Origin of the sequence: Saccharopolyspora gloriosae (assembly GCF_014203325.1) — a bacterium.
Lineage (GTDB): Bacteria > Actinomycetota > Actinomycetes > Mycobacteriales > Pseudonocardiaceae > Saccharopolyspora_C > Saccharopolyspora_C gloriosae.
Genome location: NZ_JACHIV010000001.1, coordinates 2,067,040 through 2,123,172 on the forward strand (window position 1 = coordinate 2,067,040; position 56,133 = coordinate 2,123,172).

Consider the following 56,133-nt stretch of genomic DNA (forward strand, 5'->3'; position numbering starts at 1 on the left):
GCCGGAACACGCCCCAGCGCCCGAGCCCGTCGATGCGGCCCGCGTCCTCCAGTTCGCCGGGGAAGTCCAGGAAGAACTGCCGGAACAGCACCGTGTTCAGCGCGCTGAACAGTCCGGGCACGACGAGTCCGCGCAGGTCGGAGAGCCAGCCGAGGCTGGAGACGAGCACGAAGCTCGGCACGAACGTCACCGAGGTCGGCACCAGCAGCGTCGCCACGACCACGCCGAGCGCCTTGCCGGAATGCCGGTACGGGATCCGCGCGAGCCCGTATCCGGCGGCCGAGCACAGCAGCAGCTCGCCCGCGGTCTGCAGCACGGCCACGACCGCCGAGTTGAGCAGGCTGCGCGCGAACGGCACCTCGGTGCCTGCGAACAGCGCCGAGACGTTCTCCCAGTGCAGCTCGGCGGGCAGGAACGTCCACTGCGGTGAGGTGATCTCCTCGCGGGTTGCGAGCCCGTTGCGGATCAGCAGGTAGAACGGCAGCAGGAACAGCGCCGCCGCGACCACCAGCGCCGCCCACCGCAGCACCGCCCCGGCGCGGCTCACCGGTCGCGCCCCTTGCCGAATCCGAGCACCTTGCCCTGCACCAGCGTCACCACCGCGATCAGCACGGACAGGATCACCGCTCCCGCGCTGCCGCGACCGAGGTCTTGGCCGCCGGAGCCGAGCGCGGTGTAGTACAGGTACACCAGCGGCGGCCGGCCGTACGGCGGGTAGCCGCGGGCGTCGCCGAGGATGTTGTAGAACTCGTCGAACGCCTGGAACGCGTTGATCAGCAACAGCAGCAGGACGGCGACGCTGGTTCCGCGCAGCTGCGGCAGCGTGATGTACCGGAACACCTGCCAGCCCGGTTTCGCCCCGTCGAGCCACGCGGCTTCGTAGAGCCGGTCGGGGATGCGTTGCAGCGCCGCGATGAACAGCAGCATGTAGAAGCCCAGTTGCAGCCACAGCCGCGCGGTGATCAGCACGATCCAGTACAGCGGCGGGTCGGCGGTGCCCGTCCACGCGACCGGGTCGATCCCGAACGCGCCGAGCACGCTGTTGACCAGCCCGTAGTTCACCCCGGAGAACAGCGACGTCTTCCAGATCAGCGCGGCCACCACGTAGGAGCAGGCGAACGGCAGGAAGAACACCGACCGGAAGAACGCCTTCGCGAACTTCACCCGGTCCACGGCGAGCGCCAGGGCGAGCGCGGCCACGTAGGTCAGCGGCACGATGGCGACGGCGAACGCGCTGAACGTGACGAGGCTGGACAGGAACGCCTCGTTGGTGAGCATCGCGGTGTAGTTCCCGACGCCGACGAACACCTCGGGGGTGACGGTGTTGCGGGCGTCGAAGAAGCTCAGGTACAGGCTCCAGCCGATCGGCACGTACGAGAACACGATCAGCCCGAGCAGCAGTGGTCCGACGAACAGCCAGAAGTCACGGGCGTCGCGGCGGGGGCGCGTGCTCACCCGTGCAGGCGCTTCAGCTCGGCGTCCGAGGCGGCGACGACCTCGCGGGTCTGCGCCACCGGGTCGGCGCCTTGGCGGGCGATGCGGAACAGCGCGTCGGACAGCGCCGAGTTCGCCGCCGAGCTCCACAGCGGGCCGCCGACGAGGTGGGCGTGCTCGCGGGTGAACCGCACGGCGTCGGCGGCGGGTCCGGAGCGCAGGTTCGCGGCCTGGTCGGTGAGGCTGGTGCGGGCGGGGATGTGGAAGCCGAACCCGGTGGCGAACTCGGTCTGGTGGTCGGTGCGCTCGATCCAGAGCCAGCGCAGGAAGTCCTTGGCGGCACTCACGTTCGCGCTCTTCGCGTTGACCATCGCGCCGTAGGCGCCGATCGGCACCGACGGGGCGCCGTGGGCGTCGAGGCGGGGGAACGGCAGCACGCCGAAGTCGTCGCCCAGCGCGGCGGCGACCTTCGGGATGTTCCACAGCCCGGTCCACTGCATCGCGACGAGCCCGTCGATGAACGCGCTCGGATCGGACCAGTCCGCGGGTGCTCCCAGCAGCAGCCCGCCGCTGTCGTTGAGCTCGGCGAGCTTGCCGAAGGCAGTCGCCGCGCGCGGATCGTCGAAGCCGGTGCGGCGCTGGTCGGAGCTGAGGTAGTCCAGGCCCGCCGACCACAGCAGCGGTCCGCCGAGCACGCCGACGCCGCCGTCGTTGCCGACGAAGAGTCCCTTGCCGTTGGGGGAGTTCAGCCGCCTCGCGGCGTCGATCAGCTCGTCGACCGTCCGGGGCGGGCGCACGCCCGCCGCCGCGAGCCTGCTCTTGCGGTAGAACAGCACCTGGGTGTCGACGGCCTGCGGAATCCCGTAGAGCCGCCCTTCGACGGTCGCCGTCTCCAGCACTTGTGCGGGGAAGTCGGCGCGCACGTCGGCGATCAGGTCGTCCAGCGGCACGACCTGGCCCTGCCGCACCCAGTCGACCTTGACCTGCGCCTCGAACACGTCCGGCACCGCGCTGTTCTGCAACGCCGTGACGATCTTCGAATCGTAATCGCCCGGATTCCACTGCACCGAGACCTCGCCGCGCGGGTATTCGGCGGCGTAGCGCAGCACGGCGTCGTGCACGCCGTCCTCGCCGTAGGCGTGGTACCACTGCTGCAACGAGCCCGGCGCGGAGCCGCCCCGCCCGGTGTTCGAGCCGCACCCGGCGGCGCCCAGCCCCAGCGCTCCCACGCCGAAAGCGGTCAGCAGGGTCCGCCGGGACAGGCCCGGCCCACCGGGAACACCGGCACTGGAAGTCGATCTGCGCACGACGGCTGACGCTAGGACGCAAGATCGTGCTGGTCAACCGCTCCCACACCGTGGTCTGCGAAGCGCCGCACCCCGTCGTGGCAGCACACCCGCCCCGATGATCACCACCGCACCCGTTCGCCGGTTCGCCCGATGGAGTGGGCATCGTCGGCGGCACGGCCCGACCGGAGCTCGGAGGCAACGGCTCCGGGAGGACGAGCGGTGGGGAAGGTTCCGCTCGTCCTCGACCTCGCCCGTCCGAGTGCTTGCCGGGTTCGAGAAGGCCGCGCCTACCGTGCACCTCGAACACTTCTGAGGTCTTACCGTCTTGTACGAGAAAGCCGATGTGGAGGCTTATCGTGACGAGCTGGGCGAAGCTGAGTGCGACGGCGGTGGCGCCAGGTGGGTCACTGGCACTGCTTGCGTCAGGAGCGACCGAGACCAAGAGGGAGAGCCGTGCAGATGTCGCCGAGCTACTGGCGCGAACCGAGTCGTTCCAACCCGAACGACAACTGCGTAGAGGTGGGGCGTGCCGGGGCAGGTGCCGCCGTCCGGGACTCGAAGGATCGTGGTGCCGGGTTCATCACCGCTGGTGCCGCGCGGTGGGAGGACTTTCTAGCCGCCGTCAAGGCTGATCGCTTCGGCGGTTGAGAAACCGGGGCCGGTCGATGGACGTCGGGCCAGGACGAGTCTTCCCGGCTCATCGCCGAGATCCTCGACGAGTAGGAGGAAACGGGATGTGCGAGCAGGTGCGGGGATGGCGGAAGTCCAGCCGCAGCGTCAATACCGACAACTGCGTCGAGATCGGTCACCGCGACGCAGGGGCGGCTGTCCGGGACACGAAGGATCGTGGCGCCGGGCATCTCACCGTTGACGCCGCGCGGTGGGAGGACTTCTTAGCCGCCGTCAAGGCTGATCACTTCGGCGGCTGACGGTGCCGGAGCCGGAGTGAACGGACCGTTCGTCCAAGGGGATTGGGCGAACGGTCCGTTCACTTCAACCGCTCAGCGGGTCGTGGCCTTGTCCGCGCGGCTGCCGAGGGCTTCGCCTCGGCGGCACGCCAGGTACCAGCGCTGGCCGTTGTCGTACCAGCGCAGGCCTTTGCGGACGGCGGAGACCTGCGACGCCTGGTGCACCCGGTACTGCCACGGCGGCTGGTAGCCGTGCCGGGCGGCCATCGCGTAGGCCACGTCGGCGGCGTTGCGGTCAAGGTAGCGGTCCGCGCGTTCGAACCACGCCATGCTGGTGCGCCCGGCCGCTTGCAGCGGTCGCAGCGCGGCTCGGCCCTGCTGGTCGAAGTCGCGCAGCGCGGTGTCCAGGTGCTCGTGGTCGTGCAGCTTCTGCGCCAGGATCACCGCGTCCATGATCGCCAGCCGGGTGCCGGAGCCGATGGTGAAGTGCGTGGTGTGCGCGGCGTCGCCGAGCAGCATCACGTTGTCGTGCAACCAGGTCCGGTTGAGCACCTGGGTGAACCGCTGCCAGCGCGCGGGTTGCCCGCGGGACTGGCTGATCAGCGAATGCCCGTCCAGCGGGGCGGCGAAGATCTTCTCCAGCAGCCGCACCGTGTCCTCGTTGTCGCGGGAGTCGAAGCCCAGCGCCTTCCAGGTCTGCTCGGTGCACTCCACGATGCAGGTGCTGATGCCGGCGCTGGACGGGTAGGCGTGGAACCAGATCCAGCCCGCCGAGGTCTGCTCGAAGGCGAACGTGAACCGGTCGAACACCATGTCCGTGCCCAGCCAGATGTACGGATTGTTGCCGGTCTCCACGCGGGTGCCGAACTCCGCCTCGTGCAGCGAGCGAACCTTGCTGTTCGCCCCGTCCGAGCCGATGATCAGGTCGCTGTCGGCGAGCTCGGAGAGGTCGTCCACGCCGTGCTCGTAGCGGATGTTCACGCCCAGGTCTGTGGCGCGTTCGGCGAGCACGTCCAGCAGCGTGGACCGGTTCACGCTGAAGCCGTAGCCGCCGAGGAAACCGACATCGCTGCCGCCCAGCACGATCTGCTGCTCCTGCCACAGCGTGGAGGCCGAACGGATCTGCTGCGCGCTCTCGGCGTCGTTGGCGTAGAGGGGGTCCAGCAGGTTGTCCCAGTAGACGACGCCCCACCCGTAGGTGGCTCCGGGCGGATCACGTTCGATGACGGTGATGTCGTGTCCGGCGTCGCGCAGCTTCGCGGAGATCGCGAAGTACAGCCCGGCCGGTCCTGCGCCGACACACGTGATCTTCATGGGCACCTCCTGGACGGGGACGGCGCGGGCCGCCCGGTTGTTGTTCGACGACGGTGATCACGTGCGCTCCCGCGCTTCACCGTTGCGCTGCGCCGGGGCGCCGTCGACGAGCTCCGTCGACGGGTGGTGCAGGTGGTACAGGTGCGCGTAGCCGTTGTTGCCCTCCAACAGCTCCGAATGCGTGCCGATGCCGGTGACCCGGCCGTGGTCCAGGTAGAGGATCTTGTCGGCGTCGGTCACCGTCAGCAGGTTGTGCGAGATGACGATGGTCGTGCGCCCCGCCATCAACCGGTTGAGCGGGCCGAGGATCCGCTGCCCGGCCTCGGCGTCCAGGCTCGCGGTCGGCTCGTCGAGCAGCAGGATCGGCGCGTCGCGGATCATCGCGCGGGCGATGGCGATGCGCTGGCGCTGCCCGCCGGAGAGCAACCGGCCGCGCTGCCCGACGCGGGTCGAGTAGCCCTCGGGCAGCGCGTCGATGAAGTCGTGGGCGTCGGCGGCGACGGCGGCATCGACGAGTTCGGCGCGGTCCGCATCGGGCTTGCCCGCGAGGATGTTCTCCTCGATGGTGCCGTCGAGCAGCAGCGTCTCCTGCAGCACGATGGCGATCTTGGAGCGGAGCTCCTTCGGGTCCAGCTCGCGCAGGTCCGCGCCGTCGAGCGTGATGCTGCCCCGGTCCGGGTCGTAGAACCGCAGCAGCAGCTTCGTCAACGTCGACTTCCCCGCGCCGCTGGCGCCGACGATGGCGACGCGTTCCCCGGGGGCCGCGGTGAGGTTCACGTCGGTGAGGACCTCGTCGACGGTGTCGGGGTAGTGGAAACCGACCTGGTCGAGCCGGATCGCGCCGTCCACCCGCGTGAGCGGCTTCGGCTCGCGCGGAGCCGGGACGTGCGGGCGCTGGTTGAACAGCTCCAGGATGCGTTCCGCGCTGGCCGCCGCGCCGAACACCACGTTCGAGAGCTGCCCGAGGTTGCTCACCGGCTGGTAGAGCTGCGAGAGGTACACGAGGAACGCCAGCAGCCCGCCGAGCGTGATCCGGCCCGCCGACAACTCCCAGATGCCGACGCCGACGATGGCCATGATGGCCATGACCTCCAGCAGGTCCACCAGCGGCTCGAACAGGCCGCCGATGCGGGCCGCGGACAGCTCCGCCGACAGGCTCGACCGGCTCTGCCGGGAGAACCGGCCCACCTCCGCGGACTCGCGCCCGTAGGCCTGGATCAGCGGTGCGTTGCCGAGGCTCTCCTCCGCCACCGTGCTGATGGAACCGGTGCGCCCGGCGACCTCGCGGGACGCGGATTTGATGCGCTGCGCGAAGAACCGCGCGACGAACAGGAACAGCGGCACCACCAGCAGCGCCACGACGGCCAGCCGCCAGTCGAGGTAGAACAGCACGCCGGCGAACAGCACGATCTTGATCAGCGAGGCCACGGTCTGGGTGATGCCCGACAGCACCAGGGCCTCGATCGAGGCCACGTCGGTGGTGAGCCTGCTCAGCGTGTCGCCGAGCCTGCGCCGGTCGAAGAAGTCCACCGACAACGTGTGCAGGTGGGTGAACACCCGGATTCGCAATCGGTTCAGGAAGTGCTCACCGATCCACACCGTCACGTAGCTCTCGCCGAAACCGACGGCCCCGTTGACGATCGTGATGACGGCGTAAGCAAGGGCCACCCACGGGAACAGCGAGAAGTCCCGCGGCGTGAGGACCTGGTCGATGAGGACCTTGAACATCCAGATCGCCGCCGCGTCCAGCAGCGGCGACACCAGCACCAGCGCGAGGCTCAGCGCCATGTACCAGCGGAACGGCCGCGCATCGGGCCAGAACCGCCGGAAGATCTCCCGGACCCCGATCGATGGCGCGGTCTCCACCAACCCCGCCTCCTCGGCGGCCGGTGGATCGAACAACCACCGTATCGGTCCCCGCACGTCGTACCCCCTGTTGCTGACGGGAGTGACGCCCGCACCCCGGAAGGTGCGGGCGTCATCCGGAAATGAGCCGTGCCGCTACTTCTTGTGGCCCCAGTGGTGGTGGCCCCAGCCCCAGCCGTGACCCCAGCCCCAGCCGTGGCCCCAGCCCCAGCCGTGGCCCCAGCCCCAGCCCCAGCCGTGCTTGCGACGACGGTTGTTCACGTACACGAACACGCTCTTGATGCTGCTCATCGCCATGCACCTTTCCGCATTGCCGATTTCCCCAGAGAAGAGCGTTCTCCTGTGATGTTCCCCCGGCAGGTGCCGGGAAAACTCGATTCCGGGTCGCGACCCCGGATGCATCACGTCCGCCGAACGAGTTGGTTCACTCGCCCCATGTCGGCGAAACCGGCGCGTTCCGCACCGGCCCGTGGGTGCCCGGTGTCCTTTCCGGACTGCCGCGCTTCTCCAGTTCTCTTCCAGAAGGTAGGTGCCCCCCATTCGGCGAACGACCCGACCTGCCAACGAGTAGACCCCAAGCAGCGGAGCGTGCCCAGAGGACTATCGGCCCTGATTTGCCGCTGATCTCCGGAAATCCGCGTCGCCGTGCCGAACGCGGCCGAACGCGGACCATGGTGGCGGAGAGGGGGCGGGCATGGATCTGCGAGCGTGGGCAGGGCGGGCGGTCGACGAGATCTCGGGGTGGCAGCGCGGTTTCGGCGAGGTCGAACCGCATCCGGACGCGGTGGTCTCCGACGCCGATTTCGCGGTGGCCTTCGAGGAGCTGCTCGGCCGGTTGCGCGACACCTACCCGTTCCACCACCCCCGCTACCTGGGGCAGCTGATCAAGCCGCCGCACCCGGCGGCGGTGGCGGGCTACCTGGCGACGATGCTGCTGAACCCGAACAACCACGCGCTCGACGGCGGACCGTCCACGACCGCGCTGGAGCGGGAGGCGGTGGCGCGGCTGGCGGCGATGCTGGGGATGCCGGACGCGCTCGGCCACCTCACCACCAGCGGGACCGTCGCGAACCTCGAAGGTCTTTTCGTGGCACGGGAAACGCGTCCCGGTTCGGCGATCGCGCACAGCGCGCACGCGCATTACTCGCACGCCCGCAACTGCCACCTGCTCGGCGTGCGGTCGGTGCCGGTCCCGGTGGACCGGCTGGGGCGGATGGACCTGGCGGAGCTGGAGGTGCTGCTGGGGCGGGAGGACATCGGCACGGTGGTGCTCACGGCCGGAACGACCTCGCTGGGTGCGGTGGACCAGATCGACGAGGTGCTGGAACTGCGGCGGCGCCACGGGTTCCGGATCCACGTCGACGCGGCCTGCGGCGGATTCTTCGCCCTGATCGCCGACGACGCGCCGGACGGGGTCGCGTCCGCGCCGTTCCGGGCGCTAGCCGAGTGCGACTCGGTGGTCGTCGACCCGCACAAGCACGGCCTGCAGCCCTACGGGTGCGGGGCGGTGCTGTTCGCGGACCGGTCGGTGGCGCGGTTCTACCGGCACGATTCACCGGCCACGTATTACACGTCGGCGGAGCCGCACCTGGGGGAGATCTCGCTGGAGTGCTCCCGTTCCGGAGCTCCGGCGGCGGCGCTGTGGCTGACGTTCCGGCTGCTACCGCCGACTCCGGACGGGCTCGGGCGGGTGCTGCGGGCAGGTCGGCGGGCCGCCCTGCGCTGGACCGAGCTGCTGGCCGAGTCGCCGGTGCTGTCGGCCTACCAGCGCCCGGAGCTGGACATCGTCGCGGTCCTGCCCGAAGCCCCCGACATGTCCACCGTGGATCAGCGGACGACGTGGATGCTGCACGAGGGGATGCGGGGCGGCGGCGCCTACCTGGCCGCGCTCGAAGTCTCCGCGGCGGAGCTGCGGGCGCGCGGGCACCCGGTCCGGGAGGACGCGCCGGGCGCCCGGATCTTGCGCAGCGTGCTGCTGAAACCGGAGCACGAGCACTGGATCGGGCGCTGCCACGACGAGATCGAAGACCTGGCGCGGCGAGCCGCCGGATGACCTGCGCGGCGCCGGTTTGCGCCGGACGGCGGTGGGGCACCCGGGTGGGGCGCTCGCCTGGGGTCCGGACGGGCGCGGGGTCGTGCCAATCCGAATTCCTTGGGGGTCACCGAATGTCAGTTCGCGCGTCCGTCCGCGCCCGGAAAGTCCGGCCGGCGTTCCTGCACACCATGTGGACCGAGTCCCGCACCATCGCCGACGCGCGCCACCGCTTCGTCCGCGGCGGACCTCCGGCGAACCCCGGCGGACAGGCGGTCCCGACCCAACGGTGACCTCGCAACCGCCTCCGGCGAACGGCCCCGACCGCCTTTCCGGCACGGGGCCGTTCTGCCGCGATTTCGCGAGAAATCCAACCACTCGAACGAGGTGAACCCCGCCCTCGCACGCTCCTGATCAGTGCAGAAGGTTGTCGGAGCGGGGTGTCCGACACGCGGGGACGCTTCAATTTCTCGCGAAATTGCGGGGCATGAACAAGGTTCGCATCAGGTGGTGTGGGGACGGCACCGAGATCTCGGGGACTGGTCGATCGACTCGGGGGTTCGGGCCGTTGCCAGGGGGCTCCTGGTAGGTGGAGGTCACCCGGTGAGGTTTGGGGTCTCGCCGCGCCACTCCGCTACCGCGCGGGTGAGGGAATCGGCCCAGCGGTGCAGGATCGCGTCACCGGCCGTCGCGTCGGCCGTCGTCGGGTCGCCCAGGACGCCGTTGGGGCTGACCGGGCGCACGCCCCCGGAGCGGAGGCGGTCCATCAGCTCGGGCAGCGGCGCGGTGTTCCCGGCCGCGGCGACGTCCGCGGCGACCTCGCCCGGGTGCAGGTGCAGCATCGCGGAGGTCTCGGTGCGCCCGGCGTGGCTGTCGTCAGCCGGGGCGTCCGGTGACCACACGAGCACCCGCCTGCCCTCGGAGCGCAGCAGCGCGGCGGCCCGGTGCGCGGTGGGCAGGTTGCCGCCGTGGCCGTTGACCAGGACCACGCCCGCGAAGTGGTCGGCGGAGCGCACCAGCTCCACCAGCAGCAGCCGCAGCGCCTCGTGGCCGATCGACAGGGTGCCCGGGAACTCCGCGTGCTCCCCGCTGGCGCCGTAGGGCACGGCGGGTGCCACGACGACGTCCGCGACTCGACGGGCGAGGCGGGCGCACAGCTCCTCGGCGATGGCGGTGTCGGTGCGCAGCGGCAGGTGCGGGCCGTGCTGTTCGGTGGCGCCCAGCGGGATCGCCAGCGTCGGGGCGTGCGCGGCGAGTTCCGGCCAGCGCATCGCCCCCAGGTGCTCGCTCATCGCGCTGATCCTCCGGTGAGTCGCGGCAGCAGGGCCGCCGGGGTGCGGTGCCGTGCGCAGCCCGCCCAGACCCCGGCCCCGTAGGCGAGGTCGTCGAGCACTCGCAGTGCGAGCCAGGACGGCGTCGGTCGGGGACCGCGCAGCGCGTCCAGCAGGCACGGCAGCAGGGCCGCGAGCAGGACGAGCCGGGCCCGCCTGTTCACCAGGGCGGGCAGCGCCAGCAGCGGCCACCAGTCGCGGCGCACCGCCTCGGCCAGCAACCGGCCCGCGCCGAGGTGCGCGAGCGCGGCCAGCCGCCACGACTCCCAGTCCGGCACTCCGTGCGCCCGCAGCTTGCGCGGCAGCGCGCTCGCCCCGGCCACCGCCAACGCGGCGGACAGCACCGGGCGCCCGGCGGCGAGGGCCGTCCACGACGCGGCGCTCCACGCCGAGAGCCGGGCGCAGCTGAGCGAGCCGGGATGGCGGCGGGACAGCGGTGCCGCGGAGCCGCCGTAGTCGAAGCGCTGGCGCAGCCACGCCCGCAGCCGGGGCCGCGCCCGGTGCCGCACCACCGACTCCGGCGCGTACCGCACGGATCCGCCGTCCGCGAGCAGGCGCCACACCAGGTCGACGTCCTCGCCGAACCGCAGCGCCTCGTCGAACCCGCCCACGTCGTCGAGGCTGTCTCGGCGCACCACGAGGGCGGCGCTGGGCACGTAGCTCACCCGGCTCATGGGCCGCACGGCCGCTGCCGTCGTCCCCAGGTCGAGGCCGCAGCGGTCCGCTTCGTAGGCCGCGATCCGGCCGCCGGTCCTGGCGCCGCGGACGCGGGGCGCGACCGCCCGCACGGCCGGGTCGGCGAAGTGGCGCAGCAGCGGGTCGAGCCACCCTGGTTCCGGTAGCGCGTCGGCGTCGAGGAACGCGACGAGCTCCGTGGTGGCCCGCCGCCACCCGGCGTTGCGGGCGGCGGCCGGACCCCGCGGAGCTCGGTGCCGCAGGGCGGCTTCGGGGACGGGGGGTGTGGAACCGTCGTCGACGACGATTCGGCTCGGCAGCTCCTCGGTCGCGGCCAGCAGCGCGGCGAGCCCGGCCGGGTCGTCCTTCACCGGGATCACAGCGGTCACGTCGGCGGGCCCGAGCGTGCCGGGCGGTGGCTCCGGGTGCGCCAGCCCGGCCTCGATCAGCCGCCGCGCCAGGGCCCCACCGGAACGCACGGGTTCCCCGTCGAGCCACTGGTCGATCAGCCGGGCCGCGGTCTCCCCGACGCGCAGCAACCGCACGGGAGACCCGCCGAGCAGCACCCTGCCGTCGCCGGTCCGCCGCAGCGAGGAGTCCGCTACCAGCCGGGTACCCGCGGGCACCGGGGCGGTCATGCGGTGAAACCGCCGTCGGCGTGCACCACGGTTCCGGTGATCGCCGATGACTCCGGAGAGCACAGGAACGCCACCACGGCCGCGACCTCGTCCGGTTCCAGCAGGCGCTCCGTCAGCTGGTGCCGCGCGAATTCGTCCACATCGGACAGTTCGTAGAGCGCGCCGGTGGCGTCGAGCATGTCGGTGCGCGTGGAGCCCGGAGACACGGCGGTGGCGCAGATCCCGGTGCCGCGCAGGTCGGTCGCCAGGCCGCGGATCAGCCCGACCACGGCGTGCTTCGCGGCGTTGTAGGAGGTCAGCCGCCACAGCCCGGTGTGCGCGGCGGCGGAGGCCAGCGCCACGAACCGGCCGGAGCGCGGTGCGGGCCGCCGCAGCAGCGCGGGCACCGCGGCCTTGGCGAGGTGGGCGACGCCGTCCACGCCGACGGAGAACAGCGCGTCCCACTCGCGGTCCTCGGCTTCCCAGAACGGTGTCCCGCCCGCCATCAGCGCCGCCGCGCCGACCGCCGCGTCCAGTCCGCCGAACCGTTGCTCCGCCAGTGCGACGACGTCGCGCACCGCGTCGAGGTCCTGCACGTCGGCGGCGACGTCGACGACGGAACCGGGGAATTCCGCGGCGAGCGCGGAAAGCTGCTCGACCGTCCCCAGCGGATAGTCGACGCGGGGGTCGTCGGCGCACCGGTCGACCGCCACCACCCGCCAGCCGCTCCCGGCGAGCCGGCGCACCACGGCGGCCCCGATGCCGCGCGCGGCTCCGGTGACGACGGCGACCCTGGGCTCGCCCATCTACGGCCGGAATCCGGCGAGCGGGCTGGTGTCGCACGCCCGGTCCGGGATCGCCTCGGGCTCCGGCGGACCCCAGCCGATGCCGACGGTCACCGGCTGCTTCTTCCGCCTGCCGCGGTGCGAATGGTCCTTGTCCGGCTTGGGGATGCTCGTTGCGACCCCGGCGAGCGCGCGTTCCCCGTTGCCGAGCACGCATTCCGGGTCCGGCCCGTCCAGCGGCAGCCCGGTGAAGAACTTCGCGGCCATGCACCCGCCTTGGCAGGCGTCGTAGGCCGAGCACGAGGTGCAGGCGCCGCCGGTCTGCGGTTCCCGCAGCCGCGCGAACAACTCCGATTCCCGCCACACGGAGCCGAATCCGCCGTCATCGCGCACGTTCCCCGCGAGGAACTCGTCGTGGATCGCGAACGGGCACGCGTACACGTCGCCGACGGGGTCGATGAGGCACACGACGCGCCCCGCGCCGCAGAGGTTCAGCCCCGGCAGCGGGGTGGAGCCCAGCGCGTTGAGGTGGAAGAACGAGTCGCCGGTGAGCACTCCCTCGCCGTGCGCGACGAGCCAGTCGTAGATCTCCCGCTGCTGCTCGGCGGTCGGGTGCAGCTCGTCCCACACGTCGGCGCCGCGACCGGAGGGCCGCAGGCGGGTGATGCGCAGCTGCGCGCCGTACTCGTCGGCGATCTCCTTGAACCGGTCCAGCTGCCCGACGTTCTCCCTGGTCAGCACGACACTGATCTTGAAGTCGCGGAACCCGGCGTCGCGCAGGTTCGCCATCGCGGTCAACGCCGTGTCGTAGGAGCCCGCGCCCCGCACCCGGTCGTTGACCTCGGCGGTCGCCCCGTCCAGGGACAGCTGCACGTCGACGTAGTCGGTGCCCGCGAGCCAGCGCGCCCGCTCCGGGGTCAGCCGCACGCCGTTGGTGGAGAACTTGACGCCCACCTGGTGGTCGACGGCGTACTCCACGAGCTCCCAGAAATCGGAGCGCACGGTCGGTTCACCGCCGCCGATGTTCACGTAGAACACCTGCATGCGTTGGAACTCGTCGATGACCGCCTTGCACTCGGCGGTGGACAGCTCGCGCGGATCGCGGCGCCCGGAGGCGGACAGGCAGTGCACGCAGGACAGGTTGCAGGCGTAGGTCAGTTCCCAGGTGAGGCAGATCGGGGAGTCCAGGCCGTGCTGGAAGTGCTCGATGAGCCGCATGGGCGTCTCCTTGCGTGGAGGTCGGCCGTTCAGCCGCGGGGCCGGATGGTGCCCGCGTCGCACAGCCCGGCGAGGGCCTGGAGGTAGCGCGGGTGCTGTTCGGCGGGCACGCCGGTCTCGGCGAGGGCGGCGTGCACGTCCGGCTGGTTCTCCAGTTCGCGGACGAGGGCGACGAGTTCCGGCGTCTTGAGGAACGACAACCGTCGGGTGGTGAAGTCGTAGACGAGCGCGCCGAACCGCTCCGGGCGCAGCGAGACGGTGGGGCTCAGGCGGTGCGGGCGGCCGGGGTCGAAGCCGGCCGCCGCGCCGGGCTCAGTAGACGCCGCACATGCCATCGATCGACACTTCCTCGACGAGCAGGTCGTCTTCGACGCCGTCCACGGGTGCGGTGTCGGCGGGTGCGCCGTGCTGGGAATCGCTCATGGGATGCTTCCTCCCGATCACCTGCTGAGTTGTGATGGCGGGCACACAATAACGACACCGAGTGTCACAATGGAAGGGATCGATGGCCGGGCCAGCATCCGTTCACCCGACCGGCGCAGGCACGGGACCTGGGCGGCGCCGCACCACCAGCCCCGTCGAGCTGGAGCGCGTGGCGTTCGCCCTGTTCGACTCCGACGGCTTCGAGCACACGACCGTCGAGCGCATCGCCCGCACCGCCGGGATCGGGCGGCGCACCTTCTTCCGCTACTTCGAGTCGAAGAACGACGTCGTGTGGGGCGCGTTCACCGAGCAGCTGGACGGGATGCGGGAGCGGTTCCGCGCCCGGCCCGCCGACGAGCCGCTGATGGAGTCGATCCGCGCGGTCGTCGTCGAGTTCAACCGCGTCGAGCCCGCCGAGACCGACCGGCACCGCCGCCGCCTCGAACTGATCTTGCGCGTTCCGGCGCTGCAGGCGCATTCCACGCTGCGCTACGCCGAATGGCGAGCGGTGGTCGCCGATTTCGCCGCCGATCGCCTCGACACGTCACCGAGCGCGCTGGAACCGCAGACCATCGCCCACGCGGCGCTGGGGGCGGCACTGGCCGCCTACGACCACTGGCTCGAACGGCCGGGTTCCGACCTCTGCGCCACCCTCGACGTCGCCCTTCGCCGGCTGGCAGTGGGATTCGCGCCGCGGGGTACGTAGGGGGCCGTTGCGGAGTGATCTTTCGATCGGTGTCTTGTCGGCGAGGAAGCCGCTGAGGTTCCGCTGAGCGACCGGCTATGCAGATCATCCTGAAAGGACGCCTGAAGGCTCAGCCGCTCAGCGGGCGGGTTCCACATCCGTGCAGTCGAGTTCCTCGGATCCGGGCGGTAGCTCGGGCGCCCCGGGGGTGGGCTTGTTGTCCACCGTGGAACCGTGGAACATGTCGGCGGCCGCGGTGTCCGTGCGGACCGCGCAGAGCCGGACCGGGGAGGTCACCTTGCCCGCGCGCACCGTGGCGCTCCGTCCGCCCTTCGGGCTCGGGGTCGCCTCCGCGAGCGGCCGCCAGGTTCCCTTCTCGTCCTCGGCGACGATCCAGATCCGATCCGAGTCGGGTACCTCGCCGGCCAGCCTGACCAGGAAGTCCCTGGAGAATCGGTAATCGTCGTCGGGTGTGTCGATCGACACGCCTGAGCTCGAACCGAAGGGGGCGGTCAGGTAAGCGAGGACGGCGACCAGCACCACTGCGCCACCGGCGATTGCCCCTTGCGATTTCCAGTTCATCCGGACGCCTCCCGCAGCGGATGTCTCCTTCGTCGCTCGTCCAGTCACGACTCGCGCAATCGTACGAAATCGCTCTCGGCCGCTGTGCACTCGCCGCGATCGACGCGGAATGCGGCCGACAGTGCACCGACCGTAGTGCGTGGGCCGGTGGCGCGAGATCGCGGGCGTACCCGGGTTCGTGCGCGGCCGATCACGTTCGGTGAGATGGAGCCTTGCGCCGTTCGGAACTTCACCCGACCCTGCGCGAGTTCGCGAGAAATCGGCGTCCGCCAGGGAAATCCTGGCGGTGCTCGCGGAGCGCAGCCGGGGCTCACCGGGATGGGCGTCCTAGGGGACGCCGTCCGTCATTCGAAGGTGATCACGCCGCGGATCGTGTCGCCCTCCTCCATGTCGCGGTAGCCCTGGTTGATGTCCTCCAGGCGGTAGGTGCGGGTGATCAGCTCGTCGAGCTTCAGACGGCCCGCGCGGTAGAGGTCGAGCAGCTTCGGCACGTCGTTGCGGGGCTTGCAGCCGCCGTAGACGCCGCCGCGCAGCTGCTTCTCGAACATGACGAACGGGAACAGGCTCAGCGACACCTGGTGGGTGCTCATCGCGCCGACGCCGCCGAGCGCGAGCACGCCGCCCTTGCTGATCAGCCCGAGCGCCGGTTCGATCATGTCGCCGGGGACCACGCCGACGGTGATGATCGCCCGGTCGGCCATCACGCCGGCGGTGAGGTCGGCGACCAGGGCGTGGGCTTCGGCGAGGTCGGCGGCGGTGTGGGTGGCGCCGAACTCGCGGGCCTTCTCCCGCTTCCACCGCACCGGATCGACGGCGACGATCACCGCGGCCCCGGCGAGGCGGGCGCCCTGCACGGCGTTCATCCCGACTCCGCCGGTGCCGATCACCACCGTCACATCTCCTTGCCGCACCTGCGCGATGTTGACGGCGGTTCCCCACCCGGTGGGCACCGCGCACCCGGCGATGGCGGCCACGGGCATCGGGATGTCGTCGCCGAACTTCACCAGCGAGTCGGCGGGGCAGACGGTGTAGGGCGCGAAGGTGCCGAGGAACGTCATCGGCGTCACGGGTTCCCCGTGCGAGTGCACCCGCCGCGATCCGTCCAGCGCGCGCCCGGTGAGCAGGTCCGCGCCCCGGTCGCACAGGTTGCCGCGGCCGTCCCGGCACCACCGGCAGTGCCCGCAGGACGGGATGAACGTGGTGATCACCCGGTCGCCGACGGCGAGGTCCGCCACACCGGGCCCGACCTCCTCGACGATGCCCGCGCCTTCGTGCCCGCCGAGCAGCGGCGGCGCGTCGACGAAGCCGTCCCCGGCGTCGTAGTGGAAGTCGGAGTGGCACAGCCCGGCCGCGGCGAGCTTGACCCGGACCTCCCCGGCGCGCGGTTCGCCGATCTCGATGTCGTCGATGGTGTACCCGGCGCGTCGTCCCTGTTCTCGCAGCAGGGCGCCTCTGGTCTTCATGGGCCTGGTCCTCCCGGCGCTGGATCGGCCGTGCGGCCGCCGATCGTTCGGGCCGGGACGCTAGCCGACCGGGTGCCGGTGTTGATCAACGTTGCTGCAAATTCACCCCGATCGGCGCAAATGCGCTATCGCGGGGGCTGTGCGTCGTCGGGCCAATCGAGCTCCCGGCGGCTCTCGAAGTGCCGCGGGGCGCCGGTGATCGGATCGGTGAAGCGGAGGGCTTTCGCCAGCAACCGCAACGGATCCGCGAAGTCGTCCGGCGCGCGGTCCCGCACCACCGGGTAGAGGTCGTCGCCGACGATCGGCGCGCCCACCGAGGCCAGGTGCACGCGGAGCTGGTGGGTCCGCCCCGTCGTCGGCAGCAGCCGGTAGCGGACGGCGGTGCCGCGGCGTTCGACGGGTTCGACGCGGGTCTCCGCGTTCACCGGCCCCGGCACCTCCTGGGCTTGGAGCACGCCGCGCTCCTTGACGATCCTGCTGCGCACGACGTCAGGCACGGCCGGCTCCGGGGCGTGGTGCGCGATGGCCTCGTACTCCTTGCGCACCGCGCGGTTCTGGAACAGCAGCTGGTACTCCCGGCGGGCCGCTTCGTGCACCGTGAACAGCACGAGGCCCGCCGTCATCCGGTCCAGCCGGTGCGCGGGGCTGAGCTCCGGCAGGTCCAGCGCGCGGCGCAACCGGACCAGCGCCGTCTCGGCGACGTGCCCGCCGCGCGGGGTGGTGGCCAGGAAGTGCGGTTTGTCCACGACCAGCAGGTGCTCGTCGCGGTGCAGGACGTCGAGTTCGAACGGCACCGGCGTCTCCACCGGCAGTGCGCGCTGGATCCACAGGAACGAGCCCGGTGCGAAGGGCGTGTCCGCGTCGACGAAGCTGCCGTCGACCGCCGCGACGCGTCGTTCCCGCAGCATCCGGTCGACTTCGCCGGGAGCCACCGGCAGCCGGTCGACGAGGTGGTCCCGCACCGTCGGCCACGTGCCGGTGTCCGGCAGGCGCATCCGCGCGGCGTCGAGGCCGTCGCGTTGCGGCAGGGGAGACCGGAGCTTGCGTCGCATCACCGGCCAGCGTAGGCCGCCGCGCGGGGACGTCGTGCCACGCCGGGGCGAACCCGGTGCAGGGGGAGGCCGTCCAGTCCGTGGGACGGTCGTTCGCGCGGTTGACCACGACTCGGGGCGGGGCAAGAATCGTCGTGTGGATGTCGCGGCGCGGTTCTTCTTCGCTCGCCTGCACGTCGATCTCCGGCGGCACGCGAGCGCGATCTGTGCCCCCGCGCTGCCCTGAGCAGCGTCCTGGTGACCGGCCGGTACCACCCGGCCGTTGTCAGTCCTATGTGGACTTGTTTCCGATCGTCCGGCGCGGTGGCCGGAATCGGATCGTGGCGGAGTGACCGAGTGGCTAGGTAAGGGCCTGCAAAGCCCTGCACACGGGTTCGAATCCCGTCTCCGCCTCCCCTTCCCCTCCGGCGAGCTCGTGCGTCCCCGCGGCGCCTCGTCGCGTTCTCGACGCGGTCGCCGCGGGCGCAATCCCCCGGCGACCCGTTTCACCCGCGCGCAGCGGGTACACGGGAGGCAGTGATGACATCCGTTCCGCTCTCGGTCCTCGACCTCGCACCGGTGCCCTCCGGCGGCACCGCCGCGGGCGCGCTGCGGGACACCGTCGACCTCGCCCAGCACGTGGAGCGGTACGGCTACCGGCGCTTCTGGCTGGCCGAACACCACCTGGTGCCGGGAGTCGCGTCGTCCTCCCCGGCGGTGCTGATCGCGTCCGTGGCCGCCGCGACCCGGCGCATCCGCGTCGGTTCCGGCGCGGTGCTGCTCGGCCAGCACACGCCGCTGCAGGTCGCGGAGGACTTCGGCACCATCGCCCAGCTGCACCCGGACCGCATCGACCTCGGTCTCGGCCGTTCCGGCCTGGCGAAGTTCGTCGAACTCGCGAAGGCCGCGCTCGACCGGGAACCGGACGACGTGCCCGCGACCCCGCCGGAACCGGTGCTCGTCGACGGGCTGCCCGTGCCGCGCACCGCGCGCGGCGGTTCGCTGTCGCGGGCCCGCGCGCAGCGGCTCGAAGCGCACGTCCGGCTGCTCGGCGGCACCGGACAACCGGAGTACGACGAGCAGGTGCGCGACGTGCTCGCGTTCCTCGACGGCACGTTCCGCGACACCGACGGGCAGGAGGCGCGCGCGGTCACCGCGGAGCAGGCGCTGCTGCAGGTGTGGGTGCTCGGCGCCAGCGCCGGGCCCAGCTCCCGCGCGGCGGGCGCACTGGGCTTGCCGTTCGTGTCGAACTACCACGTCACGCCCGGCACCGTGCTCGACTCCGCCGCGTCCTACCGCGAGTCGTTCGTGCCCTCCGCGCGGCTGGACCGGCCGTACCTCGTGGTGTCGGCGGACGTGCTCGTCGCCGACGACGACGCCACCGCGCGGGAGCTCGCCAAGCCGTTCGCCGGATGGGTGCACGACATCCGCTACGGCGACGGCGCCCAGCCGTACCTGACCCCGGCCGAAGCGGACCGGCGCACCTGGACCGCCCCTGAACGCGCCGTAGTCGCCGACCGGTTGCAGACCCGCATCGTCGGTTCCCCGGACACCGCGGTGGAACGCCTGGAGGTGCTGCGCCGGGTCACCGGGGCCGACGAGCTGCTGATCACCACCATCACCCACGACCACCAGGACCGCCTCCGCTCGTTCGAACTGCTGGCGAAGGCCTGGGCCGCCGCCGGGCACTGAAACGCCTCGGAGCACCCGCCCGAGCACCACCCCGCCGAGTTCCCGCTTGACCGTGACCTGGGGGCACGGTTTTTCATTGCCGGAGGAACTCGACGGCTCGGTCCCGAGCCCGAAGCACGAGGGGGAACCGGTGGGGTGGAGCACGCGCCAGGTGGCGGAGCTCGCCGGCACGACGCTGAAGACGGTCCGGCACTACCACAAGATCGGGCTGCTGAACGAGCCCGAGCGAGCGGCGAACGGGTACAAGCAGTACGGGGTCACGCACCTCATCCGGCTCTTGCGGATCCGCAGGCTCGTCGACCTGGGGGTGCCGCTGTCCGACATCGCGGCGGTGGAGGAAGCGGGGGAGAACGCGGAGCAGACGCTGCGCGCGCTCGACGCGGAGCTCGCCGCCAGCATCGACCGCCAGCAGCGGATGCGGCAGGAGCTCGCCGTGCTCCTCGAACACCGGACCTCCGGCGAAGTGCCGACGGGTTTCGACGCGTTCGCCCGCGAGATGAGCGACGCCGACCGGTCCTTCCTGCTGATCTGCGCCCAGATCCTCGGGCCGGCGGAGATGGCGGCGTTGCAAGAGCTGCACGCGGCTCCGCGCACCCCGGTCGACGAGGAGTTCGACGCGCTGCCCGCGGACGCGAGCGACGAGGCTCGCCAGCAGCTCGCGGAACGCTTCGCGCCGGAGGTCATCCAGCAGCTCGCTGACCACCCGTCGTTGCAGAACCCGGTGGCGAGGGTGAAGGGCGGCGAGGCGCTGGCGTCATCGGCCGTGGGGCGCGGACTGGTCGAGCTCTACAACCCGGCCCAGGTCGACGTGCTGATCCGCCTGCACGCGCTCATCGAGGACCACCGGGGCTGACCGGGTGCTCTAACCCCGGTGCGTCGCCGCCTCGCCGAGGGCGGGCAGCACGTGCTCGATCAGGTAGGGCAGCGCGAGCACGCCCGGTTCGCGCAGCGCGAACCAGTCGGCGCCGTCGACCGGCAGGTAGCCGCCGTCGCGGACGGCGCGCAGGGTGCCGAACACAGGAGCGGATTCGAGCGCCGGTCGCAGCGCCGGGTTCGGGTAGGCGGTGATGAGCACGTCGGTGTCCACCTGCGCCAGGTTCTCGGCGCTGACCTGCGCGGAGAAACCCTCGCCCGGCAGGTTCGCCGCCGCGGGCGACAGGCGCAGGCCGAACTCGGTGAGCGTGCGGACCGTGACGTCCCGCGCCGAGCGGATCACGCCGAGACCACCGGGACCGTGCGCGAGGGTGACCGCGAACTCGGCGCCCGCCAGCTGCGGATGAGCCGCGCGGACCCGGTGCTCGGTCTCGGCGACGAGCCGATCGGCCGCGGCGGACTCGCCCAGCGCCCGGCCCACTTGGCGGGTCGTGACCTGCCACGGCTCCTCGTCGGGCGCGTTCTCGAACGCGGTGGTCGGCGCGAGCGCGGACAGCGCCGGGTACTCGCGGTCGATGTAGTAGTCGCTGCCCGCGAGGATCAGGTCCGGGTGCAGTTCGGCGATGGCCTCGGTGGAGTAGCCGCCGTCGGTGGGCCGCAACGTCACCGGATGCCAGTCGGGGCGCCGCTGCCACGGCGGGACCTCCTCCGACAGCGGCAGCCCGACCCCGACGGGCCGCACTCCCAAGGCGAGCGCGGCATCGACGTCGGCCGGCCCCAGCGCGACGACGCGCGCCGGATGCGGCGGTGCGAAAGCGGTCCCCAGCCGATGCGGCACCGCCGTCCCCACCCCCTCCGGCGGAGCAGGCACCGCGGAACACCCGGCGACCAGCCCCAGCAGCACGACGAGCAAAGCCGTCCTCTTCACCGCGCACCTCCGGCGAGCAGTTCGAGCAACTCGTCCTTGATCGCCGGTCGAGAGGCCGCGACCAAGGTGAACGTCGCCTCGCGCACCAACCGCTGCCCGTGGGCACCGGCGAGCAGCGCGGAACTACCGGCCGCCGTCACGAGCGCCCCGGCCGCGCGCAGCGCGAGATCGGCCGCGGCGGCACGGGCCGGGGCGATGTCCGCGCCCGCCGCGAACGCCGCGTTGAGCTCCTCGCGCGCGTCGTCGCGCCACGCCTCCAGCCGCTCGGCGACGCGGGGCCGTCCCGCTTCGGCGATGAGGCGTGCGCAGCGGCCGGTCAACCCGAGCGGGAGCGAGCCGTTGAGCCAGGAACCGCGTGCCTGCGCGGACAGCACGTCGGCGTGCGGGAGCACGCCGAGCACCCGCTCGGCGGGAAGGAAGAAGTCCTCGAACCACAGCCGCACCGTGGAAGTCGCCTGCGCCGCGACGAGTTCGAGCGGTTCGACGCGGATCCCGGTGTCCGGTCGGGCATCGACGAGCCCGTTGACGACGAGGTCGTCTTGGCGCGCCGACAGCTGCAGCACGTCCACCAGCCCCCACCCGCTGACGAACGGTGCCTCACCGTCGAGCCGGTAGCCGCCGTCGACGGGCGTCGCGTGCAGCCGCGGCGGCTGCGGGACCGCTCCCGCGAACGACACGCCCCCGCGCACCGCTCCCCGCACGACGTCCGCGAAATAGCGTTCTCGCAGCTCGGCGCGATCGGTGGTGGCGATCCCGTGCACCACCCCGTGGTGCTGCGCCCACACGAACGCCGTCGTCAGGCAGCCCCCGGCGAGCGCCTCGAAGACCCGCGCGGAGTCGACGAGGCCCAGGCCGGGACCACCGTGCTCCGGTGGCGCGGTGAGCCCGTAGAAGCCCTCCTGCGCCAGCAGGTCGAAATGGCTGCGCGGCACCTCGCCTGCGGCGTCGACCGCGGATGCGGCGGGGAACAGCACCTCGTCGGCCAGGGCCTGCGCACGCTCAATGGTGACCACGCCGCGAGGCTACCTCCGGCAGATCGCGACGGAGGTCGTTTCAGTCATCGAGCCCACCGAGGTCCAACACCTCCACGTGCCCCGTCTTGTCGCGCCGCAGCACCGGGATGTCGCCAATCCGGTCGCCGGAGTCGCCGTCCAGCATGAAACGTCCGCTGGCTCCGGACACCAGGTTCGTCGGATGGTTGAGCAGGAACAGGTTGTCGTGCACTCCGCCGGGGGTGGGCACGGTACGAACGCCGCTCACCGAGTTCTTCGCGGCCGTGACGGCCGCGTAGGTGGCGTCGTGGCCCATCACGGTCCAATTGGACTCGCGGACGTTTCCGCCGAACCGCCTCTCCATCTCGCCGGTGAAGCGCAAGTACAGATCGCGGTGGAGATTGCGCTGGTCGCGGAGCGCGGTGGGGTCGGACACCGATGCGTAGAGAACTGCGGCCGATGCGTTCTCGTTCTTCGGCAGATCGGTCGATTCGGACCCGGTCACGACGGTGATCGGCCGGTCGCGTATGCAGCCGCGATTGCTGATCTGTTCCATGAACTTGGGAAGCAGGTTGCTGCGACCCGCGTACAGCACCGTGCGCGGAGCGTCCGCGCTGCACAACCGGGAGGCGATGGTCCCGAACTGCGTGTCGAGTCCGAATGCGTCCGATCCACCGCCGTAGGGAGCGGACATGCTCCCGGTTCTCGTCACGATCTCGGAGAACGTGTCTTCGAAGTTCTTTTGCAGGTCCGCGGTGTAGTAGTCGTTGCGGCTCTCGTCGTGGACGAGGATCGCCGTGGCGGCCGGATCGCCGAGGTGTTCGGCGACGGCTTCCAGTTCTTGGTGCAGACTCGGGGAAACGCGGGTGAGTCCTTTGATGGGCGGGCCGCTCTCCTCGGACGTGCTGTTGAACCTGTCGGCGCTGAGATAACCGACCATGGGGATGCCCGCCGCGGACAACTTGCGGGCGCCTTTCTCCGTTTCGGGAGAGCTGAGACCGAGTCCGGTGACGGCGACCAGGTTCTCCGGCTCGTCGACCATCTTGAGCAGCTCATCGGTGACCTGTTCGGAAGCGTGCTCGTCGCGTCCTTCGTTGGCGAGTGCCAAGCGGAACTTCAAGCCGGGTCCACCGGCGTTCGCCGACAGCTGGGCAATGTAGGCGCCCCGCAGGTAGTCGTTGATCTGCTCGATGGACAAGCTGGCGCCGGGTTCGGCGGTCATCGGCATCAGCACCGCCACGGTGACGACTTCGGGTTCCTGAGCGACGCGCTCGTTCTCCTGCCGGATCTTGTCCTCGACATCGGCCAGTTCAGAGGAGAACGGGAACGAGCCGTCGGTCACTCCGACGCACTCACCCTCGTCGCCCGCGTGCCACACGCCGGTGTCGCACCGCTGCACGAGCCCGACGACCACGACGACGCCGAGTGCGAGGGCGAGTACGGTCCCGAGCGCCAGCGAGACTCGTAAGAGCCATCGGGGGCGGGGTGGCGTTTCGAAGCTCACGCTGTTCCTTTCGTCCGGCGTCAATCGGTCAGTTCGGACCACCTGCGGTACTTCTCGGATTCGGCGCGCAGCGTCGCCAGACCGCTGTCGGCGAACGGCGCGATCTCGTCGAAGCAGGCGGCGATCTCCAGGTAGAGCGAGTGGCGCCTGCCGTCGCCCAGCGGGTCGGCGGCGATCCACAGCGCCGCCACCAGCCGAGCGACCGGGGCGAACGGGGCGCTGCCCGGTTTCGTCCAGTTCGCCAGCGAACGCACCAGGTCCAGCTGGGATTCGTCGTGATCGAGTCGATTGGGTGCCGCGGTGATTCGGGCGAGGATGTCCAGCCAGGTGGCCGGATCTGTGCTGTTCAGCAGGCTCGAGAGCCGGAGCGCCACGGACTCGAGTTCGCCCGCGGCGAGCGCGTGGTGGAACTCGCCCACTTCGTCGTCTTGCCTGACGCGATCATGGCTCAACCACGTGTGCACTTCCATCCAGTCGGCAGCGGTGTCCTCCGGGGCGCGGGCCGCGAGCTCCTGCAGCAGCAACCTGCGCAGCACCGGGGGCAGCACGTTGTTCACGCCGTCGTCGCCGGTCACCCACAGCTCCGGCGCGAACACCGACCGGCCGCCGCGCGCATTGACCAGCCCGCTGCTCGCCACGAGCCGTTCAGCTTCGTCCTGGGTTCGGGCGGCGGAGCAGGTGATGAGGTCGTTGAGGACCTCCTTGGGAATGCCCGCGAGGAGGGGCGCGGCGGGCCCGTACGCGGCGACGGCCGGATCCTGTTGCGCGGCGGCGATTTCCGGCGGGTGGAGCAGGTCGCGCAGGTCGATCGGATCGGTGCTGCGCACTTGGATCTCGTCCAGCACGTGGCGGGTCGCGCCCGGATGTCCGTGCGTGAAGCGGAAAACGGTTTCGCTGACGCGCCGCTTCTGGTTGCCCGCGTAGCGGCCGAGTTCGTCGACCATGTTGGCGATCTCGTCGAGCACGAGGTCGCGCAGCCGGATCGGGTACCACGGTTTGTGGCCCTGCTCGGCATAATCCGCGTAGTACGGGTCGTCGCGGGTCAGGTCGAACGCGTCGAGTTCGCGCATGGGCGCGGATTCGCCGGATGCGATCACCGCTCCGGAGCGCTTCCCGCGGCTCGTGGCCACCACCGTCAGCGGGTCGGCTCCGTCCGGGACGTGCGCGGCGTGCTGCCTGCGGGCCTGGACCAGCCCGTCCAGCAGCATCTTGGCGGCGGGCGAGTCGACGTTGTCCAGCAGCACCAAGCAGTTCAGCGGGCGCCGGGCGCCGCGGTTGCCGTGGTCGAAGTTCTCGCGCAGGTCGGCGAGGAACGCCGCCCACAGCAGTTCGCCCGCTTCGCTCGCGCTGTCGGCGCTGCCGGGTTCCCGCGCCCACCGGTTCAGCTCGACGAGCACGTCCAGGGAATTCCGGGCCAGGCCGCGATCCTGGTGCGCGAACCAGTCCTGGCCTTCGGTGAGCACCACTCTGCGGCCGCGCCGCCAGGACATGAGTCCGCGCCGGAGCAGGTCGGGGACGTGATGTCCGGCCGCGGTCCGATCCGTGCTCGGGTCCGGCGCCAACTCGGCCAGGAAGTTCAGCAGCTTGTCACTGCTGCGGTGCTCGGCGAGCGCGTGTTCCGCTTGCAGCCGCGCGAGGGCCGGATCGGTGTCGAGGTCCTGCTCGGCGACGATCTGCCCGGTGATGAAGCGGGGGAAGGCGATCCGGTCGTGCCCGGAGCCGTTCCGATTCAGCTCGTAGACGATCGCTGCGAGCGTGTCCCGGATCGAACCGAGCTCGTCGCAGTCGATGCGCGCATAAGGAACCTGCTGGTCGAGGCGTTGCTGGAGGGCGGCGAGGAAGGCGGTCTTGCCGCTGCCCCGCGGGCCGGTGAACAGCAGCACCGGTAGCGGCCTGCTCTGGGCGCGTCCGTCGTGGCGGGGGCGGTCGGCGAATTCCCGCACCAGGCGCATCGCGGGTTCCCGGCCGAAGAGGTATCCCTCTGCATCCGGTCTTTCCTCGGTAGCGCGCAGTGTCACGAAAAGTCCCCCGACTCATTCAGTTGAACCGCATTCCCCGTTGGCAGGCGACCCAACGTAGTCACACGTCAGCGAAGCGTCAACGAAATCCCGCCGAATTGCGGTATCGGCGAACCCGGTCGGGCGCCACCGGGAGATCAATCCGAGGACCGTCCATTGTGCTTGATCGACAGATCGCCGGTCCGGGCCGTGGAAGGAGGAAAACGCTGATCAACCACGGTTGCCGCGCAGGTCCTGCATCAGGTTCGAGGCACCCCCGCGTCCGCATTCGCCGTCGCTGGAAAGGGGAGCGCCGGTGCGGGAGAACCGTCCACGAAAGCACCACGATGCTCGACGCATCCCCGGAGCGGATGAATCGAACCGGTCGTCGAATGGCAGTCGATCCGGTCGGCTCGTACCGTCGGATTCGGCCGATCTGGGGGGAGCGGACATGATCGAAGGCGATGTGGAAACCGCCGTGCGCGCCGCGCGCAGCTGGATGTACACGCCCGGCACGAAACCGGAACTCGTCGACTCGGCCGCGCGCAGCGGGGCCGACGCGGTGATCCTCGACCTCGACGAGTCGGTGCGGCCCGAGGACGAGGCGATCGCCCGCGGCATGGTCATCGACCACGTGACCACCGCGCGGCGCGAAGACCTGGTGACCGCGGTGCGGATCAACTCGGCGTCGACGGCCGCCGGGCTGGCCGACCTCACCGCGCTGATCTCCGCGAGCGTCGCTCCGGACGTGCTGGTGCTGCCGAAGATGGAGTCGGCGGGCGCGCTCGGCGTCATCGAGAACCTGCTGTTCGAAGCGAGCAGCAGGACGATGCTGGTCCCGCTGATCGAAACGGCGCGCGGACTCCGGGAGCTGCCGCGCATCCTCGCTTCGCAGCACCGGGTGGTGGCCGTGCTGGTCGGTGCCGCGGGCTTGGTCACGAGCCTCGGCGTGGCCGGGGACTGGGAGTCGCTGCGGTCCGTGCGCGGCTCCATCGTGCTCGCCGCCGACGCCGTGGACCTCGTCGCCATCGACGCCCCGTTCTTCGACTCCGGCGACCCGATCGGCTTGGCGGCGGAGACCCGCAGCGCCGCGAAGCTGGGCTTCTCGGCGAAGGCGGCGATCCACCCCGAGCAGGCCCGCGCGATCAACACCGCGTTCGCCCCGACGGAGGACCAGCTCACCTGGGCGCACCAGGTCATGTCGCTCTACGCCGCAGGGGGAGGGGAGCTGGCGGGCGAGGTGGTCGACGACGCGCTCGCCCACCGCGCCCGCCGCTACCTCCGCCGGAACCTGTCCGTCGACACCCTCAGCCCCGCGTAGGCCCCAGCGACTTCGACGCCCCCGAACGCACGAACGCACCGCCCTCCCTCGGAGCTCCGTGCAGGATGATCATTTGATCTTTGTCCTGCCAGCGGCGGAGCCGCTGAGGTTCCGCAGAGCGACCAGTTACCCGCGCGTCCCCGGCGTGCGCGATCGTGCCGTCGTCCGCCCGCGCCTCGTGTCCGGTGATCATGAGCGACCGTTGCGGGCCAGGACGGCGTGCTCGTACCCGAGCTGGTCGCCGAAGTACCGCGGGCCGATCTCCCCGCGCTCCACCGCTCGCTCCCTCCGCTCGCCCCGGCGGACGAGGCACGCCCACCAGTACCGCCGCGAATTCTCCGACCCCTGAACGACGACACCCGACGGACCGAAGTGAACGGACCGTTCGTCCAAGGGGATTGGACGAACGGTCCGTTCACTCGCTGATGCTTCGAGCGGGGGACCGCGTGCGCGCACCGCCAAGGCTTTGTGCGGATGGTTCGGATCGGGTGAGCGGACCGTTCGTCCAACGGGATTGGACGAACGGTCCGTTCACTCGAGGATGTTCGAACCGCCAGGCCGGTGACGGGTGGCCGGGATCGGGTGAACGGACCGTGTGCCCAACGGGATTGGACGAACGGTCCGTTCACTCGGTTCCGGTGGCCGAGGGGGTCACCAGGTGACGGGGAGGGACTTCACGCCGCCGGTGACGCGGTCGGAGCGGACGTCGAGGTCGTCGACGTCGACGGCCAGGCGCAGGTTCGGGTAGCGCTGGAACAGCTCGGTGAACACGACGCGGAGTTCGGTGCGGGCGAGGCTCGCGCCGATGCAGAAGTGCGCGCCGTGCCCGAAGGACAGGTGCACGTTCGGCTTGCGTTCCGGGTCGAACTCGGTCGGGTCGGTGAACGCGCCGGTGTCGCGGTTCGCCGCGCCCGTCGGGATGATCACCGCGTCGCCGGACGGGATGGTCTGCTCGCCGAAGGTGACGTCCTCGTGCGCGTAGCGCAGCAGCCCGAGCCCGCCGGGGTCGGCCAGCCGCAGGATCTCCTCGACCGTCTGCTGCGCGAGCCCTTCGGGGTCGGCGACGAAGGCGTCGCGCCGGTCCTGCTCGGTCAGCAGCATCAGCACGCCGAGGTCGATGCGGGTCACGGTCGTCTCGTGCCCGGCGAACAGCAGCCCGGAGGCGAGCCTGGTCATCTCGTCGTCGTCGAAGTCGGGGTCGTCGCGCTGCGCCTGGACGAGGTCGGTGACGACGTCCTCACCGGGGGAGCGGCGCTTCACCTCGGCGAGCCGGCCCATGTACGCGGCGAACTCGGCGCGCGCGGCGAGCGCGTCCCCGCCGGTGCCCATCCGGCTGATGCGGTCGGAGAGCTGGTGGAAGTACTCGCGGTCCTCGAACGGCACGCCGAGCAGTTCGCAGATCACCAGCACCGGCAACGGGAACGACAGGTGCTCGTGCAGGTCGACGACACCGTTCGGATCGGCCTCGTGAGCGGCTTCCAGCGAGGCGAGGCAGCCGGCGACGAGTTCGCGGACGTGCTCGGTGAGCAGCCGCATCCGCTTCGCGGAGAACGCCGGGGTGAGCAGCTTGCGCAGCCGGGTGTGCGCGGCCTTCTCGGTGTCGTAGCTGCCGGACGGTCCGTCGAGGATGCCCGCGTCGGACACTCGGGCGGCCTGCTCGGGGGCCGGGTGCGAGCGGCCGAAGCGCGGGTCGCCGAACACCGTGCGCGCCACCTCGAAGGAGGTGATCAGCCAGGCCGGGTCCCCGGCGGGCGTGCGCACCCGCGCGATCGGCGCCTGCTTGCGCAGCACGTCGTAGAGCGGAGCGGTCTCCAGCACGTTGGGCCGGTCGAACGGCAGTTGCGGCAGCTGTTCGGTGGTGGTCATCGGCGCTCCTTCTCCTGTGGTGGTGCGGAAATCGGTGGTGCGCCGGTGGCGCGGGCGTGGATGCCTGCGAGCCAGTCGAGCTCGGCGTGCACACGGCGGGCGGCTTCGCGCAGCGCTTCCTGCCCCCATCCTTCGGAGCTGCCGCGTTCGAGCGCGATGAGCCGGTCGCGGCGTTGTTCGAGGGCGTGGCGGCGGGCGTCGAGCACGACCGCGCGCTCGTCGACGGTCAGCCAGTCGAAGTGGGCGAGCCGCGCCAGGAACTCCGGTTCGTCACCGGCGAGTTCGGCGGGCAGGTCGGCGAGCATGTCGTGCAGCAGTTCCCGGCCGACCTCGGTGATCGTGTAGACGTTGCGCGGCGGCCTGCCCTCCTGCGGTTCCGGGTTGCGCAGTACCGCCCCGGCCTCGGAGAACCTCCGCAGTGCCGGGTAGAGCGAGTTGTTCGACAGCGCGTAGCCGGTGCCCTCCTCCACGCGCTTGCGCAACTCGTAGCCGTGCGAGGACTGCTTCGCGAGGTTCGCCAGCAGCAGCACATCGATCCACACCTATGTCACGATAACCTAGGTCAGCGTGACCGTCGATGATGCGACGAAGACGACGGGCGGGTGAGGGTCGACCGCGGCGGTCGTACCTGGTGAGAGGCCGCGGGGTGGCGCGAACGGGGGCGCGAGCAGCTCAGCGTTCCCGGCGACGCGCGTTCGTCACCCCTCGGCGCGGCGGCGGACCATCTCGGTGATCCAGATCGGCGCGTAGGGCGAGGTGCAGTTCGGCGGCGTGGGGTAGTCCTTGAGGACTCCGAGCCGTTCGCCGATGCCGATCGCGCGGGCGCGGTGCTCGGGGTGGTGGATGCCGATGGCGGCGAGGCATTCGTTCATGGCCCACTGCAAGCGTTCCGGCGCCTCCTGCATGCGCTGCTCGATGAGGTCGAGGAGCTCGTGCAGGTCGAGCCCGGCGGGGGCCTTCGCCACTCGATCGCCGGTCAGTGCCCACCCGGCGCTCGCGACGACCGGGTCGGGGTCGGCGAACCAGGCGGCGCGGAGTTCGTCGGCGTGCGGGTTCTTCTGCACGACGTTGCTCAGCAGCCAGCCGTGCACCTTGGGCGTGCGGGCGTCGCGGAGCATCGCGTCGAGTTCGGCCGCGCCGTAGGACTTGGGGCGGCTGATCAGGGTCGCGACGAGCCGGGCGGCTGTGTCGCCGGTCCTCCAGAGCTCGCCCGCGAGGTCGTGCTGCACCTTGAGGCGCTTGGCCACCGCGCGCAGCTTGGTGAGGTTGACGGCGTGGTCGTCCCCGTGGCGTTCGTTCACCGCGCGGGTCTTCGGGTCTTCCAAGGCCGCGAGTTCCGCCAGGACGTCCTCGACGCTGGTGTTCGATTCGGAACCGGTCGCCACGACGCTCTCCTCTGCTCTCCTGCCCGTGCCCACCCCAGCGTACGTGCGGATTCGCGGGTCCCCGGCCGCCGTGATGGGGAGCGGTCCGGGTCGGTGGTGCTGAGTTCGGCGGTTCCGGACCGCGTGGCCGGTGGATGAGCCATTCGACGGCACCGTTCGGTGAGTCCGTCAGCCTGACCCGAGTGGGAGCCCGGCCGGGGTTGTCGGGGTGCGCCCGGCCGGGCTCCGCAACGGCGGCCGGGCGGGCGGGGAGGAGCCGCGTCCGGCCTGACCTCGCCACCGGCGAGGTCCCGGCCCGCGCCGAGCCGGGGGTGCGGGGCGGCGGGCCGAGTTCGTCGAGCCGTCGCGCGGAAAACTCGCGCGGCTCGGGGAAGTTCGTTGGTATTGCGGGGAAGTCCGGTGCGCTGTTCTAGAATTCGCTGTCTCGGCGGGATTCTCGTGGTGTGCTGTTCCTAGCGGCGTGCAATGCGGAATTGCACGAGTCGCAGGACGGCGCCCGCACCCACTCCTCCTCGGAGACCTCCTCGGGCAGCGAAACCTCTACGCCGCACACGGAAGTGGCGTCCGGGCGACCGTTCCACCGCGGACCGCGGAAAGCGTGCCGAACCCCGTCCCCGGCCGGACGCCAGAAGTGCCGCCCGCTCACGCCGCCCACCGGAACCTCCGGCACGACGACCGGTGCTGCGGCCGAACGCAGGCCGTTGCGAGGAGAGCAGCGCACCCGCCGCACACCTCCCGATCCGCCTCACCGTCCGGAAAACCCGCGCGCCGCAGGTGGACCGGGCCGTAGACGTAGGTTCCGCACAACGCGGCCAACGCCCCGCCGCCGGCCCGCCGCACCGCGTGCCAGCGCGTGTCCACCGGTCCGCGCGAGGCCGCCCACACCGAGACCGTCGCCGTGATGGCGTGATCTTCTCGGGGGCGACGACTTCCGAAGTGGAATTCTCTCATTGCGATTTCACCGCCGTACCGGGAATTTCCAGCTGTGGCGTTCTGGGGGTTCATCGGAATGCTCCTTCGGGTTCTCGTTCCGGCACTCGGCTTCCGGGGCTCTCGGGGTGGAGTGGCATCATCATCGGAGAGGCGGTCAGCGCGTTGCTGATGTTCGAAAACGATGCACCGGCAGGGGATTCGCCGACAACGGCGTGCTCTTAACCGCATCGGGTGATCAGGTAGGTGCACTCGCGGCCATTGATGATGGCGCGGGTACGACGACACGGAGCGCGGATGGCGAGAACTCCGAAGAATCACGCCTTGGGGAAGGCGCTGCGGCAGGCGCGCGAAGAGCACGGGCTGACGTTGCGCGCGTTCGCGAAGCGGCTGGAACGAGATCCGGGAGTGCTCTCGCGGTGGGAGACCGGTGACCGCACTCCTCGGCCCGAGCAGGTGGCCCAAGCGCTGACCTCGCTCGGGATCAACGGCGAGCGGTACGAGGAGGTGGTGGCGCTCGCGCACGGTGCCGACGACCCGAACTGGGTCGCGACGACACTTCCCGCGCAACGGCAGCAGCTGGAAGCGCTGATCGACTTGGAGCGGCGAGCGACGAAGATCATCGAGGTATCGCCGCTGATGATTCCAGGGCTGCTGCAAACGAGTGACTACATCGGCGCGGTGATGAAAGGGGGTGGCGTACCTGAATCCGAGCTCGCTGCGCGAACTTCCCGCCGGATCAGTCGCAGGGAATCGGTGATCGGGCACCAGCCCGCAGAGCTCGTCGCGTTCATCGGCGAGGCAGCCTTGCACCAGGTGATCGGCGATCGGTCCGTCCTGCGTGCGCAGCTGCGTTTCCTGGATCAGGTCGCGGCTAAGCCGAACATCGAGCTCCGCGTCGTTCCGCTCGCCAGCGGATGGCATCCAGGGCTGGAAGGTCTCTTTCTCCTCATCCGGTCCGAGCTGGGAGAGGTCGTCCATTTGGAGAATCGCAAGTCTGGGCTCTTCCTGTGGCCGGACTCGACCTCGTCTGGGTCGTGGGCGGCAACGCTTTCGTCCTGGCCCGCGCCATGACGCAGGCAGGATTCCGCGACGCCCTCGCCGCGCAGTTCCCCCGGCGCGAGTTCACCTACGGCGGTTACTCGGCGGGTGCTTGCGTCGCCGGACCGGACCTCCGGGGCATCGACCTCATGGACGACCCGGCGGTCCTGCCTGACGGGTACTCGTCGACCGCCGCGCCCGAGTGCCTCGGCCTGGTGCCCTATCGGATCGTCCCGCACTGGCGCTCCGGCCACCCCGAATCGGACAGCGCGGAGAACGCCGCCGCTCACCTGGCCGAGCACGGATCGGCGCACCGATGCCTCCGGGACGGGGAGGCGGTCAACGTCCACGACATCACCGGCCCGGCCGCCTGACTTCCCGGCTCCCGGCGAGCGGTGAACCGCTGGTCACAGCGCACCGCTGATTCCCGGCGTACCGTGATCTTGGGCGACGCGTGGGAGCGCCGCCGCTGATCTCGGACGGAGAGCGGCGCGCGCCGGTGGGCCGCGCCGGAGAGGCGAGGCGTCATGCGTGCGGTCAGGTACCACGAGTACGGCGGCGTGGAGGAATTGGTGGTCGAGCAGGCGCCCGAACCGCATCCGGGAGCCGGTGAAATCCGCATCCGCGTCGCGGCGGCCGGCGTCAACCCGGTCGACTGGAAGGTGCGTTCCGGCGCTGCCCGCGACTTCCTGACCGTCGAGCTGCCCGCGATCCCGGGGCGCGACGCCGCCGGAGTGGTCGACGAGATCGGCACCGGCGTGTCGGGCGTGAACGTCGGTGACCGCGTGTTCGGGCTCGGTGGCGTCACCGGTGCGTCGGCGGAATCGGCCGTGCTGTCCGCTTGGGCCGCCGCCCCCGACACCTGGGACGACGCGCAGGCCGCGAGCGCGGGCCTGGCGTCGGTGACCGCGATCGGCGGGCTGAACCCGCTCGGCCCGCTCGAAGGGCGGACGCTGCTCGTGGAAGGCGGGGCCGGTGGGGTGGGCAGCGCGGCGATCGAGATCGCGATCGCCCGCGGCGCGACCGTGATCGCCACGGCCGGCGAACGCAACCACGCCTACCTAGCGTCGCTCGGCGCGGTCCCCACGACGTACGGTCCCGGCCTCGCCGAGCGCGTCGGAGCCCTCGCGCCGGGCGGTGTCGACGCCGCGCTGGACACCGCGGCCTCCGGTTCGCTCGCCGACCTCGTCGCGATCGTGGGAGACCCCGCGCGCGTCTCCACGGTCGCCGACCAGGCCGGTGCGGCGCGCCTGGGCGCGCACCAGGCCAACGCGGAGAACAACCCCGCGTACCTGGCGGAGGCGGCGGAGCTCGGCGCGCAAGGCCGCTACACGCCCCAGGTGGAGCGGACCTTCTCGCTCGACGAACTCGCCGAGGCGCACTCGTACGTCGAGCGCGGGCACACCCGGGGCAAAGTAGCGATCCTGTTGTGATCGGGCCTCGCACGCTCGCCGTCGCACTCGGCCTGCGCGGTGCTCCGGTCGACGAGAACGCCGGTCGGGAAAAGAGATCGTTCCCGCCGCGCCGGTAATCTCGCCGCATGCGCACGGATTCGCCGCTCGTCGGACGCGATGAGGAGCTCCGCCTGCTCGGGCGGCTGACCTCGGCCGCGGCCGACGGGCGCGGCGGTGCGCTGGTGCTGCGCGGGGAGCCGGGCATCGGCAAGAGCGCGCTGCTCGACCACGTCCGCCGGGCGAGCGGCTTCCTGGTCGTCGCGGCCTCCGGGGTCGAGTTCGAATCGGAGCTGCCCTTCGCCGGGCTGCACCAGCTGTGCCTGCCGCTGCTCGGTCGGGCCGCCGAGACGCCGGAGGCGCTGCGCGACGCGTTCGGTTCGACGGGCGCCCCGGACGTGTTCCGGGTCGGGCTGGCGGTGCTGGAGCTGATCGACGTGGCCGCGCGGGAACGGCCGGTGCTGTGCGTGATCGACGACGCCCACTGGCTGGACCACGCCTCGGCGAAGGTGCTGGCGTTCGTCGCGCGGCGGATCGCCGAGGAACCGGTGGCGATGGTGTTCGCGGCGCGGGACGGGTTCGACGAACTCCCCGGGCTGGAGCTCGGCGGCCTGCCCGAAACGCAGGCGCGCCGGTTGTTGCGCGCCACGCTCGACGAGCAGGTGCGGGACCGCATCCTCGCCGAGGCGCGCGGGAACCCGTTGGCACTGCTGGAGTTGCCGGAGGAGAGCGGCGAGCCGCCGGTGGCGTCGTCGGTGCCGCACCGGATCGAGCGGTCCTTCCGCGCCAGGTTCGCGGAACTGCCCGCGACCGCTCGGACGCTGCTGGTCGTCGCCGCGGCCGAACCGGCCGGAGATCCCGCGCTGGTCTGGGCCGCCGCAGGCGAACTCGGCATCGACGGTGCGACGGCCGCGACGGCGGAGGCATCCGGTCTGGCCGAGTTCGGCACGCGGATCCGGTTCTGCCACCCGCTCGCTCGATCCGCCGTCCTGCGCGCCGCCGACGCCGAACAGCGCCACGCCGCGCACCGGTCGCTCGCCGCCGCCACCGACCCGGTCGCCGATCCGGACCGCCGCGCGTGGCACCGCGGCCAGTCCGGCACCGGGCCCGACGAGGAGGTGGCGGCGGAACTGGAATCGGCCGCCTCCCGCGCCGGCGCGCGCGGTGGTGTCGCGGCGGCCGCCGTCGTCCTCGAACGCGCGGCGGCGCTGTCGCTGGACCCGGTGCACCGCACCGATCGCACGTTCGCGGCCGTGCGGGCGCGGCTCGCGGCGGGAGGGGTCGACGCGGCGACCGACCTGCTCGCGACCGTGGACACCGGCGGGCTCGACGAGCGGCGGCGAGCCGAAGCGGACCTGCTGCGCGGCCGGATCGCGTTCGCCTCGGGCGGCGACGGACCCGCGTTCATGCTCCGCGCCGCCCTGCGACTGTCCGAAGTGGACCCGGCGCTGTCGCGGGAGCACCACCTGGACGCGCTGGAGATGGCGCTGGTCGTCGGCCGGGCCTCCGGGGTGCTCGACGCGGTGCTGAACGGCGCCGCGCCCGCACCGGGACCGCCCGACGTCCTCGACGCGCTGGTGGCGCTGGAGACGCGCGGCCACCTGGCGGCAGGCCCCTTGCTGCGCGCCGCCGTCGCCGACGACACCGCGATCGCCGCCCGCCCCGCGCTGGCCGCCATGCTCGCGGCCGAGCTCTGGGACCTGGACGCGCACGCCGACGTCACCGGCCGGATCGTGCGGTCCGGCCGCGCCTCCGGATCGCCGATGGTGGTGCGGCTCGGCCTCGCCCAGACCGCGTCCGGCGCCGTGCTCGCCGGTGACTTCGCCACCGCCGCGTCGGCGATCGCCGAGGAAGAGGCCATCGCCGACGCCGCGGGGGAAGCGCCGCTGCGGTATCCGCGCCTGCACCTGGCCGCGATGCGCGGGGACCACGAGGAACTGGCGAGGCTCGGCACCGAGGGGGACGGCGGCGGACAGCTCGCCGCCAACCTGCACTGGGCCACCGCGCTGCTGCACAACGGCCGCGCCGACTACCGGGCGGCGCTGGCCGCCGCCGAGGAGGCGACGGCGCCCGGTGACCTGTTCCTCGCCGGGGTCGCGCTGCCCGAACTGGTCGAAGCCGCCTCCCGGTGCGGCGCGCGGGCCGCCGCCGAAGCCGCGGCCGGCGCGCTCGCCGAACGCACCCGGGCCGGTGGCGCGCCGTGGGGCCTCGGCGTGGCCGCCTGCGCCCGCGCGCTGATCAGCGACGACGAGGACGACTACCGGGAAGCCCTCGACCACCTCGACGCCTCCCCGGCGGCCCCGTACCGGGCGAGAACCCGGCTGCTGTACGGGGAATCGCTGCGCAGGCGCCACCGCGGGCTCGACGCCCGCGAACACCTCCGCGCCGCGCACCGGGAACTCACCGACCTCGGGATGACCGCGTTCGCCGACCGCGCGGCCGCCGAGCTGCGCGCGGCCGGAGGACGGATCACCGAACGCCCCGCACCCGCCGCCGACGGGCTCACGTTCCAGGAACGGCACATCGCGCGGCACGTGGCCACGGGCGCGACGTCGAAGGAGGTCGCGGAGCGGCTCTTCCTCAGCCCCCGCACGGTCGACGCCCACCTGCGCAACATCTTCCGCAAGCTCGGCGTCACCTCGCGTCGCCGGTTGCGCGACCTGCCCGACTTCAGGCCCTGACCGACCCGCCGTGCGGGCCGGGGGCGGCGCTGCCGCGGTACTCGCCGAGGCCGGAGACGAGCGCGGCGATGTCCGGCATGCCGTCGTACCGCCGCCGGTGCAGCTGCGCGATCTTCCCGGCGAGCCCGGGGTCCGGGTCGTCGGTGATGTCGAACGACGCGAACCGGTCCACCAGCGGCAATCCGACGCGATCGGTGTTGAGGTGCGCCGGGTGCACCAGGTACTCCTGGTAGCCGTCCAGATCCGCCAGCACGAAGACGGCGCCGAAGTCGTAGTCGCCGCCGTGGTCCGGGCCGACGACGAAGGACCGCACGGCCGGAATCGCCCGGCCCTGTTCGCGCAGGCTCTCCAGCGCCTCCTCGACCCGCTCCGGTGCCGCGTCGGCCCTGAAGGTGAACCGGTTTCCGTGGTAGATCATCGTGCTTCCCTCTCGTTTCGGTGCCACGTCGTTGCGGTGAGCGCGGCGGCGGTCAGCGCCGCGCCGGTCCAGGTGAAGGCGCCGGAGATTCCGGCCACCTCGATGAGCGGTTGCGCCGCCAGCGGCGACAGGAACTGGCCGAGGAAGATCCCGGTGACGAGCCCGCTGAGCACCCGCCCGCGCCTGGCGGGCGTCGCCAGTTCCGCGAGCCGCAGGTTCAGGTCGGGCACCACGAGCCCGACTCCGACGCCGCCGACGAGCAGGCCGAACACGATCGGCACGGCGGAACCGGCCGTGCCGATCACCACCCAGCCCAGCCCGAGCAGAGCGATGCTGCCCGCCGTGAGCACTCGCGGGGCCGGCCCGGCGCGCAACGCCGGGAACGCGAGCGCGCCCACGGCGCCGGTCAGCGTGCTGCACGCGACGACGGCACCCGTGACCGCCGGGCCGAGGTGGAACCCGGCCAGCAGGAACGGCAGCTGCGTCGGCGCCATGTAGAACACGAGCGTCGCCACCAGCGCCAACAGGTAGATCCCACCGATGCGTCGGCCGTTCCGCTCCCGCCCGGCGGCGGGAGGGGCCGAGCTGCGCCGGGTCCCCTCGATCGTCCGCCACGCCAACGGCAGCACCAGCGCACCGGCGGCGTAGAGCCAGAACGGCAGTCGCCAGTCCACCGCCGACAGCACCCCGGCCAGCGGCAGGAAGACGACGCCGCCGAGGCTCGCGGCGGCCTGTTGCCTCCCGAGGAACGCGGCGCGCCGCCGCCCGTCGAACCAGTCGGTGATCAGCGCGCTGATCGCGGTCAGGAGGCCGCCGACCGCGACCCCGAGCAGCATCCGCGTCACCAACAGCAGTCCCAAACCCGTCGCGAAATAGCCCGCCGTGCCCGCCACCGCGTACAACGCCAGCGCACCGACCAGCAGCGGACGGCGGCCGAGCCGGTCGGCGACCGCGCCGGACAGCGGCGCGCTGATCGCGATCGCCAGCGACGTGATCGTCAACGCCAGCCGCACCAGCACGTCGGCGCCCGCGAAGGCGACGGCCATCGCGGGCAGGCTCGGTGCGATCAGCGCCGCCGACATGATCGTCAACCCGGCGGCGCCCAGCACCGTCACCTGCGCCGCCCGCGTCGGCGTCCCCCGAACCGTCGTTGTGCTCACGACGTCGACCCTGGCAGCGGCACCGTAGGAAGCGCGTCGGCGAAAACCACCTACGTGGAACGCGGCGGGCGACTAGGCGAACCGCTCACCGGGTACAGCGAGATGATCAGTCGTGGTGGCGCGGGTTCTCGCGGTCTTGGACCCGCTACGCGCCGTCCGGGGCGTCGCGGAGGCGGGCTCGGGTGCGTTCGGCGGTGGGGTCGGTGAAGTCGGCGAGCAGGTCCGTCGCCTCACGTCGGCACCGGTCGGCTTCGGCGGTGTCGCCGGTGCCGTCGAGGGCGGTGCTGAGGTGGGCCAGCGCCAGGGCCAGCTGCCACCGGTCGTCCAGTTCGCGGAAGGTGTTCGCCGCCAAGCGGTGGAATCCGGCGGCCTCCTCGGCCCGGTCCAGCTCCGAGTAGACCGTTCCGGTGACGTCGAGCGCTTCGGCTTCCCTGGCGCGGTCGGACAACCGGCGTTGCATGGAAGCCGAGCGCTGGAAGGAGATCAACGCCTCCGACGGCCGTCCGAGGTCGACCTGCACCCGTCCGAGTTCGAGCGACCAGTACGCCTCCCACGCGCGGTTCTCGTGCGCGTGGGCGATCGCCAGCGCCTCCTCGACGTAGCGGTGCGCGTCCTCGGGGCGTCCGAGTCCCCGGTGGGCGTGGCTGAGACCGCGCAGCGCGTCGCCCCGGCCACCGGGAGCGCCGAGCCGGGTGTAGCGCTCCACGGCGTCCCGCAGCAGGCTCGCGGCCTCCTCGAAGCGCTCCAGTCCCAAGTGGACGTTGGCGGTGTTGTTCGACGACACCGCGATCCAGTACTCGTCGCCGACCTCGACGGCGAGCCGGTGGGTCTGCTCGAACATGATCAGCGCCCGGTGCAGTTCGTGGCCCCGCAGGTGCGCCATGCCCACGGCGTTGGTGGAGGCCAGTTCGCCCCGCCGATCCCCGAGCTCGCGGCGGATGTCGAGCGCCGCGCTCTGGAAGCGGATTCCCTCCGCGCGCCTCGAGAACTGCGTGTGCGCCTTGCCCAAGCTCTCCAGCATGTCGGCCTCGGCGTGCCTGTCGCCGGAGGAACGGGCGGCGCCCAGGCCGATGGTGCTGGTCGCGAACCAGTCGTCGAACTGGTTGCGGCTCGCGTAGATCCCGCGCAGCAGCGCGGGAAGCAGCCACGCGAGCTCGGGGAGGTCCGCTTCGTCGGCGGCCCGCGTGGCGGCGACGAGGTTCATCCGCTCGCGCTCGTACCACTGCACGGCCTCCTCCGGCGTCGCGAAGTCCTGGGAGCCGGAACCGCCGATCGGCGGGCGCCGGTGCGCGGGAGCGAGCACCCGCACCGCCTGGTCGGCGCACCCCGCGTACCAGCGCACCGACCGGTCGAGCGCGGCTCGGGCGGTCTCGGCGGATTCCTCGGTGCGGGCCTGGTCGGTGGCGTAGGCGCGCAGCAGGTCGTGGAACTCGTAGCGGTCCGGCCGCCGCTGCTCCAGCAGGTGCGCGCCCACCAGGTCGTCCAACAGCCGGCGCACGCGCACCACTGGCAGGTCGGCCAGCGCGGCGGCGGCGGCCGAGCCGAAATCACGACCGGGATGCAGCCCGAGCAGCCGGAACAAGCGGCTCGCGTCCTTCGACAACGCGCGGTAGGACCAGGCGAACACGGAACGGACCGCGTCCGCATCGTCGTCGTCGCCCGCGGTGAGCGCGTCCCACAGCGCGGATTCGTCCCGCAGTTCCTCGATGAGGTCGCCCAGCGGCACGCTCGGCCTGCTGATCGCGCGTTCCGCCGCGATGCGCAGCGCCAGCGGGAGGCGCGCGCACAGCCGGGCCAGCTCGTCGAGCTCCGCACCGTCGTCGGGACCCCGATGGCCCTCGGACAGGCTCCGCAGCAGCCGCACGGCCTCCTGTTCGGGCAGGACGCCGAGCGTCACCCTGCGGGCGCCGTCGCGCGCGACGAGCCCGGAAAGCCTGCTTCGGCTGGTGATCAGGGTGAGGCACTCGCCGCTGCCGGGCAGCAGCGGCCGGACCTGCCCGACGGTCGCCGCGTTGTCGAGCACGATCAGCATCCGGCGCCCGGCCAGTTCCGAGCGGTACAGCGCCGCGCGCGATTCGAGGTCGCCCGGAATCCGATCACCGGGCACGCCCAACGCGCGCAGGAAGCGATCCAGCGCCTGATCGGGCGTGACGAGCGGCCCCGGATCGTAGCCGTGCAGGTTGACGTACAGCTGCCCGCCCGGGAAGCGCGGCGCCATGCGGTGCGCCCAGTGCACGGCCAGCGACGTCTTGCCCACCCCGGCGGTGCCGACCACCACGCACGGAGCCATCGCGCCCTCGTCCGGCAGCAGCAGGTCGAGCTGTTCGAGCTCGCCGTGCCGGTTGACGAAACCCGGCACGTCGGCCGGGAGCTGCCGGACGACGCCGTCGTCACCGCGCGCGGTGCGGTGGAAGTGGATGCCACCGCTGACGCTCCCGGCCTGGATCACTTCCCGCGCGCTGCCGGAGAGCTCGTTCCTGGATTCGTCGCCGTCCCGCGTCGGCATGTCACCCATCTCGGTTTCGCCGTCAGGCGGTGGGAGTCGTGCACTCCGCGGGCCGCAACCCCGCCACTTCCCGGTCGAAGTAAGCGTCGATCGGCTCGCCTGCCCGGTGCAGCCGGTCGATGAAGTTCGCCCAGCGCTGGGCGGTCCGCTCGTCGACGTACCGGACCGCACCTTCGGCGACGCCGTCGGAGTCGTAGCGGACCTCGTAGACGGTGTCCGGACCGATCACGAAGATCTCCGGCAGCGCGACATCGCGCTCGTGCGCTTCCAGCGCGCCCGCGTCGACGATGCTGACCGACGCTCCGCACTGATGGCGGATGAGCAACGAGTTCAGCTCCCAGACGAGGTAGGAGCTGAGCGGCTCCTCCACCACTCGGACCCGGCGCACGAAGAACCCGTGTGCGGAGACGCGGTCGAAGTAGTCCTGGAGCGCCGGCCGCCGCTGTTCGAGCAACCGCAGCGACAGCTCCCAATTCCCGTCGTGGAACGCATTCCAGCTGGCGCTTTCCGGCTGCCGGAAGGTCTGCGCGCGTTCGAATTTCCACGCTCCGGTGTTCCGGGGCCTCCAGAAGCGCTCGTTGAAGTCGTCGGCGTATTCATCGAGCGTCAACCTGTCCCCGGAGGCAATTCGGCCGGGAGCGCCGGTCAGGTCAGCCATGGGGTATGTCCCCCTTCGCGGACTTGAGCATGACTCCGGGAATCACGACGAGTCGTTCGTCGGATCCCACGCTCACCCCGTCGGGCAGCGTGGCCGTGTAGCTGGCCGTGAGATCACGACCGATCACGGCGATGTCGCCGTTGTCGAGCTCCCAGATGTCCGGGCAGGTCAGTTCGTTGTCGCTGGCGCCGAGTTCGAGCGCTGACTTGCCCAGGCGTCTCCGGAAGGTCGCTGACGGGTCTGCTTCCCAAGGTCGTGGCATGGCAATCCCTCCGCCCATCGACGCGCCAACGAGAGAAGTCGCGAAAATCCCAGACCTCGTGGGTGATTTCCCACAAGAAATCGATTCGCTGGAACATTCCCGTTGTTCGCGGTGCTGCTCACCTTGCGGAAGATCAGTGTAATTGCGAGCGCGACTTGCTCGGTCTCGCCGTCTGAGTGTCTCACTCGAACGGGCGATGGAAAATGGACTGATCGATGGCTCGAACATGCGCGAATGCGGGTTTTGCTTCGATGATTTCGAAAGTGAGAATCGATTCGGGGCGGATTGGCAAATCCGGTGATCCGCGAATAAGCCAAGTGGAATACGCATAGCGCAGGTGAGGATAACGTCCCGCATCCTGTTGTTCGAGCGGCGAAGCGAGATCGTTACCGCTTTCGCGCGACCTCCGCCGTTCGGCGCAATCGGAGAAGCGCGAAAGGCGCCTGCCGAATGCGCCGCAATGCGGCGGCGCCCCGGAGGTGTGGGGTCCGGGGCGCCGGTCGTCGTGGCGGGGTGCGGGTCAGGCGAGTTCGGCGAGGACCTTCGACACGATCGAGCCCCGGGCCAAGCCGTAGCGCTCGTGCAGGGTCGGCAGGGCGCCGGCGTCGAGGAACCGGTCCGGCAGTGCGATCGGCACGACGCGCTGCTGCTCGCCCACCTTGGCCATTTCCGCGGCCAGGGTCTCGAAGAGGCCGCCGACGACGGTGTGGTTCTCCAGCGTCACCACGAGGCGGTCCCCGCGGGTCTCGCGCAGCACGGTCTCCGCGTCGAACGGCTTGATGGTGGGGCTGTGCACCACCGAGACGTCTACGCCGTGCTCGGCGAGGTCCTGCGCGGCCTGCAGCGCGCGCATCGTCATCAGGCCGCTGGAGACGAACACGACGTCGTTCCCGCCGCGCAGCACGGAAGCCTTGCCCAGCCGGAACTCGTAGTCGTACTCGTCGAGCACCGTCGGCACCTTGCCGCGCAGCAGCCGCAGGTACGTCGGGCCGTCGGCGGCCGCGAGCTGCGGCACGGCCTGCTCGATGTCCACCGAGTCGCAGGGGTCGACGATCGTCAGGTTCGGCATTCCGCGGAAGATCGCGATGTCCTCCGTCGCCTGGTGGCTCGGTCCGTAACCCGTGGTGAGCCCGGGGAGTCCGCCGATGATGTTGACGTTGAGGTTCGGTTCGGCGATGTCCAGGCACAGGAAGTCGTAGGCCCGCCGCGCCGCGAACACGCTGTAGGTGGAGGCGAACGGCACCAGGCCGACCTCGGCCATGCCCGCCGCGGCGCCGAACAGCAGCTGCTCGGCCATGCCCATCTGGAAGAAGCGGTCGGGGTGCGCTTCGGCGAACACGTGCATGTCGGTGTACTTGCCGAGGTCGGCGGTGAGGCCGACGATCCGCTGGTCCTGCTCGGCCAGCGCCGCCAGCGCGTGCCCGAACGGCGCGGAGCTCGTCGGCTGGCCGGGGTCGGCGAAGGACGCGATCATCGCCGAGGTCGTCAGGCGCTTCTTGGTGGGGGTGCTCATGCGCTCGCTCCTTCGAAACCGGCGGTGAGCTGGTCGCGGCACTGCTGCCACTCGTGCTCGTCGATCCGCATGAAGTGGGCCTTCTCGCGGGTCTCCAGCAGCGGAACACCGCGGCCGATCTTGGTGTCGCAGAGGATCACCGACGGCGTGCCGTGCGGTTCGGCCTGCTCGGCGGCGGCGTCGAAGGCGGCCAGCAGCGCTTCCACGTCGTTGCCGTCGACGCGCTGGGTGAACCAGCCGCACGCGGCCCACTTCTCCTCGGCGGGTTCGATGCTGAGGACCGACTCCGTCCTGCCGTCGGCCTGCAACGCGTTCATGTCGACCATCGCGGTCAGCCCGCCGAGCCCGTGGTGCTTCGCGCCCATCGCCGCCTCCCAGGTGGAGCCCTCGTCGAGCTCCCCGTCGGAGAGGAAGTTGAAGACCCGCGAGGACGACGACCGCAGCCGCAACCCCAGCGCCATCCCGACGGCGACGGTGAGCCCGTGGCCGAGCGAGCCGCCGGAGATCTCCATGCCGGGCGTGTAGGAGGCCATGCCGGACATCGGCAGCCGCGAGCCGTCCGAGCCGTAGGTGTCGAGTTCGTCGACGGGGACGATCCCGGCCTCCGCCAGCGCCGCGTACAGCGCGATGGCGTAGTGGCCGGTGGACAGCAGGAACCGGTCCCGCTGCTCCCAGTGCGGATCCTCCGGCTTCAGCCGCAGCTGGTCCACGTAGGTCACCGCGAGCATGTCGGCGACGCCGAGCGCCTGGCCGACGTAGCCCTGGCCCTGCACCTCGCCCATGTCGAGCATGTGGTGGCGCATCCGGTACGCGGCTTCGCGCACCCGATCCGCCCGCGCGGCGAGGTCGAGCCCTTCCGTGCGTGACGCGCTCACAGCGGTCATGTTCACTCCTTACTTGTCTTCGAGCTCGTTCTGCTTGGTGGGGCGGGTGGCGGAACCTCAGCGGCCTTCTCGCTGCGGGATCGATTTCTTATGTAGGCCCCTACACGGCGAAATCGCTGTCCTCGCGAGAAGGCCGCTGAGAACCCGCCGCGCTGCCGGTTGCATGCGTGGTCACTGCTCAGCGGCTTCGCCGCTGACAAGACAGAGATCACGATCAACCCGCGCGACCGACTCAGGCCGGAACGCGGTCCGGCTCGGTGAGCTTCGCGGGGGCGGTCTCGGCGGTGAACGCGGCGGCGACGGTGGAGATCACGCCCAGCAGCACGAACAGCAGCGCGGGCCCGATCCAGCCCATACCGCCGTAGAGCGCGGTCGCCAGGAACGGCAGCAGTCCCGCCACCATCGACGCGCCGTTGTAGCCGAGCGAAATCCCCGAGGAACGGACGTCGCGGGGGAACTGCTCGGAGAACCACGACGACTCCACCGCGAAGATCGGGTCGTGGCTCAGCAGCAGCCCCAGCGACACCGCGACGACCACGGCGATGCCCGCGCCGGTGTTGACCAGCAGGAACATCGGGACGCCGAAGGCGATGGTGAACACCGCACCCAGCAGGAACACCGGCTTGCGCCCGATCCGGTCCGACAGCGCGCCGAACAGCAGGTGGCTCAGCAGTCCCAGCGCGGAACCGACGATGGTGCCGATCAGCACGTTCTGCTTGTCGGTCAGCCCGGCGAGCACCACGTAGGAGAGCATGAAGCTGGTGGTGATGTAGTAGCCGCCGGTCTCCGCCAGCCGCAGCGCCACGATCTTGAGGATGGCCCGCCAGTCGCGGCGCAGCACCTCCAGCGCCGGGGCCTTGTGGATCTCGCCGCGGTCCTTCATCGCGGTGAAGTCCGGCGACTCGGAGACCTTCATCCGGATGAACATGCCCGCGCCGACCATCACGATCGACAGCAGGAACGGCACCCGCCACACCCAGTCGCCCTCGAACACGGCCTCCGAAGCCAGGAACGCGCCGTTGGCCAGCAGCAGCCCGGCGGGGATACCGATCTGCGGGACCGCGCCGAACAAGCCCCGCTTGCGTGCGGGCGCGTGCTCCACCGACATCAGCACCGCGCCGCCCCATTCGGCGCCGAACCCGATGCCCTGCACGATGCGCAGCAGGATCAGCAGCACCGGAGCCAGCAGCCCGGCCTGCGCGTAGGTGGGCAGCACGCCGATCAGCACCGTGCCCAAGCCCATGATCGCCAGCGACCACATCAGCACCGTCTTGCGTCCCAGCCGGTCGCCGTAGTGCCCGGCGAGGTATCCGCCCAGCGGGCGGAAGAAGAAGCCCACGGCGAGCGTGGCGAACGAGGCCAGCACGCCCAGGAGTTCGTTGCCGGTGTGGAAGAACACCGACCCGAAGTACGCCGCGGAAGCGGTGCCGTAGATGAAGAAGTCGTAGCTCTCGACCGCGGTGCCGATCATCGACGCGACCGACACCTTCGTCGGGTCGTCGCGCCGGGCGGCGGTGGGCGCAGCGGACATGTCTGCTCCTTTGCAGCGACCGCCGGGGCCGGATGACCGGGCGGCGGGATTCCCGCGATGTGCGGGGAGGTTCGGTCAGGCGGAGGTGTAGGTCTCGATCACCCGGGAGTCGTCGCGGGCGCCCAATCCGGCGTCGGCGGCGCGTTCGTAGCGCTCCCGCGCGAGGTCCAGCAGCGGGGTGTCGGCATCGGCCTGGCGGGCGGCGTCGGCGACGAGGTTGCTGTCCTTGACGAAGATGCCGATGGTGCTGGTGACCTCGACGTCGGTGCCCTGCACCATGCGCGGCCCCCGGTCGGAGAGCATCCACGACCCGGCCGCGCCGCCCTCGACCAGCGACAGCACCTGCTCGCGGTCCAGTCCGAGCTCACCGGCCAGCGACAGCGCTTCGGCCGCGGCGACGATGTGCACCGAGCACAGGTGCTGGTTCACCACCTTGATCGACTGGCCGTCGCCGACCCGCTCGCCGACTTCGCGCACCGAGCCGAAGCAGTCCAGCACCGGGCGCGCGAACTCCACTGTGGACCGGTTCCCGGCGGCGAACAGGGTGAGCTCACCGGTGCGGGCCCGCGCGACGCCGCCGGTGACCGGCACGTCCAGCACCAGCGCTCCGGCCGCCGTGAGGCGGGCGCCCTGCTCGCGGACCGCGTCGGGGCCGACGGTGCTCATCACGATCCAGCGCTGCCCGTCCAGGTCGGCGCGGGTGAGCGCTTCGTCGACGAGCGCGGCGAGCTGGTCGGGAGTGGCGACCATGACCACGACGAACTCCGCGCGGGGAGCCTCCGCCATCGACGCGACCGCCGGAATCCCTTGCGCCGCGGCCCATTCCCGTGCGCTCGGCGTCGGATCCACCGCCGTGGTCGTGCGGCCCGCGGCGACCAGCCTGCTCGCCATGTGCCTGCCGATGGCGCCGATTCCCACGAACACCACGTCGGGTTCGCCCATGAGTCAACCTCCTGCTCCGGCCCGTTTCCGGGCAGCACGCGTCAGCGCCCGGTCGTGCGGGCGCGCATTCCTGGAGTTCCGGTCCCGGCGGTCGGCCGGGGTGGGTGCGGTCAGGCCTCGCCGGTCAGCGAGGACCACACCTCGAAGTGGTGGCGCATCGCCGAGCGAGCGCCTTCGCCGTCGCGGTTCTCGACGGCGTCGACGATTCCGTAGTGGACGGTGTCGATGACGCGGTTCTCGCCCGGCCGCAGCGGTTCCCGCTCGACGGCGATGCGGCGGCGGTCCACGACCTCGTCGCGCAGCACGTGGCTGAGCCCGTCGTGCAGCAACGTGAAGATCGGGTTGTTCACCACGGTGCACAGGTGGCGGTGGAAGTCCAGGTCCGCTTCCAGCGCGCGTTCGTCCTCACCTGCCGCGCTGGCGCGCACCATCTCGTCCACCAGCCCGCGCAGCACGTCCACGTCGTCGGCCGTCGCCAGGCGGGCGGCGGCCTCCGTCATCGAGATCTCCAGCATCTCGCGCGCCGAGCGGAACTGGCCGCCGCCGAGCTGGCCCAGCTCGCTGGAGAGGTCGAAGTACAGCTGGATGAAGCTCGAGTCCGGCACGCCCAGGTAGGAACCCCGGCCTTGGGTGCGGGTCAGGAAGCCCAGCATCTCCAGCATCGACAGCTGCTCGCGCAGCGTGCCGCGGCTGATGTCGAGGGAGGCGACCAGTTCCCGTTCCGTGGGCAGGCGCAGCAGGTCCGTGCCCGGCTCCGGCGTCGCCTGTTCGGCCAGGCTGCGCACCAGGAACGACAGATCCACACCCACGGAATCCTCCTTTGGTAAAACCAATGTGGCGTACGTTAAGCGGCGGCTACCGAGGTGTCAACGCTTTGGTTAGACCTTTGCCGCGTTTCCTTGGCTTGCGGACGTGGGCGGGGCGGACTGAAGAGGCTTCGCCGGAGGCCGATGCTGTGACGTGACGCACAATGGGTTGAGCATGCCGTTGGGGCACGGGTTGTTCTGCTCCGTGCGGCGACCGATCCGATCGGTCGGCCAGGCGGCACGACGGAGGGGACCGGATGTACGACACCATCATCATCGGCGCCGGATCGGCGGGGGCCGCGCTCGCGGCCCGGCTGACCGAGGACGAGCAGCGGCGGGTGCTGGTGCTGGAAGCGGGCCCGGACTACCGCTCCGCCGAGACGCCGCCGGAGATCCAGGGCGTCGAACCGGGCAAGCACCGCCTCGTCGAACAGCTGGCGCACTCCCACACCTTCCCGCGGCTGCAGGCGTCGAGGTCCGCCGTGCAGGAACCGGCGAGCTACCCGCGCGGGCGCGGCGTCGGCGGGAGCTCCGCCGTGAACGGGCTGTTCGCGATCCGGCCCACCGTGGAGGACCTCGACGGCTGGGCGGCGAACGGCTGCACCGGGTGGAGCCACCGCGAGGTGCTACCGCTGCTGCGGAAGCTGGAGGACGACCAGGACTTCGGCACCGAGGCCCACCACGGCGCCGACGGCCCGATCCCGGTGCTGCGGCCGCGTCGCGAGGACTTCGCCACCGTCGACTCCGCCCTGGATCAGGTCACCGAACGCATGGGGCACCCGTGGGCGCCCGACCACAACGCGCCCGGCGCGACCGGGGTGTCGCCCTACGCCTACAACGGCAGCGGCGGGCGCCGGGTCTCCACCAACGACGCCTACCTGGAACCGGCCCGCGAACGGCCCGGCCTGCACGTCGTGGGCGGCGCGCTGGTCGACCGGATCCTGATCGGCGGCGGGCGCGCGACGGGGGTGCGGGCGATCGTCGACGGCGAGGTCACCGAGTTCCACGCCGACGAGGTCGTGGTCTCGGCCGGCGCGGTGCACTCCCCGGCGATCCTGCAGCGCTCCGGGATCGGTCCGGCCGCGGAGCTGCGTGAACTGGGCATCGAGCCCGTGGTGGACTTGCCCGTGGGGCGCGGGTTGCAGGACCACGCGGCGATGATGCTGGTCCTCGGCCTGCACGAACCGCCGGACTACCGCGGACTGCCGGCGCGCGGGCAGCTGTTCCTGCGCTTCACCACCGGAGTCGGGGAGGACGTCAACGACGGTGTGATCGCGACTCCGGGCGCGCTGGGCGAGGGAATCCCGGTCGCCGGGATCGTCGGCTGGAACAACCGGGCGAGCTCGACCGGCCGGGTGCGGCTGACCTCCACGGACCCGTCGATCGACCCGGCGGTGGAGCTGAACCTGCTCGCCGATTCCGTGGACCTGCGCCGGTTCCGCGTCGTCGTCGACGAGCTGCGCGAGATCGCCGCCCAGCCGGAACTGCAGAAGATCTCCGCCGGGATGGGGCTGGGCACGGCCATGGTCCCGCCGGAGACGGCCATGTCCGCCGCGGAGTTCGCCGAGTTCGCCCTGGCCAACGTCATCGACACCGCGCACGCCTCCGGCACCTGCCGGATGGGCGCGCCGGGAGAACCGGACGTCGTGGTGGACCCGGACGGCCGGGTGCAGGGCGTCGAAGGGCTGCGGGTGGCCGACGCGAGCGTGTTCCCGTGGGTGCCGCGCGCCAACCCGCACCTGACCGCCGTGCTCGTCGGGGAGAAGATCGCCGCCGCGATGCGGGGCTGATCAGGCCGGGCGGAGGGCGTCGCGGGTGAGCTCGGCGGGGGAGGCGTGGCCGGTGAGCCCGAGGGTGAGGTCGAGCTCGGCGAGCACGTTCGCCGCGACCGCGCGCACGCCCTCCGCCCCGGCCAGCGCCAGTCCGTAGAGGTACGGGCGGCCCAGGCAGACCGCGTCCGCGCCCAGGGCCAGCGCCTTGACGACGTCGGCGCCGGACCGGATGCCGCTGTCGAACAGCACGGTGAGCTCGCCGTCGACCACCGGCGCGATCTCGGCCAGCGCGTCGAGCGCCGCGACGGAACCGTCGACCTGGCGACCGCCGTGGTTGGACACGACGATCCCGTCCACCCCGGCGTCCACCGCCCGGCGCGCGTCGTCGAGGTGCAGCACGCCCTTGAGCAGGATCGGCAGCGATGTGCGTTCCCGCAGCGTCGCCAGGTCCGACCAGTTCAGCGACGGCCGGGAGTAGGTGTCGAGGAACGTCTGCACCGCCGCGCGCGGCTCCGGGGAGCGCAGGTTGCGCAGCAGCGAACCGGGGTACCGGCGGCTCATCGACAGCAGCGCCCGGATCGCGGCGACCGTGACGCGCACGTCGGAGGCCTCGTCCGCGCCGCGCGCGACCCGCTCGCGCACCATCTCGCGGAACCGGGGGTCGGAGGTGTACTGGGCGATGCCCTGGCCGCGCGCGAACGGCAGCGATCCCAGGTTGAGGTCCTGCGGGCGCCACCCCAGCAGCGTCGTGTCCAGCGTGACCACGATCGCGTCGGCCCCGCAGTGCTGCGCGCGGGACAGCAGGCTGTCCACCAGCTCCTCGTCGGTGCTCCAGTACAGCTGGAACCAGCGCGGCGACTCGCCCATCGCGGCGGTGCACTCCTCCATCGGGACGCAGCCCTGGCTGGAGAACACGTACGGCAGGCCGAGCTCCGCAGCGGCCTTCGCGACGGCCAGGTCCGCCTCGGGGTGGATCAGCTCGGCGGCGCCCACGGGCGCGAACAGCACCGGCGCCGGGATGCGGCGGTCGAACAGCTCCACGCTCAAGTCCCGCCGGGACACGTCCCGCAACATGCGCGGCACGATCGACCAGCGGTCGAACGCGGCCCGGTTCGCCCGCATCGTCGCGCCGTCGCCCGCGCCACCGGCCACGTAGGCCCAGCCCCGCGCCGAGGACTTCCGCCGCGCGCGGCGCTCCAGGGTGCGGAAATCGGTGGGCACCGCGGGTTTCCGCCCGGACACGCCGTCCCGGTAGATCGCGGACTGCCGGTCGCGGCCGATTCCGGCGGCGGGTTCGTCGGGCATGCGAAGTTCCTGTTCGTGGTCGGCTGCGTCCGATCATCTCCGGCGGCGCGCGCCGAGTCCATACCGGACGTTCAGCCGCGGTTCCGGCGGTAGCCCGCGTTGATGACCTCGGTGAGGCGTCCGAGTTCGGTGGCCAGGTGCAGGCGTTCTTCCGGGGTGAACACCGCGTAGCCGCGGGCCTGCGCCCGGCGCTGCTGGGCGCGGAGTCGTTGCAGCGCCCGGGTTCCCGCGTCGGTGAGGGTGATCAGCACCCGGCGCTCGTCCTCGGGGCTGCGGCGGCGGGACACGAGCCCTTTGCCTTCGAGCTGCTGGAGCATCCGGGTCGCGGTCGGCAGCGTGACCCCGGCGGCCGCGGCCAGGTCGCCCACCGGAAGTTCCGCGCCGGTCGCCAGCGGCAGCACCATCGCGAGCTGGGCCAGCGAGAGCCCGCCCACCTCGGCGGCGTGCGCGGCGCGGGCGCGGCGCATGGCCAGGAACAGGGCGTCGGTCGCCTGCGCGAGCTCGTCGACGCCCGTGTCGTCGGCGGGCTCCTCGGGCTCGGGGCGCTGGTGGCTGCCGGTCATGGGTGCTACCTTACCAATTGGTTAGCAAGCTAATTAATAGGAGCGATCATGGCCTCGGCTCGGCGCATCGACGTCCACCACCACGTGGTTCCGCCCGCGTACCGGGAGCGGCTGCGACGCGACGGCGTCGATGCCGGAGGACGCGGCACGCCGGACTGGAGCCCGCAGGCCTCGCTGGACCTGATGGGCCGCAACGACATCGAGACCGCGATCCTGTCCGTGACCACGCCGGGCGTCGAACCGTGGCCGGGGCAGGACGGCCGAGCGATGGCGCGCACCGTCAACGAGTATTGCGCCGAGCTCGCCGCCGAGCACCCGGGCCGGTTCGGCTTCTGGGCGACGCTGACGCTGCCCGACGTGGACGGCGCGCTCGCCGAGGCCGCCTACGCGCTCGACGAGCTGGGCGCCGACGGCGTGGTGCTGCTGGCCAACAGCGGCGGCACCTACCTGGGCGACCCGGCCTTCGAGCCGCTGATGGCCGAGCTGGGCAGGCGGGGCGCGGTCGTGTTCGTGCACCCTTCGGCGTTGCCCGCCGAGCCGGTGCCCGGCATCCCGCCGTTCGCGGCGGACTTCCTGCTCGACACCGTGCGGGCCGCGACGAACCTGGTGGCCGGCGGCACCGTGCACCGCCATCCCGGCCTGAAGGTCGTCCTGTCCCACGCGGGCGGTTTCCTGCCGTACGCGGCGGAGCGCATCGCCGCCTGCCTGGAGATGGCGGGCGGTGAGCGCGGCACTGCGGAACTGCTGGGCGACCTGCGCCGGTTCTACTTCGACACCGCGCTGTCGGCTTCGCCGTACTCGCTGCCCGGTCTCACGGCGTTCGCCGACCCGGAGCGCATCCTGTTCGGCAGCGATTTCCCTTACGCGCCAGCGGAAATCGCCACCTTCATGACGGAGCGCCTGGACGCGGCGCCGGGGATCGACCACGCCGCGATCGACCGGACCAACGCCGCCCGCCTGCTGCCTCGCCGGGGCTGAGCGTCCGGCCAGGTCGGTCCACAGTGGATCGACCTCGACGCGGCTGGCCCGGCGGAGCGGTGATCACTATCGTTGCTCGTCGATGCCGCAGGTGCTGCGGTGACGGCGCGCGGAAGCAGGTGAGGGTTCAGTGGATCTCGGACTGACCGGCAAGGTCGCGGTCGTGCCCGGTGCGACCTCCGGGTTGGGCGCGGCGGTCGTGCGCGGGCTGGCGGCCGAAGGCGCGCACGTCGCGTTCGGCGGGCGCCGCGGGGAACTCGCGGCGCAGCAGGCCGCCGAGCTGCCGTCCGCGGTGGGCATCGGAGTGGACATCACCGAACCGGACGGCCCGCGCTCGCTGATCGACGCCGCCGCCGTGTTCGGGCCGGTGGACGTGCTGGTGCTCAACGGCGGCGGCCCCGCGCCCGGCACCGCCGCCGAGATGAGCGCCGAAGCCGCGCAGGACGCGGTGCGACTGCTGCTGTCCGCGCACATCCGCCTGGTCGAAGCGGTCCTGCCGGGCATGCGCGAACGCGGCTGGGGCCGGATCGTCGCGATCGGTTCCAGCGGCGTCCAGCAGCCGATCAACGGGCTCGCCGCCTCCAACGTGGGTCGCGGCGCGCTCGCCGGGTACTTGAAGACCCTCGCCGGTGAGGTCGCCGCCGACGGGGTCACCGCGAACATGGTGCTGCCCGGCCGGATCGAGACGGAGCGGCTCAACTCGCTCAACGCCGCCATGGCCGAGCGGCGCGGCGTCGCCGCCGACGAGGTGCGCGACGCGTCCCGCGCGGACATCCCGGCGGGCCGGTTCGGCACGCCCGAGGAGTACGCGGCGGCGGTCGTGTTCCTGGCGAGCGCCCAGGCGTCCTACATCACCGGTGAACAGCTCCGCTGCGACGGCGGTCTGATCCGCGCGCACTAGTGGCGTGCGGGTGGTGGTGGCTGAGCCGGACCTGGTCGCGCTTCCAGCGCTCACAGCACCAAGCCCGCCTCAGCCACCGCCGACGAGGCGGCTACCCGCTCACCGGGCACGGCAGGTCCTGAGGTAGCTCAGGAACGACGCCTGCAGGCCGGTCACGTGCGTTTCGCGCATGATCGCGCTGGTGACGGCTTCGCCGCGCGCGGTGAGGCGGTGCAGGACGGTGGCCGTGTTCTTCGACATGGCCTGGTAGATCGCCATGTCGCCGAGCAGCTCCTGCTCGTTGAGGGTCACGTGGAGCCGCGCGGCTCGCTGCCCGTCGCCGAGCTCCTGGAGCCGGGCGAAGATCCGGCTGTCCGCGCCGGCCACGCCGGGGCTGCCCGCCCCGATGCTCTCGAAGAGCGGGCAACCGGTGAGCCAGGTGTAGAGGCCGAACAGGCCGCCGTAGGAGTAGCCGAAGAGCCCGTGGCCGCTGGTGGCGGTGCCGTAGTCGCGTTCGATCCGCGGGTGCAGTTCCGCGGTGAGGAAGTTCAGGAACGCGTCGGCGTGGGTGTCGCGCAGTTCGGCGAGGTAGGCGTCGGTTTCCTCGCGCGTCCTCGAACCCGCTCGGAATCCCGCTTCCGCGGCGTCGACGAGCTCCGCGGCGATGGGCTCGCCGGGTGGCACGAGGTCCCTGTTGCGCAGCCGATCCCAGTGCTGCGCGTCTTCGCCCGCATAGCCGACGCTGACCTGGATGTAGGGCTGGATCCGCTGCATCGGATCGGCCTGGGCCACGATGAGCGGTGCCGTCATGCCCACGGCCCAGTTGCCGTCGAGCACGTACAGGGCCGGCGCTCGCGTCGTGGCGGGGTCGTAGCCCGGTGGCGTGGTGACCCACACGCCGTAGTCGTGCCCGCCGCCGGAGCGCATCTCGAAGTAGTCGGTGTCGGCGAGGCAGCCGTGCCACATGGTGCTCATCGGGGGTCCTTCACAGCATGTCCGGTTCGGACGGTCGGTACGGCATGGGCGGGGGAGGTGGAGAGTTTCGGATCGTCGTTGCGGAGCACGAGGGAAAGCTCAGGTGAACGTGGGCGTCGGTCAGGCGAAGCCGATGCGCTCGCCGGAGGTGTCGAGCCGGGATGTGCGCCCGTCCTCGACGTCGGCGGGCACGCGACCCGCCCCGTCGACGACCGCCGCACCGGTGATCTGCAGAACCTCACGAGTCATGTCCTCCTCCGTCGGTGAGCCGACTGCGACCATGGTTCGAGCACCACGGCACCGGCTTTCTTTTCCAATGGATAAACTGCGGGAGTGACCCTGTCAAGCACGGAACGCACCGGTGACGCACGCGAGCGCCTCCTGGCGCGGCTCCTCGACGCCTTCGCGGAGGCCCTTCCCACGCCGGAGGTGTCGCTCCGCGAGATCGCCGTCCGCGCCGGGACCAGCCACGCCCTCCTGCGGTACCACTTCGGTTCCCTGCCGGGCGTGCTCGCGGCCATGCTCGACGCGCAGCGCTCCCGTGACAACGCGGCGCTCGTGCAAGCCGCCGAGCAAGGCACCTTCGACGACCTCGTCGTGGCGATCTGGCGGACCTACACCGGTCCGGAGCAGCTGTCGCGCGTTCGCGGCTTCTTCCACGTCGCAGGCCTGGCCGCGCACGACCCGGAGAACTTCCGCGAGTTCATCGACTCGCTCGACGATCTGACCAAGATCCTGGCCGCGCTCGCGGAACGCGAGGGGCTCGATGCCGAGGAAGCGCTGCTGACGGCCTCCGTCACCATCGCGGCGATTCGCGGCCTGCTCCTGCAGGAGGTCCTCGCTCCGGCGATCCGCTCGGAGGACGCGGTCACCTCGATCCTGCGCCTGAGCAAGGGGCGATCCGTTCCGCGGTCACATCCGGGGTGACGCGGCACCTGACGGCGGTGCTCGCCGCGCGGCGAGCCGAGCGGCGTAGCGCGAGCCGCTGCGCACCGTCGCGTTACCGGTTCACCGGCGCAGGCCCCGGGCGGAGGTCGCGCGGTTCGCGTGGCGCAGCGCGGCGAGCGGATCGGCGTAGAGGAAGTCCAGCGACACGGCCGCCGCCGCCTGCTGCTGGATCCCGTTCCCGGCGGCGGTGACCTGGAATTCCCGTTGCGGTACCGCGGAGTTCTCCGCCGCGGACCGCGCCACCTCGCGCGGCGTCCCGGAGAACTCGGTGAACGCCTGGCCGCCGAGGATGATCCGATCCGGGTTGATCACGTCGGCGACCTGCCCGATGCAGCGCCCCAGCACGCGGGCCCGCTCGCGCAGCAGCGCCAGCGCCGACCCGTCGCCGGCCTCGCCCCGAGCGGCCAGTTCCGCGGTGGACCCGACGGGCAGGCCTACGGTTCGGGCGGCCTCGACGACTCCGGTGTCGCTCACGGCGTCGTCGAGCCTGCCGGTGCGGCGCGGATCGAGCAGTTCCGTCGGCCCCGCGGGCAGGTGCCCGATGCCGCCCGGCCCGGTGCGGGGGTTGTGCACGGCGCCGTCGATGGTCAGCGCGACGCCGATCGTCTCGCGGGCGTAGCAGTACAACGTGCTGCCGTGCGGCTCGTGGGGCGGTCCGAACGACAGCTCCGCCGCCGCCATCGATTCCACGTGCGGCGCCACGGAGATCGGCAGCCCGAGCCGCGCGCCGATCAGCTCGCCGACCGGAGCCTCGCGCCAGCCCAGCCGCGAGTGCTCCACCCGCCCGTGCTCGTCCACCCGCCCGCCGAGCGCGACCCCGGCCCACAACGGTCGCCTGCCCGGCCAGCGCGCCAGGAAGCGCCGAGCGCGATCCCCGACGGCGGCGAGCACGTCGGGCGCGTCGTCGCCGGAGGTGCTCGTCCGGATGCCGCCCAGCACCCGGCCGTGCAGGTCGTGGGTGGTGATGGTGGTGGTGCGGTAGCCGATGTGGATCCCGACGGTCAGGTGCGGCTCCCGGCGCAGCTCGAACGGCAACCGCGGACGGCCGACCGCGCCGGAGGGAGCGAGATCGGCCCGCTCGCGCAGCAGCCCGGCCTCGACGAGGGCCACCACGTGCCGGTTGACGGTGGGCAGGCTCAACCCCGTCCGGGCCGCGGCGGCGTCGCGGAAGATCGGGCCCTCGCGGCGGGCGACCCGCAGCACCGCGGCGGCCGGCGTGTCCGCGATGCGCAGACCTGGCGCTACGACGGGGACATCAGCGGTGCGGGCAGGTGCGACGGCGTGCAGGGCTGCGGTCATGGGTCCTCGCAACGTGCGGGGACGGCACCACGAGCGCGAGCGGATCGGGCCGGGGTGCCGTGCGGTCGGCGGAGTTCGTCAGGAGAGCGGCGACGAACCGCGACAGAGGACCCGGACCAGCGGCAGGCGGCAACCGAGCGCGACGGTCACGTACGTGACGGTCGGCAGGACGGTCGGATCGCTGGGCACGGCCGAAAACTACCGTGCCAGGACGGGTTTTGACGAACCGTGTGACGCACCTCGCCGACCGCTCCGGTGGTGGCCGCACCGGTGCCGAGAGCCCGGCGAGGACGGGCTGCGAGCCCCGGAACTCCGCTCCGAACTGGGAAAAGACCGCCAGCAGCCACGTGCCGAGGCGCGCTGCGGAGCGAACCGCCGCGCACGCCGGCGCGGGTTCCGGCCGGGTCGTCGTCCTGGAA

53 protein-coding genes and 1 tRNA gene (1 of these 54 only partly in view) are annotated in these 56,133 nt (G+C 71.6%); 16 read left to right on the plus strand and 38 right to left on the minus strand.

Annotated features, from left to right (window positions below; all coding sequences use genetic code 11):
• The 3 genes in view from BJ969_RS09395 to BJ969_RS09405 are tightly spaced (each overlapping or abutting the next) and all read right to left on the minus strand, a layout consistent with a single transcriptional unit that may run on beyond the window.
• Positions 1–547: the 5' portion of a carbohydrate ABC transporter permease gene (locus tag BJ969_RS09395; RefSeq protein WP_343071311.1), read on the minus strand. It extends 278 nt beyond the left edge of the window; 547 of the gene's 825 nt are visible here — the first part of the coding sequence; it begins with the start codon at positions 545–547; its stop codon lies beyond the left edge, outside the window.
• A complete protein-coding gene (locus tag BJ969_RS09400; RefSeq protein ID WP_184478510.1) occupies positions 544–1,455 on the minus strand; it encodes an ABC transporter permease subunit in 912 nt (303 codons plus the stop codon). Before BJ969_RS09400 ends, BJ969_RS09395 begins: the two co-directional genes overlap by 4 nt.
• On the minus strand, positions 1,452–2,654 hold the full coding sequence (locus BJ969_RS09405) for an ABC transporter substrate-binding protein (protein ID WP_425503601.1): 1,203 nt from the start codon (positions 2,652–2,654) through the stop codon (positions 1,452–1,454). The genes BJ969_RS09400 and BJ969_RS09405 overlap by 4 nt, the downstream gene beginning before the upstream one ends.
• A gap of 528 nt (positions 2,655–3,182) precedes the next feature.
• Between BJ969_RS09405 and BJ969_RS09410 the strand changes: the two genes are divergently transcribed.
• Entirely contained in the window at positions 3,183–3,371 is a 189-nt protein-coding gene (locus BJ969_RS09410) for a DUF397 domain-containing protein (RefSeq protein ID WP_184485055.1), read from the plus strand.
• A gap of 86 nt (positions 3,372–3,457) precedes the next feature.
• Positions 3,458–3,652, plus strand: coding sequence for a DUF397 domain-containing protein (locus BJ969_RS09415; RefSeq protein WP_184478512.1), 195 nt, complete (start codon positions 3,458–3,460; stop codon positions 3,650–3,652).
• Positions 3,653–3,724: 72 nt separating this feature from the next.
• On the opposite strand, the gene BJ969_RS09420 is transcribed toward BJ969_RS09415, so the two are convergent.
• From BJ969_RS09420 to BJ969_RS09430, 3 genes are all read right to left on the minus strand, one after another.
• Positions 3,725–4,945, minus strand: coding sequence for an FAD-dependent monooxygenase (locus BJ969_RS09420; protein WP_184478514.1), 1,221 nt, complete (start codon positions 4,943–4,945; stop codon positions 3,725–3,727).
• A gap of 57 nt (positions 4,946–5,002) precedes the next feature.
• On the minus strand, positions 5,003–6,811 hold the full coding sequence (locus tag BJ969_RS09425; protein WP_343071312.1) for an ABC transporter ATP-binding protein: 1,809 nt from the start codon (positions 6,809–6,811) through the stop codon (positions 5,003–5,005).
• Positions 6,812–6,946: 135 nt separating this feature from the next.
• Complete coding sequence (locus tag BJ969_RS09430) at positions 6,947–7,102, minus strand: hypothetical protein (RefSeq protein ID WP_184478518.1); 156 nt, start codon at positions 7,100–7,102, stop codon at positions 6,947–6,949.
• 403 nt (positions 7,103–7,505) lie between these two features.
• Between BJ969_RS09430 and BJ969_RS09435 the strand changes: the two genes are divergently transcribed.
• Entirely contained in the window at positions 7,506–8,864 is a 1,359-nt protein-coding gene (locus tag BJ969_RS09435) for a pyridoxal phosphate-dependent decarboxylase family protein (protein ID WP_184478520.1), read from the plus strand.
• A gap of 575 nt (positions 8,865–9,439) precedes the next feature.
• Here the strand turns inward: BJ969_RS09435 and mftE are convergent.
• The 6 genes from mftE to mftA are packed head-to-tail and all read right to left on the minus strand — an operon-like array spanning position 9,440 to position 13,892.
• Positions 9,440–10,135, minus strand: a complete 696-nt coding sequence (mftE, locus tag BJ969_RS09440; protein WP_184478522.1) for a mycofactocin biosynthesis peptidyl-dipeptidase MftE — start codon at positions 10,133–10,135, stop codon at positions 9,440–9,442.
• Positions 10,132–11,487, minus strand: coding sequence for a mycofactocin biosynthesis glycosyltransferase MftF (mftF, locus tag BJ969_RS09445; RefSeq protein WP_221315761.1), 1,356 nt, complete (start codon positions 11,485–11,487; stop codon positions 10,132–10,134). The genes mftE and mftF overlap by 4 nt, the downstream gene beginning before the upstream one ends.
• A complete protein-coding gene (locus BJ969_RS09450; protein ID WP_184478524.1) occupies positions 11,484–12,272 on the minus strand; it encodes a mycofactocin-coupled SDR family oxidoreductase in 789 nt (262 codons plus the stop codon). Before BJ969_RS09450 ends, mftF begins: the two co-directional genes overlap by 4 nt.
• On the minus strand, positions 12,273–13,469 hold the full coding sequence (gene mftC / locus BJ969_RS09455; RefSeq protein WP_184478526.1) for a mycofactocin radical SAM maturase: 1,197 nt from the start codon (positions 13,467–13,469) through the stop codon (positions 12,273–12,275).
• A gap of 29 nt (positions 13,470–13,498) precedes the next feature.
• A complete protein-coding gene (gene mftB, locus BJ969_RS09460; protein WP_184478528.1) occupies positions 13,499–13,804 on the minus strand; it encodes a mycofactocin biosynthesis chaperone MftB in 306 nt (101 codons plus the stop codon).
• Positions 13,782–13,892 carry a mycofactocin precursor MftA gene (mftA, locus tag BJ969_RS09465; RefSeq protein WP_184478530.1) on the minus strand — a complete coding sequence of 37 codons (111 nt, stop codon included), beginning with the start codon at positions 13,890–13,892 and terminating at the stop codon, positions 13,782–13,784. The genes mftB and mftA overlap by 23 nt, the downstream gene beginning before the upstream one ends.
• An 82-nt stretch (positions 13,893–13,974) precedes the next feature.
• Here mftA and mftR point away from each other — a divergent pair, with 82 nt between their 5' ends.
• A complete protein-coding gene (gene mftR, locus BJ969_RS09470; RefSeq protein WP_184478532.1) occupies positions 13,975–14,598 on the plus strand; it encodes a mycofactocin system transcriptional regulator in 624 nt (207 codons plus the stop codon).
• Between the two features lie 117 nt (positions 14,599–14,715).
• Here mftR and BJ969_RS09475 read toward each other — a convergent pair whose 3' ends face one another.
• The 3 genes from BJ969_RS09475 to BJ969_RS09485 all read right to left on the minus strand — a co-directional run bounded on the left by BJ969_RS09475 (position 14,716) and on the right by BJ969_RS09485 (position 17,674).
• Positions 14,716–15,159 (minus strand): hypothetical protein, encoded by a 444-nt coding sequence (locus BJ969_RS09475; protein WP_184478534.1) that lies wholly within the window; start codon positions 15,157–15,159, stop codon positions 14,716–14,718.
• A 344-nt stretch (positions 15,160–15,503) separates the two neighbouring features.
• Positions 15,504–16,622: an NDMA-dependent alcohol dehydrogenase gene (locus BJ969_RS09480; RefSeq protein ID WP_184478536.1), complete on the minus strand. Its 1,119-nt coding sequence runs from the start codon at positions 16,620–16,622 to the stop codon at positions 15,504–15,506.
• Positions 16,623–16,747: 125 nt separating this feature from the next.
• Positions 16,748–17,674 carry a pseudouridine synthase gene (locus BJ969_RS09485; protein ID WP_184478552.1) on the minus strand — a complete coding sequence of 309 codons (927 nt, stop codon included), beginning with the start codon at positions 17,672–17,674 and terminating at the stop codon, positions 16,748–16,750.
• A 322-nt stretch (positions 17,675–17,996) separates the two neighbouring features.
• Here BJ969_RS09485 and BJ969_RS09490 point away from each other — a divergent pair.
• From BJ969_RS09490 to BJ969_RS09500, 3 genes are all read left to right on the plus strand, one after another.
• Positions 17,997–18,067 (plus strand) — tRNA-Cys (locus tag BJ969_RS09490).
• A gap of 126 nt (positions 18,068–18,193) precedes the next feature.
• Entirely contained in the window at positions 18,194–19,345 is a 1,152-nt protein-coding gene (locus BJ969_RS09495) for an MsnO8 family LLM class oxidoreductase (protein ID WP_184478553.1), read from the plus strand.
• A 76-nt stretch (positions 19,346–19,421) separates the two neighbouring features.
• The gene (locus BJ969_RS09500; protein WP_221315762.1) at positions 19,422–20,198 is read left to right on the plus strand and encodes a MerR family transcriptional regulator; all 777 of its coding nucleotides are present in this window, start codon (positions 19,422–19,424) and stop codon (positions 20,196–20,198) included.
• A 9-nt stretch (positions 20,199–20,207) separates the two neighbouring features.
• Here the strand turns inward: BJ969_RS09500 and BJ969_RS09505 are convergent, their stop codons facing one another.
• The 4 genes from BJ969_RS09505 to BJ969_RS09520 are packed head-to-tail and all read right to left on the minus strand — an operon-like array spanning position 20,208 to position 25,660.
• Positions 20,208–21,146, minus strand: coding sequence for an ABC transporter substrate-binding protein (locus BJ969_RS09505; RefSeq protein WP_184478555.1), 939 nt, complete (start codon positions 21,144–21,146; stop codon positions 20,208–20,210).
• A complete protein-coding gene (locus BJ969_RS09510; protein ID WP_184478557.1) occupies positions 21,143–22,159 on the minus strand; it encodes an acyl-CoA dehydrogenase family protein in 1,017 nt (338 codons plus the stop codon). The genes BJ969_RS09505 and BJ969_RS09510 overlap by 4 nt, the downstream gene beginning before the upstream one ends.
• 40 nt (positions 22,160–22,199) lie before the next feature.
• A complete protein-coding gene (locus BJ969_RS09515; RefSeq protein WP_184478559.1) occupies positions 22,200–23,642 on the minus strand; it encodes an ABC transporter substrate-binding protein in 1,443 nt (480 codons plus the stop codon).
• Positions 23,643–23,662: 20 nt separating this feature from the next.
• Entirely contained in the window at positions 23,663–25,660 is a 1,998-nt protein-coding gene (locus BJ969_RS09520; RefSeq protein WP_184478561.1) for an AAA family ATPase, read from the minus strand.
• Between the two features lie 430 nt (positions 25,661–26,090).
• Here BJ969_RS09520 and BJ969_RS09525 point away from each other — a divergent pair, with 430 nt between their 5' ends.
• The gene (locus tag BJ969_RS09525; protein WP_184478563.1) at positions 26,091–26,960 is read left to right on the plus strand and encodes an aldolase/citrate lyase family protein; all 870 of its coding nucleotides are present in this window, start codon (positions 26,091–26,093) and stop codon (positions 26,958–26,960) included.
• 651 nt (positions 26,961–27,611) lie between these two features.
• On the opposite strand, the gene BJ969_RS09530 is transcribed toward BJ969_RS09525, so the two are convergent.
• The 4 genes from BJ969_RS09530 to BJ969_RS09545 form a co-directional block, all read right to left on the minus strand.
• Entirely contained in the window at positions 27,612–28,826 is a 1,215-nt protein-coding gene (locus BJ969_RS09530) for a cytochrome P450 (protein ID WP_184478565.1), read from the minus strand.
• The gene (locus tag BJ969_RS09535) at positions 28,823–29,368 is read right to left on the minus strand and encodes a helix-turn-helix transcriptional regulator (RefSeq protein WP_184478568.1); all 546 of its coding nucleotides are present in this window, start codon (positions 29,366–29,368) and stop codon (positions 28,823–28,825) included. Before BJ969_RS09535 ends, BJ969_RS09530 begins: the two co-directional genes overlap by 4 nt.
• Positions 29,369–29,524: 156 nt before the next feature.
• Positions 29,525–30,211, minus strand: a complete 687-nt coding sequence (locus BJ969_RS09540; protein WP_184478570.1) for a DNA alkylation repair protein — start codon at positions 30,209–30,211, stop codon at positions 29,525–29,527.
• A gap of 409 nt (positions 30,212–30,620) precedes the next feature.
• Positions 30,621–30,941, minus strand: a complete 321-nt coding sequence (locus BJ969_RS09545; RefSeq protein WP_343071313.1) for an HC3 family zinc finger protein — start codon at positions 30,939–30,941, stop codon at positions 30,621–30,623.
• A 524-nt stretch (positions 30,942–31,465) separates the two neighbouring features.
• Here BJ969_RS09545 and BJ969_RS09550 point away from each other — a divergent pair.
• The 4 genes from BJ969_RS09550 to BJ969_RS09565 all read left to right on the plus strand — a co-directional run bounded on the left by BJ969_RS09550 (position 31,466) and on the right by BJ969_RS09565 (position 36,314).
• Positions 31,466–32,215: a helix-turn-helix domain-containing protein gene (locus tag BJ969_RS09550; protein ID WP_246456724.1), complete on the plus strand. Its 750-nt coding sequence runs from the start codon at positions 31,466–31,468 to the stop codon at positions 32,213–32,215.
• Positions 32,179–32,556: a Type 1 glutamine amidotransferase-like domain-containing protein gene (locus BJ969_RS09555; RefSeq protein WP_184478574.1), complete on the plus strand. Its 378-nt coding sequence runs from the start codon at positions 32,179–32,181 to the stop codon at positions 32,554–32,556. The genes BJ969_RS09550 and BJ969_RS09555 overlap by 37 nt, the downstream gene beginning before the upstream one ends.
• A 153-nt stretch (positions 32,557–32,709) precedes the next feature.
• The gene (locus BJ969_RS09560; RefSeq protein WP_184478576.1) at positions 32,710–33,615 is read left to right on the plus strand and encodes an NADP-dependent oxidoreductase; all 906 of its coding nucleotides are present in this window, start codon (positions 32,710–32,712) and stop codon (positions 33,613–33,615) included.
• Positions 33,616–33,722: 107 nt separating this feature from the next.
• Positions 33,723–36,314, plus strand: coding sequence for an ATP-binding protein (locus tag BJ969_RS09565; RefSeq protein ID WP_184478578.1), 2,592 nt, complete (start codon positions 33,723–33,725; stop codon positions 36,312–36,314).
• On the opposite strand, the gene BJ969_RS09570 is transcribed toward BJ969_RS09565, so the two are convergent.
• From BJ969_RS09570 to BJ969_RS09615, 10 genes are all read right to left on the minus strand, one after another.
• The gene (locus tag BJ969_RS09570; RefSeq protein WP_184478580.1) at positions 36,304–36,732 is read right to left on the minus strand and encodes a Dabb family protein; all 429 of its coding nucleotides are present in this window, start codon (positions 36,730–36,732) and stop codon (positions 36,304–36,306) included. The two genes, BJ969_RS09565 and BJ969_RS09570, sit on opposite strands and share 11 nt — an antisense overlap.
• Positions 36,729–37,892: an MFS transporter gene (locus BJ969_RS09575; RefSeq protein ID WP_343071314.1), complete on the minus strand. Its 1,164-nt coding sequence runs from the start codon at positions 37,890–37,892 to the stop codon at positions 36,729–36,731. The genes BJ969_RS09570 and BJ969_RS09575 overlap by 4 nt, the downstream gene beginning before the upstream one ends.
• A 145-nt stretch (positions 37,893–38,037) precedes the next feature.
• Entirely contained in the window at positions 38,038–40,398 is a 2,361-nt protein-coding gene (locus tag BJ969_RS09580; RefSeq protein ID WP_246456727.1) for an ATP-binding protein, read from the minus strand.
• Between the two features lie 22 nt (positions 40,399–40,420).
• Positions 40,421–41,056 carry a DUF6879 family protein gene (locus tag BJ969_RS09585; protein ID WP_184478584.1) on the minus strand — a complete coding sequence of 212 codons (636 nt, stop codon included), beginning with the start codon at positions 41,054–41,056 and terminating at the stop codon, positions 40,421–40,423.
• On the minus strand, positions 41,049–41,318 hold the full coding sequence (locus tag BJ969_RS09590; protein ID WP_184478586.1) for a hypothetical protein: 270 nt from the start codon (positions 41,316–41,318) through the stop codon (positions 41,049–41,051). The genes BJ969_RS09585 and BJ969_RS09590 overlap by 8 nt, the downstream gene beginning before the upstream one ends.
• A 520-nt stretch (positions 41,319–41,838) precedes the next feature.
• A complete protein-coding gene (locus BJ969_RS09595; RefSeq protein ID WP_184478588.1) occupies positions 41,839–42,831 on the minus strand; it encodes a transketolase family protein in 993 nt (330 codons plus the stop codon).
• Entirely contained in the window at positions 42,828–43,715 is an 888-nt protein-coding gene (locus tag BJ969_RS09600) for a transketolase (protein ID WP_184478590.1), read from the minus strand. The genes BJ969_RS09595 and BJ969_RS09600 overlap by 4 nt, the downstream gene beginning before the upstream one ends.
• Positions 43,716–43,947: 232 nt before the next feature.
• The gene (locus tag BJ969_RS09605; RefSeq protein WP_184478593.1) at positions 43,948–45,246 is read right to left on the minus strand and encodes an MFS transporter; all 1,299 of its coding nucleotides are present in this window, start codon (positions 45,244–45,246) and stop codon (positions 43,948–43,950) included.
• 75 nt (positions 45,247–45,321) lie between these two features.
• Positions 45,322–46,188 (minus strand): NAD(P)-dependent oxidoreductase, encoded by an 867-nt coding sequence (locus BJ969_RS09610; RefSeq protein ID WP_184478595.1) that lies wholly within the window; start codon positions 46,186–46,188, stop codon positions 45,322–45,324.
• Positions 46,189–46,298: 110 nt separating this feature from the next.
• The gene (locus BJ969_RS09615) at positions 46,299–46,997 is read right to left on the minus strand and encodes an FCD domain-containing protein (protein WP_184478597.1); all 699 of its coding nucleotides are present in this window, start codon (positions 46,995–46,997) and stop codon (positions 46,299–46,301) included.
• A gap of 254 nt (positions 46,998–47,251) precedes the next feature.
• On the opposite strand from BJ969_RS09615, the gene BJ969_RS09620 reads away from it, so the two are divergent.
• On the plus strand, positions 47,252–48,784 hold the full coding sequence (locus BJ969_RS09620; RefSeq protein ID WP_184478599.1) for a GMC family oxidoreductase: 1,533 nt from the start codon (positions 47,252–47,254) through the stop codon (positions 48,782–48,784).
• Here BJ969_RS09620 and BJ969_RS09625 read toward each other — a convergent pair whose 3' ends face one another.
• Complete coding sequence (locus tag BJ969_RS09625; RefSeq protein WP_184478601.1) at positions 48,785–50,071, minus strand: alpha-hydroxy-acid oxidizing protein; 1,287 nt, start codon at positions 50,069–50,071, stop codon at positions 48,785–48,787.
• A gap of 71 nt (positions 50,072–50,142) precedes the next feature.
• Complete coding sequence (locus BJ969_RS30505; protein WP_184478603.1) at positions 50,143–50,634, minus strand: MarR family winged helix-turn-helix transcriptional regulator; 492 nt, start codon at positions 50,632–50,634, stop codon at positions 50,143–50,145.
• Between the two features lie 48 nt (positions 50,635–50,682).
• Here BJ969_RS30505 and BJ969_RS09635 point away from each other — a divergent pair, with 48 nt between their 5' ends.
• Entirely contained in the window at positions 50,683–51,612 is a 930-nt protein-coding gene (locus BJ969_RS09635; RefSeq protein ID WP_184478604.1) for an amidohydrolase family protein, read from the plus strand.
• A gap of 130 nt (positions 51,613–51,742) precedes the next feature.
• Positions 51,743–52,513 (plus strand): SDR family oxidoreductase, encoded by a 771-nt coding sequence (locus BJ969_RS09640; RefSeq protein WP_184478605.1) that lies wholly within the window; start codon positions 51,743–51,745, stop codon positions 52,511–52,513.
• A 99-nt stretch (positions 52,514–52,612) separates the two neighbouring features.
• Here the strand turns inward: BJ969_RS09640 and BJ969_RS09645 are convergent, their stop codons facing one another.
• On the minus strand, positions 52,613–53,467 hold the full coding sequence (locus tag BJ969_RS09645) for an alpha/beta hydrolase (protein ID WP_184478606.1): 855 nt from the start codon (positions 53,465–53,467) through the stop codon (positions 52,613–52,615).
• Positions 53,468–53,587: 120 nt separating this feature from the next.
• The gene (locus BJ969_RS30510; protein WP_281398301.1) at positions 53,588–53,716 is read right to left on the minus strand and encodes a hypothetical protein; all 129 of its coding nucleotides are present in this window, start codon (positions 53,714–53,716) and stop codon (positions 53,588–53,590) included.
• A gap of 84 nt (positions 53,717–53,800) precedes the next feature.
• On the opposite strand from BJ969_RS30510, the gene BJ969_RS09650 reads away from it, so the two are divergent.
• The gene (locus tag BJ969_RS09650; protein WP_184478607.1) at positions 53,801–54,394 is read left to right on the plus strand and encodes a TetR/AcrR family transcriptional regulator; all 594 of its coding nucleotides are present in this window, start codon (positions 53,801–53,803) and stop codon (positions 54,392–54,394) included.
• Positions 54,395–54,475: 81 nt separating this feature from the next.
• On the opposite strand, the gene BJ969_RS09655 is transcribed toward BJ969_RS09650, so the two are convergent.
• A complete protein-coding gene (locus BJ969_RS09655) occupies positions 54,476–55,714 on the minus strand; it encodes an ROK family transcriptional regulator (protein ID WP_184478608.1) in 1,239 nt (412 codons plus the stop codon).
• Positions 55,715–56,133: the final 419 nt, after the last annotated feature.

What these genes read in the sequence shown, in the direction of transcription:
- BJ969_RS09610 (WP_184478595.1), bottom strand. Translation starts at nt 46,188, where the DNA reads ATGGGCGAACCCGACGTGGTGTTCGTGGGAATCGGCGCCATCGGCAGG.
- BJ969_RS09580 (WP_246456727.1), bottom strand. Translation starts at nt 40,398, where the DNA reads ATGCCGACGCGGGACGGCGACGAATCCAGGAACGAGCTCTCCGGCAGC.
- mftA (WP_184478530.1), bottom strand. Translation starts at nt 13,892, where the DNA reads ATGAGCGATTCCCAGCACGGCGCACCCGCCGACACCGCACCCGTGGAC.
- BJ969_RS09655 (WP_184478608.1), bottom strand. Translation starts at nt 55,714, where the DNA reads ATGACCGCAGCCCTGCACGCCGTCGCACCTGCCCGCACCGCTGATGTC.
- mftE (WP_184478522.1), bottom strand. Translation starts at nt 10,135, where the DNA reads ATGAGCGAGCACCTGGGGGCGATGCGCTGGCCGGAACTCGCCGCGCAC.
- mftC (WP_184478526.1), bottom strand. Translation starts at nt 13,469, where the DNA reads ATGCGGCTCATCGAGCACTTCCAGCACGGCCTGGACTCCCCGATCTGC.
- BJ969_RS09525 (WP_184478563.1), top strand. Translation starts at nt 26,091, where the DNA reads ATGATCGAAGGCGATGTGGAAACCGCCGTGCGCGCCGCGCGCAGCTGG.
- BJ969_RS09585 (WP_184478584.1), bottom strand. Translation starts at nt 41,056, where the DNA reads ATGGCTGACCTGACCGGCGCTCCCGGCCGAATTGCCTCCGGGGACAGG.
- BJ969_RS09495 (WP_184478553.1), top strand. Translation starts at nt 18,194, where the DNA reads ATGACATCCGTTCCGCTCTCGGTCCTCGACCTCGCACCGGTGCCCTCC.
- BJ969_RS30510 (WP_281398301.1), bottom strand. Translation starts at nt 53,716, where the DNA reads ATGACTCGTGAGGTTCTGCAGATCACCGGTGCGGCGGTCGTCGACGGG.
- BJ969_RS09625 (WP_184478601.1), bottom strand. Translation starts at nt 50,071, where the DNA reads ATGCCCGACGAACCCGCCGCCGGAATCGGCCGCGACCGGCAGTCCGCG.
- mftB (WP_184478528.1), bottom strand. Translation starts at nt 13,804, where the DNA reads ATGGCATGTGCGGCGTCTACTGAGCCCGGCGCGGCGGCCGGCTTCGAC.
- BJ969_RS09450 (WP_184478524.1), bottom strand. Translation starts at nt 12,272, where the DNA reads ATGGGCGAGCCCAGGGTCGCCGTCGTCACCGGAGCCGCGCGCGGCATC.
- BJ969_RS09485 (WP_184478552.1), bottom strand. Translation starts at nt 17,674, where the DNA reads ATGCGACGCAAGCTCCGGTCTCCCCTGCCGCAACGCGACGGCCTCGAC.
- BJ969_RS09570 (WP_184478580.1), bottom strand. Translation starts at nt 36,732, where the DNA reads ATGATCTACCACGGAAACCGGTTCACCTTCAGGGCCGACGCGGCACCG.
- BJ969_RS09560 (WP_184478576.1), top strand. Translation starts at nt 32,710, where the DNA reads ATGCGTGCGGTCAGGTACCACGAGTACGGCGGCGTGGAGGAATTGGTG.
- BJ969_RS09530 (WP_184478565.1), bottom strand. Translation starts at nt 28,826, where the DNA reads ATGACCACCACCGAACAGCTGCCGCAACTGCCGTTCGACCGGCCCAAC.
- BJ969_RS09480 (WP_184478536.1), bottom strand. Translation starts at nt 16,622, where the DNA reads ATGAAGACCAGAGGCGCCCTGCTGCGAGAACAGGGACGACGCGCCGGG.
- BJ969_RS09415 (WP_184478512.1), top strand. Translation starts at nt 3,458, where the DNA reads ATGTGCGAGCAGGTGCGGGGATGGCGGAAGTCCAGCCGCAGCGTCAAT.
- BJ969_RS09420 (WP_184478514.1), bottom strand. Translation starts at nt 4,945, where the DNA reads ATGAAGATCACGTGTGTCGGCGCAGGACCGGCCGGGCTGTACTTCGCG.
- BJ969_RS09645 (WP_184478606.1), bottom strand. Translation starts at nt 53,467, where the DNA reads ATGAGCACCATGTGGCACGGCTGCCTCGCCGACACCGACTACTTCGAG.
- BJ969_RS09435 (WP_184478520.1), top strand. Translation starts at nt 7,506, where the DNA reads ATGGATCTGCGAGCGTGGGCAGGGCGGGCGGTCGACGAGATCTCGGGG.
- BJ969_RS09565 (WP_184478578.1), top strand. Translation starts at nt 33,723, where the DNA reads ATGCGCACGGATTCGCCGCTCGTCGGACGCGATGAGGAGCTCCGCCTG.
- mftR (WP_184478532.1), top strand. Translation starts at nt 13,975, where the DNA reads ATGGCCGGGCCAGCATCCGTTCACCCGACCGGCGCAGGCACGGGACCT.
- BJ969_RS09430 (WP_184478518.1), bottom strand. Translation starts at nt 7,102, where the DNA reads ATGAGCAGCATCAAGAGCGTGTTCGTGTACGTGAACAACCGTCGTCGC.
- BJ969_RS09620 (WP_184478599.1), top strand. Translation starts at nt 47,252, where the DNA reads ATGTACGACACCATCATCATCGGCGCCGGATCGGCGGGGGCCGCGCTC.
- mftF (WP_221315761.1), bottom strand. Translation starts at nt 11,487, where the DNA reads ATGACCGCCCCGGTGCCCGCGGGTACCCGGCTGGTAGCGGACTCCTCG.
- BJ969_RS30505 (WP_184478603.1), bottom strand. Translation starts at nt 50,634, where the DNA reads ATGACCGGCAGCCACCAGCGCCCCGAGCCCGAGGAGCCCGCCGACGAC.
- BJ969_RS09635 (WP_184478604.1), top strand. Translation starts at nt 50,683, where the DNA reads ATGGCCTCGGCTCGGCGCATCGACGTCCACCACCACGTGGTTCCGCCC.
- BJ969_RS09605 (WP_184478593.1), bottom strand. Translation starts at nt 45,246, where the DNA reads ATGTCCGCTGCGCCCACCGCCGCCCGGCGCGACGACCCGACGAAGGTG.
- BJ969_RS09410 (WP_184485055.1), top strand. Translation starts at nt 3,183, where the DNA reads ATGTCGCCGAGCTACTGGCGCGAACCGAGTCGTTCCAACCCGAACGAC.
- BJ969_RS09590 (WP_184478586.1), bottom strand. Translation starts at nt 41,318, where the DNA reads ATGCCACGACCTTGGGAAGCAGACCCGTCAGCGACCTTCCGGAGACGC.
- BJ969_RS09475 (WP_184478534.1), bottom strand. Translation starts at nt 15,159, where the DNA reads ATGAACTGGAAATCGCAAGGGGCAATCGCCGGTGGCGCAGTGGTGCTG.
- BJ969_RS09600 (WP_184478590.1), bottom strand. Translation starts at nt 43,715, where the DNA reads ATGACCGCTGTGAGCGCGTCACGCACGGAAGGGCTCGACCTCGCCGCG.
- BJ969_RS09595 (WP_184478588.1), bottom strand. Translation starts at nt 42,831, where the DNA reads ATGAGCACCCCCACCAAGAAGCGCCTGACGACCTCGGCGATGATCGCG.